This is a genomic window from Leptotrichia trevisanii DSM 22070 (assembly GCF_000482505.1).
Taxonomy (GTDB): domain Bacteria; phylum Fusobacteriota; class Fusobacteriia; order Fusobacteriales; family Leptotrichiaceae; genus Leptotrichia; species Leptotrichia trevisanii.
Map to the genome: position 1 here is coordinate 246,598 of NZ_KI519443.1, position 57,671 is coordinate 304,268.

General features: G+C 30.9%; 47 protein-coding genes and 2 riboswitches. Of the genes, 11 read left to right on the forward strand and 36 right to left on the reverse strand.

The window, feature by feature from the left end:
• Positions 1-355 precede the first annotated feature (355 nt).
• The 3 genes from K324_RS0110815 (at position 356) to K324_RS0110825 (ending at position 5,213) form a co-directional block, all read left to right on the forward strand.
• Entirely contained in the window at positions 356-760 is a 405-nt protein-coding gene (locus K324_RS0110815) for a hypothetical protein (RefSeq protein WP_026749141.1), read from the forward strand.
• A gap of 58 nt (positions 761-818) precedes the next feature.
• Entirely contained in the window at positions 819-3,479 is a 2,661-nt protein-coding gene (gene secA / locus K324_RS0110820; RefSeq protein ID WP_026749142.1) for a preprotein translocase subunit SecA, read from the forward strand.
• A 189-nt stretch (positions 3,480-3,668) separates the two neighbouring features.
• A complete protein-coding gene (locus tag K324_RS0110825) occupies positions 3,669-5,213 on the forward strand; it encodes a flotillin family protein (protein WP_026749143.1) in 1,545 nt (514 codons plus the stop codon).
• Between the two features lie 114 nt (positions 5,214-5,327).
• Here K324_RS0110825 and K324_RS0110830 read toward each other — a convergent pair whose 3' ends face one another.
• The 3 genes from K324_RS0110830 to K324_RS0110840 all read right to left on the reverse strand — a co-directional run bounded on the left by K324_RS0110830 (position 5,328) and on the right by K324_RS0110840 (position 9,334).
• On the reverse strand, positions 5,328-6,632 hold the full coding sequence (locus tag K324_RS0110830) for a thymidine phosphorylase (RefSeq protein ID WP_026749144.1): 1,305 nt from the start codon (positions 6,630-6,632) through the stop codon (positions 5,328-5,330).
• A 150-nt stretch (positions 6,633-6,782) separates the two neighbouring features.
• Complete coding sequence (locus tag K324_RS0110835; RefSeq protein ID WP_026749145.1) at positions 6,783-7,823, reverse strand: BMP family lipoprotein; 1,041 nt, start codon at positions 7,821-7,823, stop codon at positions 6,783-6,785.
• A 296-nt stretch (positions 7,824-8,119) separates the two neighbouring features.
• Complete coding sequence (locus K324_RS0110840) at positions 8,120-9,334, reverse strand: saccharopine dehydrogenase family protein (protein WP_026749146.1); 1,215 nt, start codon at positions 9,332-9,334, stop codon at positions 8,120-8,122.
• Positions 9,335-9,922: 588 nt separating this feature from the next.
• Between K324_RS0110840 and K324_RS0110845 the strand changes: the two genes are divergently transcribed.
• The 4 genes from K324_RS0110845 to malQ all read left to right on the forward strand — a co-directional run bounded on the left by K324_RS0110845 (position 9,923) and on the right by malQ (position 13,460).
• A complete protein-coding gene (locus K324_RS0110845; protein ID WP_156906994.1) occupies positions 9,923-10,159 on the forward strand; it encodes a hypothetical protein in 237 nt (78 codons plus the stop codon).
• A 28-nt stretch (positions 10,160-10,187) separates the two neighbouring features.
• The gene (locus K324_RS0110850; protein WP_026749148.1) at positions 10,188-10,967 is read left to right on the forward strand and encodes a hypothetical protein; all 780 of its coding nucleotides are present in this window, start codon (positions 10,188-10,190) and stop codon (positions 10,965-10,967) included.
• A gap of 11 nt (positions 10,968-10,978) precedes the next feature.
• Positions 10,979-11,740, forward strand: a complete 762-nt coding sequence (locus tag K324_RS0110855) for a YARHG domain-containing protein (RefSeq protein ID WP_026749149.1) — start codon at positions 10,979-10,981, stop codon at positions 11,738-11,740.
• A gap of 178 nt (positions 11,741-11,918) precedes the next feature.
• On the forward strand, positions 11,919-13,460 hold the full coding sequence (gene malQ / locus K324_RS0110860) for a 4-alpha-glucanotransferase (RefSeq protein WP_084533633.1): 1,542 nt from the start codon (positions 11,919-11,921) through the stop codon (positions 13,458-13,460).
• 101 nt (positions 13,461-13,561) lie between these two features.
• Here malQ and K324_RS14870 read toward each other — a convergent pair whose 3' ends face one another.
• The 12 genes from K324_RS14870 to K324_RS0110930 all read right to left on the reverse strand — a co-directional run bounded on the left by K324_RS14870 (position 13,562) and on the right by K324_RS0110930 (position 26,573).
• Entirely contained in the window at positions 13,562-14,086 is a 525-nt protein-coding gene (locus K324_RS14870; protein ID WP_345940152.1) for a T6SS immunity protein Tdi1 domain-containing protein, read from the reverse strand.
• A 154-nt stretch (positions 14,087-14,240) separates the two neighbouring features.
• On the reverse strand, positions 14,241-14,375 hold the full coding sequence (locus K324_RS16560) for a hypothetical protein (RefSeq protein WP_269473058.1): 135 nt from the start codon (positions 14,373-14,375) through the stop codon (positions 14,241-14,243).
• Positions 14,376-14,640: 265 nt separating this feature from the next.
• The gene (locus K324_RS16130) at positions 14,641-14,790 is read right to left on the reverse strand and encodes a hypothetical protein (RefSeq protein ID WP_169720583.1); all 150 of its coding nucleotides are present in this window, start codon (positions 14,788-14,790) and stop codon (positions 14,641-14,643) included.
• A 26-nt stretch (positions 14,791-14,816) separates the two neighbouring features.
• Entirely contained in the window at positions 14,817-15,440 is a 624-nt protein-coding gene (purN, locus tag K324_RS0110885; RefSeq protein WP_036095634.1) for a phosphoribosylglycinamide formyltransferase, read from the reverse strand.
• The gene (purM, locus tag K324_RS0110890) at positions 15,428-16,426 is read right to left on the reverse strand and encodes a phosphoribosylformylglycinamidine cyclo-ligase (RefSeq protein WP_026749152.1); all 999 of its coding nucleotides are present in this window, start codon (positions 16,424-16,426) and stop codon (positions 15,428-15,430) included. Before purM ends, purN begins: the two co-directional genes overlap by 13 nt.
• A gap of 21 nt (positions 16,427-16,447) precedes the next feature.
• Positions 16,448-16,735: a YciI family protein gene (locus K324_RS0110895; protein ID WP_026749153.1), complete on the reverse strand. Its 288-nt coding sequence runs from the start codon at positions 16,733-16,735 to the stop codon at positions 16,448-16,450.
• 9 nt (positions 16,736-16,744) lie between these two features.
• Positions 16,745-18,196, reverse strand: a complete 1,452-nt coding sequence (purF, locus tag K324_RS0110900; protein ID WP_036095637.1) for an amidophosphoribosyltransferase — start codon at positions 18,194-18,196, stop codon at positions 16,745-16,747.
• A 146-nt stretch (positions 18,197-18,342) separates the two neighbouring features.
• Positions 18,343-19,059 (reverse strand): phosphoribosylaminoimidazolesuccinocarboxamide synthase, encoded by a 717-nt coding sequence (purC, locus tag K324_RS0110905; RefSeq protein WP_026749155.1) that lies wholly within the window; start codon positions 19,057-19,059, stop codon positions 18,343-18,345.
• 155 nt (positions 19,060-19,214) lie between these two features.
• On the reverse strand, positions 19,215-19,694 hold the full coding sequence (purE, locus tag K324_RS0110910) for a 5-(carboxyamino)imidazole ribonucleotide mutase (protein ID WP_026749156.1): 480 nt from the start codon (positions 19,692-19,694) through the stop codon (positions 19,215-19,217).
• A 76-nt stretch (positions 19,695-19,770) separates the two neighbouring features.
• Positions 19,771-20,889, reverse strand: coding sequence for a DUF3829 domain-containing protein (locus K324_RS0110915; RefSeq protein WP_026749157.1), 1,119 nt, complete (start codon positions 20,887-20,889; stop codon positions 19,771-19,773).
• A gap of 193 nt (positions 20,890-21,082) precedes the next feature.
• Positions 21,083-24,889, reverse strand: coding sequence for a phosphoribosylformylglycinamidine synthase (locus tag K324_RS0110920; protein WP_026749158.1), 3,807 nt, complete (start codon positions 24,887-24,889; stop codon positions 21,083-21,085).
• Between the two features lie 1,015 nt (positions 24,890-25,904).
• Positions 25,905-26,573, reverse strand: a complete 669-nt coding sequence (locus tag K324_RS0110930) for a DNA-3-methyladenine glycosylase (RefSeq protein ID WP_026749159.1) — start codon at positions 26,571-26,573, stop codon at positions 25,905-25,907.
• 288 nt (positions 26,574-26,861) lie between these two features.
• Here K324_RS0110930 and hpf point away from each other — a divergent pair, with 288 nt between their 5' ends.
• Entirely contained in the window at positions 26,862-27,182 is a 321-nt protein-coding gene (gene hpf / locus K324_RS0110935; protein WP_026749160.1) for a ribosome hibernation-promoting factor, HPF/YfiA family, read from the forward strand.
• A 127-nt stretch (positions 27,183-27,309) separates the two neighbouring features.
• Here hpf and K324_RS0110940 read toward each other — a convergent pair whose 3' ends face one another.
• The 7 genes from K324_RS0110940 to carA form a co-directional block, all read right to left on the reverse strand.
• A complete protein-coding gene (locus K324_RS0110940) occupies positions 27,310-28,653 on the reverse strand; it encodes an alanine/glycine:cation symporter family protein (RefSeq protein ID WP_026749161.1) in 1,344 nt (447 codons plus the stop codon).
• Between the two features lie 267 nt (positions 28,654-28,920).
• Positions 28,921-29,002: riboswitch (glycine riboswitch) on the reverse strand.
• 3 nt (positions 29,003-29,005) lie between these two features.
• Positions 29,006-29,109: riboswitch (glycine riboswitch) on the reverse strand.
• 383 nt (positions 29,110-29,492) lie between these two features.
• Positions 29,493-30,242: a glycosyltransferase family 2 protein gene (locus K324_RS0110950; RefSeq protein WP_026749162.1), complete on the reverse strand. Its 750-nt coding sequence runs from the start codon at positions 30,240-30,242 to the stop codon at positions 29,493-29,495.
• A gap of 24 nt (positions 30,243-30,266) precedes the next feature.
• Entirely contained in the window at positions 30,267-31,247 is a 981-nt protein-coding gene (locus K324_RS0110955) for a Gfo/Idh/MocA family protein (RefSeq protein WP_026749163.1), read from the reverse strand.
• A gap of 145 nt (positions 31,248-31,392) precedes the next feature.
• On the reverse strand, positions 31,393-31,944 hold the full coding sequence (locus K324_RS0110960) for an RNA 2'-phosphotransferase (protein WP_026749164.1): 552 nt from the start codon (positions 31,942-31,944) through the stop codon (positions 31,393-31,395).
• Positions 31,945-31,956: 12 nt separating this feature from the next.
• The gene (locus tag K324_RS0110965) at positions 31,957-32,946 is read right to left on the reverse strand and encodes a YiiG family protein (protein WP_026749165.1); all 990 of its coding nucleotides are present in this window, start codon (positions 32,944-32,946) and stop codon (positions 31,957-31,959) included.
• A 245-nt stretch (positions 32,947-33,191) separates the two neighbouring features.
• Complete coding sequence (gene carB, locus K324_RS0110970; RefSeq protein ID WP_026749166.1) at positions 33,192-36,377, reverse strand: carbamoyl-phosphate synthase large subunit; 3,186 nt, start codon at positions 36,375-36,377, stop codon at positions 33,192-33,194.
• Positions 36,378-36,457: 80 nt separating this feature from the next.
• Positions 36,458-37,555 (reverse strand): glutamine-hydrolyzing carbamoyl-phosphate synthase small subunit, encoded by a 1,098-nt coding sequence (gene carA / locus K324_RS0110975; protein ID WP_026749167.1) that lies wholly within the window; start codon positions 37,553-37,555, stop codon positions 36,458-36,460.
• Positions 37,556-38,710: 1,155 nt separating this feature from the next.
• Between carA and K324_RS0110990 the strand changes: the two genes are divergently transcribed.
• From K324_RS0110990 to K324_RS0111000, 3 genes are all read left to right on the forward strand, one after another.
• A complete protein-coding gene (locus K324_RS0110990) occupies positions 38,711-38,977 on the forward strand; it encodes a hypothetical protein (RefSeq protein WP_026749168.1) in 267 nt (88 codons plus the stop codon).
• Between the two features lie 18 nt (positions 38,978-38,995).
• A complete protein-coding gene (locus K324_RS0110995; protein WP_026749169.1) occupies positions 38,996-39,781 on the forward strand; it encodes a hypothetical protein in 786 nt (261 codons plus the stop codon).
• 89 nt (positions 39,782-39,870) lie between these two features.
• Positions 39,871-40,632: an SH3 domain-containing protein gene (locus K324_RS0111000; RefSeq protein ID WP_026749170.1), complete on the forward strand. Its 762-nt coding sequence runs from the start codon at positions 39,871-39,873 to the stop codon at positions 40,630-40,632.
• Between the two features lie 296 nt (positions 40,633-40,928).
• Here the strand turns inward: K324_RS0111000 and K324_RS0111005 are convergent, their stop codons facing one another.
• From K324_RS0111005 to K324_RS15860, 14 genes are all read right to left on the reverse strand, one after another.
• Positions 40,929-42,359, reverse strand: coding sequence for a nicotinate phosphoribosyltransferase (locus tag K324_RS0111005; RefSeq protein ID WP_026749171.1), 1,431 nt, complete (start codon positions 42,357-42,359; stop codon positions 40,929-40,931).
• A 170-nt stretch (positions 42,360-42,529) separates the two neighbouring features.
• Entirely contained in the window at positions 42,530-43,438 is a 909-nt protein-coding gene (locus K324_RS14875) for a DNA-methyltransferase (RefSeq protein WP_036095639.1), read from the reverse strand.
• Complete coding sequence (locus K324_RS0111015; RefSeq protein WP_051354452.1) at positions 43,431-44,327, reverse strand: HindIII family type II restriction endonuclease; 897 nt, start codon at positions 44,325-44,327, stop codon at positions 43,431-43,433. The genes K324_RS14875 and K324_RS0111015 overlap by 8 nt, the downstream gene beginning before the upstream one ends.
• A 21-nt stretch (positions 44,328-44,348) precedes the next feature.
• On the reverse strand, positions 44,349-46,556 hold the full coding sequence (locus K324_RS0111020) for an ATP-dependent helicase (RefSeq protein WP_026749173.1): 2,208 nt from the start codon (positions 46,554-46,556) through the stop codon (positions 44,349-44,351).
• Positions 46,557-47,025: 469 nt separating this feature from the next.
• Positions 47,026-47,829, reverse strand: a complete 804-nt coding sequence (locus K324_RS14885; RefSeq protein ID WP_051354453.1) for a hypothetical protein — start codon at positions 47,827-47,829, stop codon at positions 47,026-47,028.
• 66 nt (positions 47,830-47,895) lie between these two features.
• On the reverse strand, positions 47,896-48,975 hold the full coding sequence (locus tag K324_RS0111045; RefSeq protein WP_026749175.1) for a thymidine kinase: 1,080 nt from the start codon (positions 48,973-48,975) through the stop codon (positions 47,896-47,898).
• 66 nt (positions 48,976-49,041) lie between these two features.
• The gene (locus tag K324_RS0111050; RefSeq protein WP_026749176.1) at positions 49,042-51,621 is read right to left on the reverse strand and encodes an alpha-amylase family glycosyl hydrolase; all 2,580 of its coding nucleotides are present in this window, start codon (positions 51,619-51,621) and stop codon (positions 49,042-49,044) included.
• Complete coding sequence (locus tag K324_RS0111055) at positions 51,618-52,247, reverse strand: ComF family protein (RefSeq protein WP_248615386.1); 630 nt, start codon at positions 52,245-52,247, stop codon at positions 51,618-51,620. The genes K324_RS0111050 and K324_RS0111055 overlap by 4 nt, the downstream gene beginning before the upstream one ends.
• Positions 52,248-52,329: 82 nt before the next feature.
• Positions 52,330-52,521: a zinc ribbon domain-containing protein gene (locus K324_RS0111060; RefSeq protein ID WP_026749178.1), complete on the reverse strand. Its 192-nt coding sequence runs from the start codon at positions 52,519-52,521 to the stop codon at positions 52,330-52,332.
• A gap of 9 nt (positions 52,522-52,530) precedes the next feature.
• Entirely contained in the window at positions 52,531-52,878 is a 348-nt protein-coding gene (locus tag K324_RS0111065) for a YraN family protein (RefSeq protein WP_026749179.1), read from the reverse strand.
• A 126-nt stretch (positions 52,879-53,004) separates the two neighbouring features.
• Positions 53,005-54,567: a hypothetical protein gene (locus K324_RS0111070; RefSeq protein WP_026749180.1), complete on the reverse strand. Its 1,563-nt coding sequence runs from the start codon at positions 54,565-54,567 to the stop codon at positions 53,005-53,007.
• Complete coding sequence (locus tag K324_RS0111075; RefSeq protein ID WP_169720584.1) at positions 54,564-55,925, reverse strand: PAAR-like protein; 1,362 nt, start codon at positions 55,923-55,925, stop codon at positions 54,564-54,566. The genes K324_RS0111070 and K324_RS0111075 overlap by 4 nt, the downstream gene beginning before the upstream one ends.
• 8 nt (positions 55,926-55,933) lie before the next feature.
• Entirely contained in the window at positions 55,934-56,935 is a 1,002-nt protein-coding gene (locus K324_RS0111080) for a tetratricopeptide repeat protein (protein ID WP_026749182.1), read from the reverse strand.
• Complete coding sequence (locus K324_RS15860) at positions 56,932-57,234, reverse strand: hypothetical protein (protein WP_156906995.1); 303 nt, start codon at positions 57,232-57,234, stop codon at positions 56,932-56,934. Before K324_RS15860 ends, K324_RS0111080 begins: the two co-directional genes overlap by 4 nt.
• Between the last annotated feature and the right edge of the window lie 437 nt (positions 57,235-57,671).

Genomic DNA, 57,671 nt, shown 5'->3' on the forward strand with positions numbered 1-57,671 from the left:
CAACAATTTTAATAGCACAATTTGTATTGTAAATATTTTGGCTCAAAAAATAGCAGAATCAATGGGAGTGATTTTAATAGAACATTTTGTATTTAAAGTGTTTGAAGATATATTTAGTTATATATTTTAATAACACAAATATTCCATATTTAAGAAGCGGAGAATGTCTGCTCTGAAGGAAATATCACAAAGTAAGATGATTCAAAAAAGTGATCAAAAAAGTTTTATTATGATATTTAATGAATTGCCTCTAATTTTTTTTACTCTGTCGGCATCTTTTTTTATAATAGACAAAAAACATAATAAATGGTATAATAAGTAAGTTTTAATAAAATAAAATATTGAAATTTTAGGAGTGAGAAAAATAGTTATAGATAAAAGGAAAAGCGTAATGCTTGTTATGACTTGTATTCTCTTTATGATGACTTATTCGAGCCTTTTGGGGACACCTAGTTTTAGCCGTAAATTAAGTGTTTTTGTGGATGAGAATAATTTGAGCCATGAGGATATTCGGGATTTGATTGTGAAAATTAATCAGATTGAAAGCGTAAATAACAGACGATTGACACAGGAACTGAAAAAAATTGGGAAACGTAAGGAAAAGGAAAAAGGAAAACAGAAAAATAGCCTTTTTTTATTATTTGAAAAAAATCAAAATACTGTCTTTTATAAAAATTCTGATAAAATTCCAAAAAATATTGGAAATATCAGTGCTTTTTTAATGAAAAAAGATGAAAATAATTTACGGACAAGAGAATAGGAATCAAATATTTTATAACCTATAACTTTAAAAATTTAATATACGAAAGGAAAAAAAAATGTTAAAAAAAATAGGAGAAAAAATATTTGGTACATCAGACGAGAGAGAAATCAAAAAAATGCAAAAATTGGTTGATAAAATCAATGAAGTTGAACCGCTTTTTGAAAAAATGACAGATGAACAGCTAAGTCATAAAACAGTTGAATTTAAAGAAAGATTGCAAAAGGAAACACTTGATGATATATTGGTTGAGGCATTTGCAACAGTCAGGGAAGCCTCAAAAAGACTGATGGGAATGCGGCACTATGATGTTCAGCTTATCGGTGGAATGATTCTTCACAAAGGCTGCATTGCGGAAATGAAGACAGGGGAAGGTAAAACTCTGATGGCGACACTTCCAATTTATTTAAATGCATTGCCAGGTAAAGGAGTACACGTTGTAACAGTTAATGACTATCTTGCAAAACGGGATAGGGATATTATGGCAGGACTTTTTGAATTTTTGGGACTTACTTCTGGAGTTGTTGTTGGAAATATTACACCTGATCAGAGAAAAACCGCTTATAACTGTGATATTACTTATGGAACAAATAATGAATTCGGATTTGACTATTTGAGAGATAATATGGTTGGGGAACTTGACGAGAAGGTGCAACGTGGACATAATTATGTTATTGTCGATGAGGTTGATTCGATTCTAATTGATGAAGCAAGAACACCACTTATCATTTCAGGAGCTGCTGAAGAAACTACAGAATGGTACAACACTTTTTCAGAAGTTGCAAAAAGACTGAAAAGAAGTTATAAGACTGAGGAAATTAAGGATAAGAAAAATACTGTAATTCCTGATGAAGACTGGGAAGATTATGAAGTTGATGAAAAATCTCATACTGTTACAATTACTGATAAGGGTATCAAGAACGTTGAAAGAATGTTAAAGATCGATAATTTGTACTCGCCTGAATATGTGGAACTTACACACTTTTTGACACAGGCATTAAAAGCTAAGGAATTGTTCAAACTGGATAGGGATTATATTATTAATGATGATAATGAAGTTATCATAGTCGATGAATTTACTGGGCGTCTTATGGAAGGAAGACGTTATTCAGACGGATTACATCAGGCAATTGAGGCAAAGGAAAAATTGGAAGTTGCTGGAGAAAATCAGACTCTTGCAACAATTACACTGCAAAATTATTTCAGAATGTATGAAAAATTGTCAGGAATGACGGGAACTGCAAAAACAGAAGAAGACGAATTTAAACAAATTTACAGCCTGAAAGTTATTGTAGTGCCTACAAACAAACCTGTTGCCAGAGTTGACTTGCCAGATGTCATTTATATGAATAAAAAGGCTAAATATAAAGCAATTGCAAGAAAAATCGAAGAACTTTATCATAAAGGGCAGCCTGTCCTTGTCGGTACAGCTTCAATCCAACATTCAGAAGAAGTATCTGCATTATTGAAAAAAGCTAAAATACCACATGAAATATTGAATGCAAAACATCATGAAAGAGAAGCAGAAATTATAGCACAAGCAGGGCGTTTCAAAACAGTAACAATTGCAACAAATATGGCAGGACGTGGAACAGATATTAAACTTGGGGGAGATGCAGAGTCGTTTGCTACAAAGGTTGCGGTAAAAGGTACGCCTGAGTATGAAGATGTTCACAGTGCATATGTGAAAGAATGTGAAGAAGATAAGAAAAAGGTGCTTGCAGCTGGTGGATTGTTTATTTTAGGAACAGAAAGACATGAAAGTAGACGTATTGATAACCAGTTAAGAGGACGTGCGGGACGTCAAGGGGATCCAGGAACATCAGAGTTTTATTTGTCGCTTGATGATGACTTGATGAGATTATTTGGTGGAGATAGACTGAAAAGCATGATGAAAATGCTAAAAATTGACGAAGATGAAGAAATCCGTCACAAACAAATCAGTAAATCTGTTGAAAATGCACAAAAACGTATTGAAAGCCGAAACTTTTCGTCAAGAAAAAGTCTAATTGAATATGATGATGTAAATAATACTCAAAGGGAAGTCGTTTATGAGCAAAGGGATGCCATCCTTAAAAACGAGAATTTAAAAGAATTAATTATAAATATGATTTCAGATACAGTGGATGACATTGTAAATTCTGCCTACGTTGGTGAAGGTAATGGAGAAAAAGACTTTAATCTATTGTCGGATAAACTTCACGAAACATTTGAATATGAAATTTCAGAAGAATTACAAAATGCGAGTGCAGATGAAATTTCAAACAAAGTTTACGATGACTTGGTAAGAATTTATGATGAAAAGGAAGAAGCTATTGGAGAAGAAATATTCAGAAGAATTGAAAGATATATTATGCTGGAAGTTTTGGATTCCAAATGGCGACAACACCTGAAAGATTTGACGGAACTGCGTGAAGGGATAAGATTACGTTCTTATGGGCAAAGAAATCCTATCCACGATTATAAGATTGTAGGTTATGATATTTACAATGAAATGATTGACGCAATAAAACGTGAAACAAGTTCATTTATCTTAAAATTAAGAGTACGTGGTGAAGAAGATACAAATAACCTAACACATGAGGAAGTTTCAAATGTAAGATATGAACACGAAGAAAATGAAATGATGGGTGATGATGTTTCAGCTAGAACACCAAATGAGCCACACCGTCCACTTTCAAGAAGAGAAAGAAGAGAACGTGAAAGAAGAAATGTTTAATTCTGAAAAATTAAAAAACTTACTGTTTTAAATAAAAAAATATTCATATTTTTATAAATTTAGGTAAAAATTGTTTTTTAGATTAATTTATTTTATGGGGGTATGATTTTTCATGCCCTTTCTTTCATTTTGAACACAATTTTTAAATAGGCTCAAAAAATAAAAAACTAAAATAAGGAGTTGATAAATATGGGATTTTTATCAAATAATTTTGTTCCAATATTGATTGTTTTGATTATTATTTTTATACTTTCACTTGTTGGATTTATTCGTGTGCCGATGGATAGAGCAGCATTTATTAGTGGATTTAAAAGAAGAGTTGTAACTGGGAAACTGGCTTTTTATTTGAGATATTTTGAAAGAGTAGATTATTTGGATTTATCACTGTTTTCAGTGGATGTCAACACTTCGGTATTTGTGCCGACAAATGATTTTATTAATATAAAGGCTGATGCGATTGTAAAATTACAAATTGCACAGGAGCCAGAAATTTTGAATATTGCCTCTAAAAACTTTTTGAATAAAAAAAGTGAATATATTGGAGAGTCTGTAAAGGAAGTGTTGGAAGGGAATTTACGTGAAATTATTGGACAGATGAACTTGAAGGATATGGTTCAGAACAGAAAAGAATTTAATGTGAAAGTTCAGGAAAATGTATCGCCAGACTTGCGTGAAATGGGGCTTGTGGTAGTTTCGTTCGCTGTGCAGTCATTTATGGATGAAAAAGGCGTGATTGACAACTTGGGAATTGAAAACATATCGAAAATCTCAAAAGACGCAAGTATCGCCAAAGCTCAGGCTGAAAAGGAAATCGCCATTGCAAAAGCTAATGCAGATAAGGAAGCTAAAGATATTGAATTAAAAGTGGCAGAAGAAATTGCTGAAAAAACCAATAAATTAGAAATTAAAAAAGCTGACTTAAAAATTGAATCAGATACGAAAAAAGCCTCTGCGGATATGACTTATCAGCTTGAAACTGAAAGAAAAAGAAAAGAACTGGAAGAAGTTCAGGGAGAAAGTAATTTCACTCGTGAAACACAGGCAATAAAAACTAATCAGGCAAAACTGGAAGCTGAAATCAAGGTAGACAATCAAATAAAATCAGATGCAGAACTTTACAGAAAAACAAAACAGGCTGAAAGTAAACTGATTGAAGAGCAAAGGGAAGCCGAAGCAATCCTTTATCAAAAGACAAAAGAAGCTGAAGCACTGAAAATAATGGCACAACAGGAAGGGGAAGCCCTAAAAATCAAAGCTCAGGCTGATTCTGAAAGTATAAAATTAAAAGCTCAGGCAGAAGCAGAAAGCATTAAACTAAAAGCATTGGCAGAAGCCCAAAGTAAACGTGAAATAGGACTTGCAGAAGCTGAAGCGATAAAAGCAAAAGCATTGGCAGAAGCTGAAGGAATAGACAAAAAAGCTGACGCAATGAAAAAATACGGAAATGCCGCAATTATGGAAATGTACTTCAAGGCACTGCCAGAAATCTCTAAAAATGTTGCAGCTCCACTTAATAACATTGATAAAATCACGATGTACGGTGATGGAAATACTTCCAAATTAGTCGGAGATATTACAAAGTCAATCGCTCAAATTAATGATGGAATCACAGATTCAACAGGAATTGACTTAAAATCTGTACTGGCTGGAATGCTCGGAGGAAAAATAATTTCTGATAAGGAAAGATTAGATTCTGAAACTAAGAATGATGTTGTTGCTAAAAAAAATAAATAAAAAGAAAAAATTTTAATGAACAAAATAATAGACTGTTTTTAAAATGAGTCAATAAATGATAAACTGCACCTTCAATCTTGTTTGTATTCAAAATTTTGGGTGCAGTTCATAATTTTATTCTATTATCTCTAAAATCGCCTTTGGCTTCTCAACTTCTTCTTTTGTCAATACAAATGCGTCCAAAATCATATTTCTAGATTCTTGTACATTTTTATCATTATTATAGTAAATTTCAGCTATTTTTTCATTTTTTCCTACTTTTTCTCCAACTTTTCTAAAAATATTTATTCCAACTGCGTGATCAACCTCATCTTCTTTTTTCGCACGTCCAGCACCTATAATCATTGCAGCTTTTCCAATTTCTTCTGTTTTTATTTTTTTTACATATCCATCATTTTCAGAAAAAACTTCCATTACAGATTTTGCTTTTGGCAACAAGTCATAATTATTGACAAGCTCTTTATTTCCGCCGCTCGCCTCAATAAATTCACCCAAAATTTTTAATGCACTTCCATTATTTATCACTTCATCAATTTTACTCTTAGCTTCATTAAAGTCCCTTACTTCCCCTTTTTCTTTCAAGGCAAGGCTTACAATTGTATAAACAACTTCCTTCAAGTCATCCACACAGTTTCCTTTCAAAAACTCAATTGCTTCAATAATTTCATTTGCATTCCCTATTGAATGTCCAAGCGGTTCATCCATATTGCTAAGCACAACCTTGACTTTTTTGCCAGCACCTTTCCCAATTTCAATCATTCTTTCTGCCAATTTCTTAGCTTGTCCCAAATCTTTCATAAAGGCCCCATCCCCAACTTTTACATCAAGAATTATAACATCTGAATGAATTGCCAGCTTCTTGCTCATAATACTGCTTGCAATTAATGGAATACTTGGCACAGTCGCTGTTACATCACGTAAAGAATACAGCTTTTTGTCAAGAGGAACGATGTTGTCACTGTAACCCATAAGTCCTATTCCCGTTTTATTTGCTATTTTTATAAGTTCCTCTTTTGTAGTCGAAAATTTGAATCCTTTAATTGACTCAAATTTATCAATCGTTCCTCCAGTATGTCCAAGCCCTTTTCCTGACAACTTCACATTTCCCATTCCAAGTGCAGACAAAATTGGAGAAAGTACAGCTGTAACCTTGTCCCCAACTCCACCGGTACTATGTTTATCCACCAAAAATCTATTTATTTCATCAAATTTTATAACATCACCAGAATCCCTCATCAGCATTGTAAATTTCAGCAATTCCTCCTGTGTCATATCATTAAAATAAACAGCCATAAGAAATGCCGACATTTGATAATCAGGCACATTTCCAGCCAGATATTCGTTTAATAAAAATTCCAGTTCCTTGTCAGAAAGTTTTTCATTATCACGTTTTTTTTGAATTATATCAACTATTCTCATAAAAGATCATCTCCTAAAAATTTTAAAAATAAAAAGACAAAAAGGTTGCAAAAGAACGGAATCAGTCAATTCCCATTCTCAAACAACCAATTATTTTTTGCACTGAGTTAAATAAAATTTTACATTTTGAACTTTGAAAAATACTTGCAGTTATAATGCCGATTTCACTTGAATTTTACCATCTTTGATATCTTGTTTAATTTGTTCAAGACGTTTGATGTTTTCTTCACCAATTTTATCTTTTGTAAATTCAAAGTCAGTAGTTCCTACTCCATTTTCCTTAATTCCAAAAGTTTGTAATTTTGCTTCAAATTTTCCATCCGCAGTAGATTTTACAATGTCAAATACCGCATTATCAACATATTTCATCATAGATGTTAAAATTATTCCTGGGTATAGATTATCTTGATTAGAATCTACTCCAATTCCGTAAACATTTTTTTCTTTAACTGCTTGGAAAACTCCCAGTCCACTTGCTCCAGCGGCATGATAAATAACGTCTGCACCTTGTTGAATCAGTGTTTCAGTTTTAGCTTTAGCTGATGCCTGATCGTTGAATGAATTACTTCCTCCAATATAAACAGATATAACTTTGATATCAGGTTTTACATATCTTGCACCTTGTGCATACCCTGCATAGAATCTGTTAATTAGTTCAGATTCATTTGCACCAACAAATCCGACAGTTCCTGTTTTGTCCATCATTCCGGCCAATGCTCCTACTAAGAATGATCCCTCGTGTTCCTTAAACAAAATAGAAGCAACATTTGGTAAACCATCTACAGTTTCATCAATTATTGCGAATTTTTGATCAGGAAAAGCCTGAGCTACTGCAACTAACGAATCTTTCATGCTATATCCAACTGCGATAATTAATTCAAATTCTCCAGATTCTGCAAATTGTGTCAAAGCGTTTTTTGCTTCTGTCGATGGATCTTTTGGCTCATACTCTTTGAAAGAAATCCCTAATTCCTTCTGAGCTCTTTCCAGTCCTCTGAAAGTTGCATCATTAAATGATTTGTCACCTTTTCCTCCAGTAGAATACACTACTGCAACAGCTTTTTTGGAATTTGTCGAATCCGCAGATGTTTTACCATCTTTCACTTGTTCACCAGTAGCTGGTTTATTTCCACAAGCTACAACTAACATCAGTGCAAAAATTACACTAAAAATTGTTAAAATCTTTTTCATTTTTTCCTCCTAAAAATTTTATATTTTTCTATAGTTAATTATACCCTATTTTTTAAAATTTTAAAATACTCTCTTTATAAATTTTTTAAAATTTTTTTATAAAAAATCAAACTACCAAAAAACATAAAATCTCATATAATTCAATAGTCTGATTTTCAAAAAATTATTTTATTAAAATTTAGTTTTTTATTACTAACTCTAATGTCAAATTAAATCAAAGTAAATCATTCAAATTTAATAGGATAATCACCGCTTTGTTAAGTACAATTTCAAAGTCATCTCACTATATTTTTCAACTAATCAACCAATGTTGGATTAAAGTCCTCAACCCAAGGAAGTCCAAATTTATTCAGTGCATCCATAAATGGATCTGGATTCATTTCCTCCACATTGAATACTCCCGGTTTTTTCCATTCTCCAGTAAGTACCATTGCAGCTCCAATCATTGCGGGTACTCCTGTTGTGTAGGAAATCGCCTGTGAGCTGACTTCCTTGTAACATTCCTGATGATCGCACACATTATACACATAATAAGTTTTTTCTACACCATCTTTTTTACCTCTGAAAATATTTCCGATATTTGTCTTGCCTTTTGTTCTAGGCCCAAGTGAAGCTGGATCAGGTAACACCGCTGTCAAAAATTGCAACGGCACAATTTGCTTTCCTTCAAATTCTATTGGCTCAATCGAAGTCATTCCAACATTTTCAAGCACTTTTAAATGAGTAAGGTAACTTTGCCCAAAAGTCATAAAGAATCTAATTCTTTTAATCCCTTTAATATTTAATGCAAGCGATTCCAGTTCTTCGTGGTGCAGCAAGTACATATCCTTTTCTCCAATTTGCGGAAAATTATACACTCTTTTAATTTCCATTGGCTCTGTTTCTACCCATTTTCCGTCTTCCCAGTAACTTCCATTAGCCGTAACTTCCCTAATATTAATTTCAGGATTAAAATTTGTTGCAAATGGATAACCGTGATCTCCAGCATTTGCGTCAAGAATATCAATGTAATTTATTTCATCAAAATAATGCTTTTGTGCATATGCTGAAAATACTCCAGTAACACCTGGATCAAATCCACTTCCTAAAATAGCCGTAATTCCAGCCTTTTCAAATTTTTCCTTATAAGCCCATTGCCATTTGTACTCAAATTTTGCTGTGTCCAAAGGTTCATAATTCGCTGTATCCAAATAATCAGTCTTAGTTTCTAAACAAGCATCCATAATTGTCAAGTCTTGATATGGTAAAGCCACATTTATCACAATATCAGGCTTGTATTCATTAATCAACGCCACCAGTTCAGGCACATTATTAGCATCAACCTGTGCAGTCTGAATCTCAATTCTTCCAGCATACTTGCTTTTTTCAATTCTTTCCCTGATTTCATCACATTTTACTTTTCTACGGCTGGCTATCATAATTGAACTAAATACTTCTGAATTTTGTGCACATTTATGGCAGACTACATTTGACACTCCTCCAGCTCCGATTACTAACGCTTTTTTTCCCATTAATTTTCCTCCTCAATATAAACTTATTCTCATAAATATTATTTCAAAACTTTCTTAACCAGTTATTTCCAACAATATTACTCCGTTTTTCTTTGCCCATATTATACTGTAAAATTTTTATTCTGTAAATTACTTTTTTTTACTTTTTTACAATTTCATAATATAAAAAAAATTATTTTATTTAAAATTTTTAGGTATTAATGTATCAATAATCATAAAAATTAATCTCAAATTAACCTTTATATAAGCAAAAAAAAAAATGGGTGGTATACTTATAAAAGTATTATATCACATTAAATTTATAATTATTTATTTTCTAATATTTTATATAAATAAAACATCAATATTTAATTCAAATACTCAATAATTATCTACTTAAAATTCTTTGTTGAAAAAGTAAAAATTAAGAATTTGCTCATTATTTATCAAGTTTTAATTATATGAATACACTTAGAAAAAATAATTTGTATATTTTTAATTTCAATAACATTTTTTGAAGAAGGGAGGTAAAACAAAACTTTTCGAAATATAGTTTAAGTTTTGAAATAGATTATTATGACTAAAAAAATTTTAATTGCAATAATAGCATTGATTGTCGGAATAGGAGCTGGATTACTATATAGTCGCTATCAACGGTATTTGTCTAAATCTCAAGTACATACAATAACTTACCCAACATCTGAAGAAGATTGTGACAAAACAATAAATAGTTATCGGCAACAAATTATGAGAGCCTATGATTCAGAAGATGAAGCTGAATACAAGAGACTTAACGATGAAGCTGAAAAAATAACAAACCATTGTTTAAATTTAATGAGTAACTAAACAATAAAAATTTTAGGAGGAAAAAATTATGCAAGAAAAAGAAATTTTTAGATTTGAAAAAAGTGGAATGAAATCAAAAGGTGCTTGGACATTTGTTGGATTTGGAACAATAGCATTATTTGGAGGAGGAATTTATTCTTTTATCGGTATATTAATGCTCGCTTATGGAATTTATTTATTAACCAAAAAAAGTAAAGTAATTGTTTATACAACAGGATTTGTTATTTCGGAAGGAAAAGATTTGAAAAATATTTCTTTTGATAGAGTTTTAGGAATTAAAGGCGAATTAGGGCAAAAAGTAAAAATTTTATATTTGAAAAAACCATTTTCAGCATACAATGAAAATGAATTAAATAATATTTCAAATAATTTGAATACTTTATCAGAATCAATTATTTTTGATGACGAATTATTGGAAAAAGATTTCATTAACGTATTTAACATTATAAAAGAACAATTTAAAAATTATGTATTTGAACATTACAACAATGATTTAGAAAAAATTATTACTTCTCCATATTTATTTGAACAAATCAGCAATGATAAATTAAATTTCACAAGAACTAAGTTTTGGGGTGGATTAGCTGATGAAATTATACAGTTACAATATGGAGATGCTATTAATGTAACTACAAGAAAAAAAGCCTATGTGACTAATGGTAGAGGTGATATAAGACAGGCAGGACAAAGTTTTGAACCACAGTGGCAATTTGCTTCAACATCAACAAAATGTGATACAATCAATCTTATTAATGCTACAATTATTCAAGAAACATTGTCTAAAAAATATAATATAAAATTTATTTAAGGGAGATTTTTATGAAAACAATATTTTTTATATTTACAGTTTTATTAATACTGACAGGTTGCGGTACTCAATCCGAAACACAAAACGAAAAAAAATCTCTAGGATTGTCTGAAAATGAATTATCAGAATATACTAACAGATTAAGAAATTTTCTAAAAACTAATAAAGATCAAGTTAATCAACAAGATTTACTAAATGAAGATGGAACACCAAAAATAACTTGCTCTCAAAAAGATGTTTTATTAGAAGCATTACTGACTTCACCCGATGCAGTAACGAATGGCAATTCTATACCACTTATAGCAGGGATGCTATATGCACAGCAATTAAAGATTATTAATGAAGCTGCTTGTTATAATTCTGACGGAACTATTACTGCACCTAAAAAAGAAACAGACACAACAGAACAAGCAACTTCAAATCCTTCTGAATACGAAAATCAAAATACCTCTGAAAATTCTACTTCAATTTCATCAACAAATAAAAATACAAATGATTTAGATTTAGAAGATTTAAATAATTTAAAGCATGAAGTTATGGATAATGGAAATGAATCTGCATTTAATAAATATAGTAAATATCAATTGAAAATTTTACGAAATATGATGTTTGCAGAAAGAGGGTTTGCGTTTAAAAAAGGTGGAGAAATGAGAACATATTTTGAAAACAAGTCTTGGTACTCACCAACAATTGAAGATCAATCAGAAATTCAATTAAACGACTATGATAAAGAATTCGTACTTAAACTAAAGAAATATGAGGGAATTGACTAAATTTAAGAAATACTCAGACAATAAATCACATCACTGTTTGAGTATTTTTTATTTAAAATTTTTTAACATTGCTATTCAAAAACTCTTTATTTCCAATACTCCCACTCTTTTTTCAAATTTTAATAATTATACATTTACGTATATGTTGACTTTTGGCATAAAATATAGTATATTTAGTATGAGAAATAAAAAATTTGATTTTATTAATAATTTTAAGGAGGATATAGAAATGTTTGAGAGAAGTTCTGGAATTTTGTTACATCCTACTTCACTTCCTGGGAAATACGGAATTGGAAGTTTAGGGAAAGAAGCATACAAATTTGTGGATTTCCTAAAAAAAGCAAATCAGAAATTATGGCAAATTTTCCCGCTTGGGCCAACTGGATACGGGGATTCACCTTACCAATGCTTTTCAACATTCGCTGGAAACCCATATTTAATTGATTTTGACTTGTTAATCGAGCAAAATTTATTAACTGAGGAAGATTTGAAAGATGTTGATTTTGGTGGAAATGAAGAATCTGTTGATTATGGTGCTATTTATAATCAAAAATACCCTTTATTAAGAAAAGCATACGAAAACTTTAAAACTAATGGAAATGATGATTTAAAAGGGAAATTAGATGCTTTTAAAGCTGAAAATAGCGATTGGCTAAATGACTACAGCCTTTTTATCTCTTTGAAAAATCACTTCAATGGACTTCCTTGGACTGAATGGCCACATGACATTAAAGTTAGGGAAGAAGCTGCCGTTAATAAATATAGAGAAGAATTAGCCGATGAAATTGAATACAACAACTTTATTCAATGCCTGTTCTTTGATCAGTGGAACAACGTAAAAAAATATGCTAATGACAATGGAATCAAAGTAATTGGAGATATACCGATTTTCGTTGCGGTAGACAGTTCTGACGCATGGGCAAATCCAGAAATTTTCCTATTCGATCCTGAACTAAAACCAGTTAAAGTAGCTGGTGTTCCGCCTGATTATTTCAGTGCCACAGGACAGCTTTGGGGAAATCCTCTATATGACTGGAACAAATTAAAAGAACTAAATTACAAATGGTGGGTAGACAGAGTTAGAGCCAACCTTTCCACTTGTGATATTATAAGAATCGATCATTTCAGAGGATTTGATGAATACTGGGCAGTTCCATTTGGAGATGACACCGCAGTAAACGGACAATGGGTAAAAGGGCCAGGAATTGATTTATTTAACAAAATAAAAGAAGAATTGGGAAGTTTACCAATTATTGCTGAAGATTTAGGATTTATGACACAGGGAGTTATTGATTTAAGAGAATCAACTGGATTCCCAGGAATGAAAATTTTAGGTTTTGCATTTGATTCTAACGAAGAAAATGAATACTTGCCTCATACTTACACAAAAAACTGTGTTGTCTACACAGGAACTCACGACAATGACACATTAATGGGATGGTTCACAAAAGCAAAAGAGGAAGACAGACAATTTGCAAGAGATTATCTTCATTCACAATCTGATGATGAAATTTACTGGGATGCCCTAAGAGGTGCATGGGGTTCTGTTGCAAATATGGCAATCGCTCCAATTCAAGATTTCCTAGGATTAGGAAGCGAAGCCAGAATCAATACTCCAGGAATCGCTAGTGGAAACTGGCAATGGAGATTAAAAGACGGTGTATTGACAGATGAATTAGCTGAAAGAATTGCTAAATTAACAAAAGTTTACTCAAGATAATTTATAAAATTTTTGAATTTGAAAAATTAGGCTAAATAAAAATAGAGGGAAAATTGAAAATGCTATTCAAAAAACTCTCTATTTTTTATTTGATAATTACTTTATGTTCCCCATTGAAACAATATCTCATGATGAACAGCAGCATCTCCTTTGTCAACATATTTTAATTCTTCTGCACCACCAGCAATTAATGCAGGAGCAAAGAAATATATTTCTTCCTTTTTCAAAATTCCTTTGGATTTTTTAGCTTCTTCAAAAAGTTCTTTTCTTAATATTTCCTTTTTCACATTTTCTGAAACAATATAATTTTTCAAAAAATCTTCTAAAGTGTAAGTACAGACAGAAATATCACGATAATGTATATCCAAAAGTGAAATATCATATTCTCCGTTACCTAAATTCCTATAGTAAAATATATCTCCAAATCCTGTCATAAAAATTGGTATTCTTGAATAATCCTCTTTTCCAAGCCAAGTATAAAATCCAGACATATATTTTTCAGGATCAATCATTTTTATAATACCATCTCCATAATTTCCAAAGCCATAAGAAGTCCAAAAATTAATGATTTCTTCAGGTACTTTTACACTTCTTGCAGCGTCTATAATATGCTCAGAAGGTTTTATAAGATTTTCTTCGGTGGATAATTTTTCAAAAAATCCGAAAAAATATCTTCTTCATTTTGTGTTTTTTCTTTTTTATTTTTAAATCTGTCAAAAAATCCCATTTTCACTCTCCAATATTTTCCATTAAACATATTTTTTTATTTTTATAAAAATTTTATTTTCTCCATTTGTCCTCAATTTTATCTTTCATTTTATTTCCAACTTTTTTACCAAATTTTCCGCCAACAAAAATTCCCAATCCGATTCCTACAACCACTACAATTATAATCAATACTGTTTCTATATCCATATTTTCTCCTATCTTTAAAATTAATTCAAGTGTGTACAAAAACTATTATATATATTTTTAATAATTTTTTGAGAATTATAAATATTGATTTTATTGTAATTTATCATATTTTTACAGTCAAAAAACTTTAAAAACAACATAAATTTTAAATTTTTAAACACACTTATAGATATTTATTTTTTATTTTTCTCTTTTAACTTCTTCTGAATAAAATTTATTAGAAAAAATCCTGTTAATCTTATAATTTTTTGCACAATTTCTAAAATCAATCATCTAATTTTTCTTCTTCTAATTTGTCATTACTTTCAATTTTTCCTAATTTTCTAAGAAAAACAACTATCAATCCTATTCCAGCTGCTCCTCCAATAATCATCAAAAAATATGTTAATATTGCTAAAAAATCCTCTAAATCCATATTTCACACCTTTTTTCAAAACTTCATTATTGCTCCAATAACTTCTTAATCCCTTCAATTAACAAAATATGCTCCTTCTCCAGCACCCTCTTTTGCAAAACTTCAGGCGTGTCCTCTTCATAAACAGGAACTTTCACATTTGTTATGATTTCTCCCGTATCTATTCCATTGTCTACAAAATGGATTGTGCATCCGCTTTCCTTTTCCTTGTTTGCAATTACAGCTTCGTGAACTTTCATTCCGTACATTCCTTTTCCGCCATATTTTGGTAGAAGTGAGGGATGGATATTTATGATTTTTCGAATCCATTTGTTTATGAAACTTTCTGATAAGATTGACAGATAACCTGCAAGTACGATGTAATCTATTCTTTCTGTATCGTTTTCCAAAATAGCGTTTATTTCATTTGATAAATTTTTTCCAAATAACTTTTTATCGAGCATTATACTTTTTATCCCATGTTTTTCAGCTCTTTCCAGCCCAAAGCATTCCCTGTCGGCTATTACATAGGAAATTTCACAGTTTAAGTTGCCATTTTCGATATTGTCGATTATTGACTGTAAATTAGAGCCTGAGCCTGATACAAAGACTGCTATTCTTGTTTTTTTATTTTCTGTATCATTTTTTGAATTTTCAATTATTTTAGACATATTTTTTCATCACCTTTTCCAATATGTCCGATTTCATAAGCATTTTCTCCATTTTTTCCTAAAATTTCGATAACTTTTTCCTTATCTTTTGCATCCACAATTAATACAAATCCTACACCCATATTGAATGTTCCCCACATTTCCTTTTCGCTTACTCTTGAAAATGCGTGGTGCTTAAATAACTCGTGAATTTGAATTTTTGATTTTTCTATATTTGCACAAAGTCCGCCAGGTATTGTTCTTGGAACATTTTCAATTAGCCCTCCACCAGTGATATGAGCCATTCCGTTAATTTTTACTTCCTTCATTACAGCCTGAACTGGTTTTACATAAATCTTTGTAGGAGTCAATAAATGCTCTCCAATTGGTTTCCCATTGTAAACTTCAGTAAAGTCAGTAAATAATTTTCTGATTAGTGAAAAACCGTTGCTGTGTGCCCCACTCGATGGAATCGCAATTAAAACGTTATTTTCCTTGACATCTGAGCCATTGACAATTTGATCCTCTTCTACTGCTCCTACTGCAAATCCTGCAATATCGTATTCTCCCGGCGTGTAGAATCCTGGCATTTCAGCCGTTTCTCCACCAATTAAGGCAGCTTCTGACTGCAAGCACCCTTCCACAACTCCGCTTACTATTTCAGCTGACACATTTGAGTCTAATTTCCCGCAAGCCAAGTAATCTAGGAAAAATAACGGCTTTGCTCCGTGACACAAAATATCGTTTATACACATTGCTACACAGTCTATTCCAACTGTGTTGTAAATCCCTGTTTCAAATGCAACTTTTAATTTTGTCCCAACTCCATCAGTTCCAGAAACTAACACAGGCTTTTTATAATCTCCAAGTTTGTACAATGCTCCAAAACTTCCCAAATCGTTCATAACATTGGCATTATACGTACTTTTTGCACCATTTTTTATTTTTTCTACACTTTTATATCCTTCTTCTTTATCTACTCCCGAATCTTTATAAGAAATTGACATTTTCTCCTCCTATCATATCTTTTATTCTACAAATTTTTTAAAATTTTTGTTATATTTTGTAGGAAAAAATTCCGTAATTTCATATTCTGCAATTTTATTTACATTAAATGGATCTTCTGAAATTATTTTTTCTACTTCTGATAAACTTTCTGCATTTAACAAAATTACACCACCTGTTCTAGGATTTTTTCTTCCTGAACAAATGAATTTTCCCATTTCATAATATTTTTCCAAAAATTTTATGTGTTCTTCTAAATGTTTTTCAACTTCACTTACTTCTTTTATATAATTCAAACTTACAATATACATTTTTTCACCTTACTTCTTTAATTCCTCTAAAGCCTCTTCTTGAATTGGCGTCAATGAAGCATAAAATTCTTCCTCATAATCTCCCAATCCTGCTGGATAATCTCCATTAAAACATTCCATGCAAAGCCCCGTATACGGTGCATCAAAATCAAGCCCTATTGAATCAATCAGTCCGTCTATGCTAAGAAACGCAAGTGAATCTGCCCCTATATACTCTCTTATTTCTTCAACCGTTTTATTTGCCGAAATCAATTCTGATGAATTTGAAACATCTATTCCATAAAAAATAGGGAATTTAAATTCTGGCGAGGCGATACGGACATGCACCTCCTTTGCTCCTGCTTCTTTTAACAGTTGAACAATACGGCTTGAAGTTGTACCACGAACTATTGAATCGTCTATCATAACTACAACTTTGTCTTTTACAATGCTTTTTACAGCTGATAATTTCATTCTGACACCTTGCTCTCGCAATTCCTGTGTTGGCTGAATAAAAGTACGTGCCACATATTGATTTTTAATTAAGCCCATTTCATAAGGCTTTCCAATTTCTTCTGCATATCCACTTGCCGCTGATAATGATGAGTTGGGAACTCCAATTATAATATCTGCATGCTCAACTGGAGCTTCCTGTGCCAATCTTCTTCCACATCTTTTACGTGACTTATGAACATTTACCCCAGAAATATCTGAATCAGGACGTGCAAAATACACATATTCCATTGCCGCAATGGCAGTTGAAGTGTTTTCAGTATATTTTTCTATTCTGTATCCGCTTTCATCAATAATAACTACTTCTCCAGATCTTATATTCCTAATAAAATCTGCTCCTACAATTTCCAATGCACATGTTTCGCTTGCCAAAATATACGCACCATTTTTTGTTTTTCCTAGAATTAAAGGACGGAATTCAAATGGATCTACTGCCCCGTACAATTCTGTCTGAGTTTGAATTACGAAAGAAAATCCGCCTTTTACTTGACGCAATGCATCTTTCAACTGGCTCAGAAAATCCTTTTCCTTGCTTCTTCTTATCAAGTGAACCAATACTTCCGTATCAGATGAAGAATGAAAAATCGCACCGTGTTCTTCTAGCTCTCTTTTTAACGTCCTTGCATTAATCAAGTTTCCATTGTGTGCCAAAGCAATACTTCCATCAAAAAATTGAAATAAAAATGGCTGAATATTACGTCCACTGCTGCTTCCAGAAGTTGCATACCGCACATGCCCTATTGCACTGCTTCCTTCTAGACGGTTAAATATTCTATCGTCATTAAATACTTCTGACACTAATCCAGGCCCACGATGTCCATTTACACGTTTTCCATCACTTACCACAATTCCTGCCGCTTCCTGCCCTCTATGCTGAAGACTGTGAAGCCCGTAATAAGTAAGTCTTGCCGCATCAGGATGTCCATAAACTCCAAATACTCCACATTCCTCATTCAAACTCTTAATCATTTGTAATTTTCCTCCATTTTTATTATAAACTATTCTAAGATTTATAATTTTATTGATATTTTTACTATAAAAAATTATCTTCTGCTTATCTGACAACAAGGATTCAAGACAACCTCGCTAATATATATTTAAAATCTCTAAAAAATTTATTTCAAAACTTCTTCCAGACGACGAAGCACTTCACGATATGCTCCCATTACATCTCCTAAATCCTGTCTAAATCTATCCTTATCCAATTTTTTCAATGTATCTTTATCCCAAAGTCTCATTGAATCTGGACTAATTTCATCTGCAAGTAAGATATTTCCTTCTTTATCTCTTCCAAACTCAATTTTGTAATCCACCAAAATTAAATTCATTTTATCAAACAGTTTTGATAACAAATCATTTATTAAAAAAGTTTGCTGTTTAATTTCAGCCAATTCTTTTTCAGACACCAATTCCAACGCCAAAGCATGATCATCATTCAATAATGGATCTCCTAAATCATCATTTTTATATGACAACTCAAACGTAGGCTTTTTAAAAATTTTCCCTTCTTCCGCTCCATATCTTTTCACAAAACTTCCAGTCGCCCTATTTCTAATAATCACTTCCAAAGGCACAATTTCCACCTTTTTACAAAGTTGTTCCCTTTCATTCAATGTTTCAATCCAGTGAGTTTTCACACCATTTTTTATCAAATATCCATAAATTAACGTAGAAATTCTATTATTCAAAATCCCTTTATCTTCCAATTGATCCTTTTTAACCCCATTAAAAGCTGTCGCATCATCCTTAAAATACATAATTATTTCATCCGCTTTATCTGTTGAAAAAATTGATTTTGCTTTTCCTTCGTAAATTTGTTCTCTTTTTTCCATTTTTTATTTCCTCCATTTTTTTATTTTTAAATAATAAATTTATTCTATAACTTAAATTTTACACTATCTTAATAAGGGGACAAAATCCCTTGCTAGATTTTTTAATAAGAAATCATATAGATAATAAGAGTTAAATCTCAAACAAATATTAAAAATTACAATTCCACTTTTTTCTCATTATCCGCAATAAACTTAGCCTTCATCTCTTTTCTAAAATTAACAAGTTTTTCCTTAATTTCAGGATATTTTACTGCCAAAATCTGCACAGCCAGCATCCCAGCATTATACGAATTATCAATTCCAACTGTTGCCACAGGAATAGACTTTGGCATCTGAACAATTGAATAAAGAGCATCAAGCCCTCCAATTGCCCCATTCAAAGGCACTCCTACAACTGGAAGAATAGTCTTTGAAGCAATAACTCCCGGTAAATGTGCCGCAAGCCCAGCTCCAGCGATAATCACTTCAACCCCTCTCTTTTCCACATCTGCAAGGACTTCCTCCAATTTTTCAGGAACTCTGTGAGCCGACAGGACATAGGCCTCGTACCCAATTCCAAATTCCTTCAGGCAATTTGCTGCACCTCTCATTTTTTCAGTATCCGACTGACTTCCAAAAAATACTGCTACTTTCATTTTCTAAATCTCCCTTCATTCCTTCTTTATTTATTTTTACTTATCTATATAAAAATCAGCTTTCTTTTTATTTGAATCAGTATCTGCTTCTTGCAAGTTGTTTTCTTATAACTTGTTCTATTTCCTGGTTTCTTTTCATAAGAAGTATTCCAATTGCATTTATATCTGTATATTTCTTATTTTCCATATCAGACATTATTTGATTAATTAATTCTAAATTTGATTTATTTTCTTTTTTAGCCAAAAGATAGATTTCCCTGTCTATTATTGTTTTGGAGTTTATAAATTCATACTCCTTATTTTCCATCGTATCTGATATTTTTTTTATTTCTGATTGAATTTTTTTCAAATCTTGTAAATATTTTTCCCTATCTTTTTCTTCAACTGGAACTTCAAATGTTTCTTCTGCATTATAAATTTCATTCCAATCGTACAATTTATAATAAAATATATCAATTAATAAACTTTCTTTAAACAAATCACTTATTGGTGTATTATTTCCATATTGCTGATCTGCATAAAAAACAGCCGTTTTTTTTAATAAATATTTTAATTTAAAAATAAATATTTTGTTTAATTCCCTATATTTTTCCTTACGTTGTTTAATACTTTCCAAATATTCAGAATTTAAAGTTTTTCCCTTTGCAAAATTGTCCTTTTTATAATCTCCTGATTGATAATAATTTTCCAAGTTATCTGCTTTTAACTTCCAAATTTTTAATGATTCAATCCAATTTCCTGTTAATTTACCAAACAATTTATCTTTTTTATTTTCTTTTTCCATTGCCTGAATTATACTGTCAAAATCTGAAAAATTTTTTTCTGCTGCCATTTTCAAAAAGTCATTTATTTGTTTTTCATCAGGTTTTACAAAATTATTATTATCATCTAAAAATATCTTTTTGTAATCATAAAAAAAATCTTTTTCATAAAAATACAAAATTATTTTAGTAACATTGTTACCATAACGAGGCATATTTTCAGCAATTTCTCTGAATTCTTCCTTCCAATTCTCAGGTATATGTTCAAAATCCAGCATTTCATCAAGTGAGATTTCACGTAGAACATCCTGATTACTCACATTTTCAACCTTTTTATTTTGAGTATTCGTCAACTTTTCTTCTTTCTTTTGGCAATTTGATAAAACTAATGACAGCAAAATGGCTAAAAACAGAAATTTATTTATTTTTTTCACACCAAACTTCCTTTACAAAAAACTAAAATTATTTAAGTTATACTCGAACCCATTTAAAATTAAACTATTAAAAATTAGACATTAGGGTTTGAGTAAATAGTCATAGCCTTTGAGTTCTGTTTTAAAACAGTTTTACTATGCAAAGATAGAATCAATATTAATTCAAGATTCTATCTCCATAACATAATTTTTTCTATTTAAAAAATCTTATTCCATTTCTAAAGATATTCTGCTCCTTATTTCCGTAAATATTTTTGTAAACATTCTTGCCTTTTCTTTCAGAATGTCCCATTTTCCCAAAAATTCTACCATTATGAGCAAGCATTCCTTCAATTGCATAATATGAACCGTTTGGATTAAATTGAGAATCCATTGTTGAATTTCCATCTAAACCAACGTACTTTGTTGCAATTTGGTTATTTTTGAATAATTTTTTGTATTCTTCCTCTGTGATAATTATTCTTCCTTCACCGTGAGAAATTGCGACAGAGTGAATATCTCCCTCATTCATATCAGAAAGCCAAGGCGAATTATTTGTAATAATTTTTGTCTGTACAATTTTTGACATATGCTTATCAATCGCATTAAAAGTCAATGTTGGAGAAGTTTCATTTAATTCACAGATTTCTCCATAAGGAAGCAATCCTGATTTTATAAGTGCTTGAAAACCATTACAAATTCCTAAGATTAGTCCATCTCTCTTTAGTAAATTTTCCACAGCTTCTTTAACTTTTTTATTTTTTAGAACAGCAACCATGAATTTAGCAGAACCATCTGGCTCATCTCCTGCACTAAATCCACCTGGCAGCATTAAAATCTGAGAATTATTAATTTCCTTAACAAAATTGTCTATTGAATCTAAAATATTTCTATGAGACAAGTTGTTAAACACTCCTATTTTAGAAATTCCTCCTTCACGGTTAAATGCTCTTTCTAAATCATATTCTGAATTTGTTCCTGGAAATACTGGTATAAACACTCTAGGTTTTGCATAAGTGTTTGAAATATTACTAATTATATTTTCATGCTCAATCTTAGCAAGTTTTTCATATTTTAAGCCTTCACAATGTGCAATTTCATGCTCTTTTGCCACTTCTTTTTTTGTTGGGAAGATTTTTTCAAGTTTGCTTTCCCAATTTCCAATTAATTCATCTAATTCAAAAGTTATTCTATTTACAGCAATTTTGGCTTCATCAGTAACTTTTCCAAGCAACATCGCATTTTTATGCTCAATATTTTCAGCAGTTTCCACAATAAATGCTCCGTAATTCACTTTAAACCAATCATTTTCATCAATTTGTGCCAAGACATCCACACCAAGCTTATTTCCAAATGTCATTTTTGCAAGGCTTTCAGCTATTCCACCATTTTTCACGGCCATAGCAGATACAATTTTTTTATTTCTTATATTTTCAGTTATAAAGTCAAAGTTTTCCTTTAATTCATCAAGTTTTGGTAAATCATTTTCATCATTTGGCGTTGTAATCAAGTACACATTGTTTCCAGCCTTTTTAAATTCACTAGAAATTACATTTTCGGCATCTGTAACGCTTACTGCAAATGATACCAATGTTGGCGGTACAGAAATTTCATTAAATGTTCCGCTCATTGAGTCTTTTCCACCAATTGACGGCAATCCAAAGGCTTTTTGAATGTGCAATGCTCCTAATAATGCTGATAATGGTTTACCCCATTTTTTAGAATCCTGCCCCAGTCTTTCAAAATATTCCTGGAATGTAAATCTGATGTTTTTGTAGTTTCCACCACCAGCGACAACTTTTGCCATTGACTCAATCACAGCGTAAGCACCACCGTGGAATGTGCTTTGTTTTGCAACATAAGGATTGTAACCATACCCAACCATTGAAGCGACATCTGTTTCCGCATTAATTACTGACACTTTCTGTACTGAAACTTCTGCAGGAGTCAACTGATATTTTCCACCAAATGGCATTAATACAGTAGTTGCTCCAATTGTTGAATCAAAAGTTTCAACCAATCCTCTTTGTGAAGCGACATTCAAGTCTTTCAGGTTATTTATAAATTTACTTTTAAAATCATTTCCTTCAATTTCTCTGTTCAAGTTCAATTTTGGTGTATTTTCAATTGTAATACTGATGTTTGAGGCGGCTCCGTTTGTATTTAGGAAATCTCTTGAAATATCAACAATTGCTTTTCCATTGTATTTCATAATAAGTCTGTTAGAATCATTAATTTCGGCTACTTGATACGCTTCCAGATTTTCCTCGTTTGCAAATTCTATAAATTTATCCAAGTTTTGTTTTTCAATAACAACAGCCATTCTCTCCTGCGACTCTGAAATAGCAAGTTCCGTACCATTTAGCCCAATATATTTCACTCTTACCTTATTCAAGTCAATTTCAAGCCCGTCAGCCAATTCCCCGATTGCAACTGAAACTCCTCCAGCTCCAAAGTCATTACATTTCTTAATTAATTTTGTAACATTTCTGTTTCTGAAAAGTCTTTGAATTTTTCTTTCTACAATTGCATTTCCCTTTTGAACTTCTGCACTTGATTTTTCCGAAGATTCTGTCGTATGCTCCTTAGACGATCCAGTCGCCCCTCCGATTCCGTCCCTTCCAGTTCTTCCACCAAGTAAAATTACAATATCCCCATTTTCAGGCTTTTCACGAATAATATTTTCAGCAGGTGCTGCTCCCACGACAAGTCCCAGTTCCATCCTTTTAGCCTTATATCCTTCATCGTAAATTTCATTCACATGAGTTGTTGCAAGCCCAATCTGATTTCCGTAAGAAGAGAATCCATGTGCAGCTACTTGTGTAATAACCTTTTGCGGCAATTTTCCAGTCATTGTGTCCTCAATTTTTTCAGTTGGATCAGCAGAACCGCTAATTCTCACAGCCTGATAAACATAAGTTCTTCCAGATAACGGATCACGGATTGCCCCTCCAATACAAGTAGAAGCTCCTCCAAACGGCTCAATTTCTGTCGGATGATTATGAGTTTCATTCTTAAACTGCAAAATCCATTTTTCAGTAACTGTATTCTTTTTCCCATTTTCATCAATTCTTTCAATTGGTACATCAATATAAATCGAACAGGCATTTATCTCATCCGAAACTTCCAAATCTGGCAAATTCCCATTTTTTCTCTGCTCTTTTCCAAAAATTGTAGCAAGATCCATAAGAGTCATAGGCTTTTTAAAAATTCTGTCAGCATGAACGTACTCCCTGCTTTCCAAATATTCATTAATAGCCTTTTCAATAATATTCTTATAAGTCTCATTTTCAATTTTTATATCGTCAATAATTGTTTCAAAAGTTGTGTGTCGGCAGTGATCGCTCCAGTAAGTATCAAGAACACGAATTTCAGTTTCTGTTGGATTTCTTTTTTCCTCATTTTTAAAATATTCCTGAATAAACAGCAAATCATTCACAGTCATCGCCAGTTCCAATTCATTTTTAAGACTTTCAATTTCCTCTTTTGTTTTTTCAGTAAATCCTTCATAAACAATAACATCATCCGTATTTTCAGTTTCAACATTTTCACTTAAAACATTTAAATCTTTTTCCCTCGCCTCAACTTCATTTATATAATATTTTTTTATTCTTGCAAGTTCATCAGGAGAAATTTTTCCGTATAAAATTATCAATTTTCCACTTTTTACATTAATATTATTGTCTTCATCAATCAATAAATTTATACATTGAATTGCAGAATCCGCTCTCTGATCATATTGCCCCGGCAAAAATTCCACTGAGAAATACACATTTTCCGAATCTTTTTTTTCAAACACTTCATCAAACGATCTAAAAACATTGTCAACATTTATTTCCGAAAACACCGTTTTTTCCAATTTTTCCAAATCGTTTTCACCCAAGTTAAACACATCATAAATATTTAAAACTCTTACATCAACAAACCCATCTATCCCGATATTCTCCTTCAAGTCACTAAACAAATTCTGTGCTTCCACTCTAAAATCTTCTTTTTTTTCCACAAAGATTCTATAATTCATTTTTTCTCTCCTTCTTTCTGCTATATTTTTTTATTTATATTAACTAATTTAATACTATTTCCCATTTAAATAGCAAATATTTAATAAATTTTAAATTAAATATGTTTAGCAAGAGATTTAAACTTCTTGTCCTTAACATAGTTTTTATTTTCTAACAGGATTTAGTATTAGATTATTTTGTTTAATAACAGTCTTTTCTATTTTTATTATGTTTTTTCTTTATTTTTCGCAGGATTGCTCATTGCCGCAAATCCTTATCTTGCAGTAAAAGTTTATCCTGATAATTAAAATTGTGGCAAGATTGCTACGCAATAACCTATGGCTAGACTACGACTTTTATTTGCCCAACTCCGAAACTCCTCCTTATCAGTCGTCAAACAGTCGTAGTTGAACAAATAAAAGCTCCGTCAGTTTATCAATTCTTTAGAAATACTAGGTTTTTATCCTTTACAAAAAAATTTTTAATATTTAAACGAGATTTAGTTTTAATCATCACAGTTATTATAATAAATCAAAATGTCGTAATTTTTTGGAAATAAAAATTATTATCTAAGCGAAGCGAATTTCAATTTTGTTTTCAAAAAATGCTTAAACAAGCTGGGATTAGTGCGTAGCACTTTCGTCTATATCTAAAAATATTATAATTTGAAGAAATTAAAATAACTAGTATTGTGAAATAAAAGGGGATGATGACTGTTCCCTTTTACACTAAAAAAGAAAAAAACAAAAAAAATCTAAGTAAACAAAATTCACCTAGATTCTTGACATAAATTTATATATTTAATTTTTGTACATTTTACCCATAACAAAGTAGACAATTTTACAATTTGTCTTGTGAAAAATATCCTGATTGCTCTCGTGACAAAAAATTTTTTTTTCATCTTTCCTCCACAATAAATTTAACTTTACATACTATCAATAAAATAATCTGCTAAAAAATTTTGTATTTGTAAAATTTCTCCACCTAGTAAAAGTATAGCAAAATTTTACTATTTTTTCAATACCCAAAAAATTATTATTTCCAGCAATCATCCTTAAATTCTGACTTTCTCATTCCTGAAACGTACTTATTTCCAGCTACAAAATACCGCAATTCCTTCTCTGTCCAAATCCCTTTATTTGGAATTCCTATTCTTGCCGAAATTTCAATATTTTTTGGAATTTTACTATTTTCAAAATCAATATAAAGTACATTTTCTTCCATATTTTCACTATTATAAGTCAATTCTTTTGAAACTTTCTGCAATTTTTTTGTAATTTCACAAATTTTGCCCTTATTAAATCCATCACTAATTCCCATAGCTTTTGTCAATTTTCCAGGCCCATTACTAACTAGAATGCCATCTTTCCCTCTATTTTCAATCATTCTTTCATTATTTATTATTGGCTCAATTCCCCTAATTAATACTGCCTGCGGATTTCCTTCCTCACAACTGACAATATTCAGCATTTTATGCGTGTGCATTGTATAAATATAAACTGTTCCCGCTTTTCCAAACAAAGCCTCAACCTTCGGAGTCAATTTCCCTTCAAATCCATGGCAAGCTCTGTCCTCTACCCCTAAATAAGCCTCTGTTTCCACAATATAACCCCCTAATATTTCATTATTCTTTTTCACAAGTATTAATTTTCCCAGTAAATCTTTCGCAAGTGAAATTGTATCCTGTTTAAAAAATTTTTCCATCTCTTCACCTTACTTTTTCTATTTTGTAAATTAACAAATTTTATAATATTATTATATACAATTCATCAAATAATTTCAAATTAATAAACGCTAATTTGGTATTTAAATACTCTAATTATAACTTTCAAGTCTAGTTTTAAACTGATTTTATCATATATACTTAATAAATAACAAATTTTTTTTTAATCATTAATTATAAAAAAATTTTAATTATTTTATTTTGGCTATTGACATTTAGTTTTTTCAAGGTACAATATTATTGACATAGATGAAAGGATGTGATGATTTATGAAAATCATTATTAGCGGAAAACAACTTAAAATTACAGATGCAATTAAAAACTATACTGAAGAAAAAATAAGCAGAATTTCTAAGTATTCAGATGCTATCACAGAAATCGATGTTGTTCTAACAGTCGAAGATACAAAATCTGAAGGCCCTGTTCATAAAGCTGATGGATTAGTTTATGCAAGCGGTACAAAAATAAAAATAGAAGCTGAAAATAAAGACTTATACGCAGCAATTGATGAATTATCTGACAGATTGGAAAGACAAGTTAGAAAATATAAAGAAAAGCAAAAAGATCATAATAAAAAAGGTTCACATTAATTGTAATTCTTTAAAAATAAATTTATAATTTATATTTTAAAAGTAAAAGAAGTTTAATATATAAAAAAAGACTATTTTAGAACTCATAAAGTTTTAGAATTAGTCTTTTTTATATTTTATTTAATTGTTAATCCTTCAACAATGGATCCTTTTTCGTAACCTCAACTACCAGTTTATGCAGCCCAATTAACGCTATTAAATTCGGAATTACCATAAGTCCATTAAACATATCAGCCAGCTCCCACACTAACTCCACCTTTTGAAGCGAACCTGCAATTATACAAGCCATTACCAAGATTCTGTAAATATTTAACGCTTTCTTCCCAAACAAATATTTCACATTGGCTTCTCCAAAGAAATACCATCCAATTATTGTGGAAAAGGCAAAAAAGAATAATGCAACTGCAACAAATATTACGCCGAAATGTCCCAACACTGCGTGAAATGCGTGCTGTGTCAACGAAATCCCTGTTCCATCCGCTTTTCCATCTGCAATCAAAATTACTAATGCTGACAATGTCAAAATTACAAATGTATCAATAAAAACTGTAACAATCGCCACATGTCCCTGATCTTCTGGATTTTTAACTTTTGCAATTGCATGGGCGTGTGGTGTTGATCCCATTCCAGCCTCATTTGAGAACAGCCCTCTTGCCACCCCAAATCTTATCGCTTTTTTTATTCCCATTCCTAAAAATCCACCTAAAACCGCCTTTGTTGAAAAAGCATTAACAAAAATTGCTTTAAATGCCAAACCTGCATTTCCAACATTTAATATGATAATAACTAAACATATTGCAACATAAAGAACCGCCATAATCGGCACTACTTTTTCAGTAACAGAGGCTATTCTCTTTACGCCACCAAAAAATATAAATCCTGATAAAACTGCCAGAAATACACCTGTTACAACTGTCGGTACTTTAAACGCATTGTGAAAGGCATCTCCCACTGAGTTGGCCTGAACTGCATTTCCCATAAATCCTAAAGCCAGAACACACGAAACTGCAAAAAATCCTGCTAAAAATTTGGCTGCCTTTCCTCCATTAAATAATGTTTCAATATAGTAAGCCGGCCCCCCTGTCATTTCCCCATCTTTTTTCTGTTTAAAAATCTGGCTTAATACAGCTTCTGAATAAATAGTAGCCATTCCAAAAAAAGCACTTACCCACATCCAGAATATCGCTCCCGGCCCCCCGTATACAATCGCCGTTGCCGCTCCCGCAAGGTTTCCAGTTCCAACTTGTGCCGCAATAGCCGTTGCCAAAGCCTGAAATGACGACATCCCATTTTTATCCGCCTTTTCTCCGCTCAAGTCAAATCCGCTCGTCAACTGCTTCAAACCGCTTTTAAATTCCCTGATCTGAATAAATTTCAGCCGAAATGTATAAAATACACCCGTTCCAACCAGTAAAACAATTAAAATAACTCCCCAAAAAAATTCATTAAAACTTTTAATAATTTCTAACATCTAAATCCTTCTCCTTCGTTTTTTATTTTCTGAATTTTATAGTCAATCTACCTGAAAATTGAAGTAAAATAGCCTAACCTTCTACTTTCATTTTAAACTAGAATTGCTATAGAATGGATATATAAGTTTAAAGCATTTGAATACAGATTTGATTATAAATTAAATAAAAAGGGCCGTCTTTTACTTAAGATAAAGTTAAGACAACCTCTTAAAATTTCTTTTGCATTAAAAAAGAAATATAAAATCCATAATTTTATATGCATTATTCTCTGTTCTTTTACCTGAGAGTTTAGGGAATAAAAATTCCTTTGCTCCTTCGGTGCTGTCATTTAAGACAGTCTCTCCAGAGGCTCGTCCACTATGAGTCCTTTTACCTGAAAGAGTTACTTCTTCGGTGTTTTATTCTACATTTACAAATACCTATAAATGTGATAAAATCTCTCCTCATACTTTCATCCAAATTATTCATTTTCCTATATGTTAGCATATTTTTTTCTGTGTGTCAAAAAAATATTTCTGTTGTTTTTTTATTTAACATGATTATTAATCTAAAATAATTAATTTTCATATTGCACTTCAAAATAATCTGGCATTTTTTTTGTTTCATCCTGAGCCATTAAACAAGTATTGTAAACCCATCCTCTTTCAGTTTCATAATAGCCCACGATAATAATACATTTTGTATTTATCCTCAAGTATAAACGGCACAATATTATTTTTAAGGCATTCCTTAAATATTATCATCCTTCCAACTCTTTAGATTATTATTTTTTTCTTCCAAAAGAATCTCTAATATATGATTTTCCATTGATATTTCCTTTATTTCAGATATTTTGCTTCTATTTACTTTTTAATACAGCTCTAACCGCATAATGTAAAAAATAATAAATTGACTTCAAAAGCGATAATTTCTCAACTTTCCGATAAATTTCCCAACGTACTTTTGCTGTTTTAACCTTATTGCTCGAACGGGAATTATCCAACACACGATAATATGCCAAATTTTCCTTGAGTCCATAAATTATTTTCACATCCTTCACAATTTCCAGCCAAAGCACATAATCCTCATTTTTCTTCAGCTCCTTAAAATAACGTTTCCCAACTTTTTCCACATCATACATAACCGTAAGACAGCCTAGATAATTATTTTTCAGCATATCAGTATAAGAAATTTCCGATTTAATTACAACTTCATTGATTTTTTCACCATTTTCCCTGACTCGTGTATATTCTGTACAGCTAATGCTTGCATTTTTTTCTTTCATAAACTGTATCTGCTTTTCCAATTTCTCGCTGTGCCAATAATCATCAGCATCCAAAAATGCAATATATTTTCCCCTAGCCAAATCAATCAAATGGTTTCTTCCTTTTACAACACCCATATTTTTTTCAGTATTCACAACTTTTATTCTGTCATCCTTTTTCGCAAATTCATTCACAACTGCAAGACTATTATCCGTTGAAACATCGTTCATAATAAGCATTTCCCAGTTTTCATAAGTTTGCGAAAGTACCGTTTCTATTGCTTTTCCAATAAATTTTCCCGCATTGTACATCGGCACAATTATTGAAACTTTTTCTTTTTCCATTCCCTCTCCTCATTTTAAAATTTTCTAGTCCTGCGGAAATCTAATCCCCGCCTCAATTCTAGCCTTTGTCTGTACTTCACTTACCAGCAGACTTTTTTCCAGCTGTCTACAACAAAACTCCAAATCGTTTTCTTTTACTGCACGAATAAATGCCTTAAATTCAGGTACAACCCTGTCTTTTGAAAATCCGTCATCAAAATTTTCTGTCGTTCCATCATACAGTTTTAACGTAACTTTTCCGACAAGTCCTGGAGCCTCTTCGCTTACGATTTTTCCTTCACTTCCTTGAATTACTCCTATTCTCTCGCCTTCACTATCTTTTGCACATACACACATAGCATTAAATTTTTCATACTTCATCATGAGAACTCCGCTTGTATCAATATTTTTCTCAATATTTGCATAATACTTTACATTTTCAGGCTTTCCAAAAAGTCCCAGTACGTAATGTAAATTATACAGCCCCAAGTCCATCAATGCCCCACCAGCTTTTTGCGGATCAAATACAGGCAAGATTTCTCCCTTCTTAAAAGCGTCATATCTGCTGGAATATTGGCTATACTGGCTTTGAACAAGTTTTACATCTCCAATTTTACCAATCCACTCTTTTATCTTTTTATAATTTTCAAAATAAAGTGTCGTTATTGCTTCAAATAAAAACAGCTTTTTCTCTTTTGCCAAATCTGACAATTTTTTAGCTTCCTCATAATTAGTCGTCATTGGCTTTTCAACAATAACATTCAACCCTTTTTCAAGTGTCTTTTTACAAAATTCAAAATGCAAAAAATTCGGAACAGCAATATAAACAGTATCAATCCCAAATTCACAAAGTTCATCAAAATCATCAGTAAATTTTGGAATCCCATATTTTTCACAAATTTCCTCAACTTTACCAATACTGGCTTTTGTCCCCTGCATCCCCACAATTTCTAACCCTTCCAGCTTCACAAGGCTAGGCAAAAACTCTTGAACAATCATCCCTGAACCAACAATTCCCAATTTCATAAAAAATCCCTTCTTTCCTTTTTTTATTTTTTGACAACTTATTTTAAAAGTTTATCTTTAAACTTTCAGATTAAAATTTTCATTTGAACTTTATAAAATACAAGTCTAAAGAATGGTTTATTTAGATAATTAAAAATTAAATACTTTAAAATCTCAAATACTTCACTTCAATATCATCAGTCAGCCAAACGCCATTTTTTGAAATAAAAAATTCTTTCCCATCTTCATACATCTTCTTAGCCAAAACCTTTATTATAAACGGTTTCCCGTGTCTCTGCCCAACATCATACGCCGTTTCTTCCGTTTCTGATAAATGCACAAACTGCCTGCTTCTTTTCTTTAATCCTTCTTTTTTTATCTGCTCCAGAAATCTATCTGCCGTCCCATGATACAAAACTTCAGGTGGCTTAATTGCCTTCAATTCCAAATCCACATCTATGCTATGTCCCTGACAAGCCCTAATTTTTGTAAAATCCCCATTAAACTCATATCTTTTTTTACTATTATCCCTTACAATCTCCTCCAGAATTTCAAAATTTATCCGCTCCCCTGTTTCATCTCCAGACTGATTTATCCCTTCAATAAGCTCTCTCACATCAGCCCATCCATTCCTATCAAGTTCAATCCCAACCATCTCAGGCTTATGTCTTAAAATCAGACTTATAAACTTTCCTAATTTTGTTAATTTTTTTGTCATTTTTTCCCTCTTTTAATTCATCAAATTATTATAATCATTTACCAGTTTATTATACTTCTTAATCACATCATTCGGAGTCCCAGTCATATCTTCCGTATAAACCTTCTTCTCAATTTCACTCTTACTCATCGACTTGCTTTTTTCAACTTCCCTAATAAATATTGTAACCGATTTTTCAAATTCTGCAAGCTGTTTATTAAATATTTCCAATTTTTCTTTTGTATAATTTTCCTTTTTCAGTTGTTTTTCATTTGTAATTGTCTTTTGAAAGTTAGCTGAAGCAGTTAAAATGTTTTGCTGTGCTTTTTTTAATTTTCCCAAATCACCTCTTATAAAGGTTGTCATACTAATTTTCTGATTATCCATTTTATCCACAAAATTCTCGCAGCTATTTATGAGAATCGTCAAATTGTATTTTATCAGACTTCCTTCATTTTTATATGTTTCCAATATCTTCTGCATTCTTTCCTTCGATTTATTTGCTACTTCTGTTTTAAAAGCATCTGAACCTTCTTTATATCTTTTGTAAATTTTCAAAAAATTTGTATGTAATTGCTGTCCTTTTGCAAATCCATCCGCCAAATGTTCTTTTTTCCCATAGTAATTCGTCATGGAGTCCGTTACTATTTTTAATTCTTTTAAAATTGGCAACAATTTTTTGGAAGAATTATCCAGTTTTTCCATCTTGAATTTAGACTTTATATTTTTTTCAAGTTTTTGAATAACAGCATTATCAATTTTAATAACTGGTACACTTTCCAATGCTCCCATTTCCTGAATATTTATTTCCTTACCTTCTCCAGCCACGCCAACATACTTTGAAATTTCATCGTCAATATTTGTCAAATTATTATGAATTTCAATATAGCTGTTGTATTTTTCCATTTCTTCATTTTTCACTTTTTTTATACTAAATTTTCTTCCAATTTCCTTAAATGTATCGTTACAGGAAAATAGAAAAATCGAAAAAATTGTTATTAATATTATTTTTTTATAATTCATTCTTGCTCCATCATTTTTTATTTCTTTATTTTATAGTAAAACCGATTTAAAACCGAACTCAAAAGTTATAACTATTTTACTCAAACCCTAAATTTATATAATTTTCAGTAGTTTAATTTTAAATAAGTTTGAGTATACTTAAAAATTTTACCAATTCCCCTAATTCTATTTCTCAAAATAAAACTAATGAAATTGGTAATTTTTAAAATTTATTTTCTATTTTGCATTAGAAAATCAATAATTTATTATATTGAACTTACATTAAATGAAATGGATTCTAGAACTTTCAGTAAGGCGTCCGTTGTATCAAGTGAAGTTAGGCAGGCAATTTCCTGCTCACTTGCAGCACGTCTGATTTTAAATCCATCATTTGTTGCAGTTTTCTTTTTAGCCGCCGTATTGATTACCATATCAACAAGCCCTTTGTAAATCAGTCCTAGCACATCGTGTTCGTATTTTCCTTCTTCTTCAATTTTCCCAACAGTTTCAACACGAAGCCCTTTTTCCTCAAAGTATCTGGCTGTACCTTCTGTAGCCATTATATGATAGCCCAGATCAGAAAATCTCTTAGCCAGCCCGTATGCTTCCTCTTTTGCAGCTCCACTTATTGTAAACAGCACACTTCCCTGATCCTTGACTTTAATTCCAGATGAAATTAGTCCTTTGTAAAGTGATTTTTCAAGGTTTTCATCGCTTCCCATCACTTCTCCTGTGGATTTCATTTCAGGCCCTAATGTTGTGTCAACATCTTTTAATTTCTGGAAACTGAATACAGGGACTTTTGTATATACGTTTTTACTTTCTTCAATCAATCCAGTTTGATATCCTTTACCCTTTAACGTTTCTCCAAGAATTCCCTTCATAGCAAGATTTGCCATTGGAACGCCTGTAATTTTACTTAAAAATGGAACTGTCCTTGAACTTCTAGGATTTACCTCCAGCACATAAACTTCCCCACCGCTAATTACATACTGAATATTCAGAAGCCCTATAATATTTAGTCCTTTTGCAAGTCTGACTGTGTAATCAATTAATGTACGTTTTTGTGAATCGGTAATATTTTGTGGAGGGTAAACGGCGATGGAATCTCCAGAATGGACTCCTGCTCTTTCAATATGTTCCATAATTCCTGGAATTACAACTGTTTCCCCATCACAAATCGCATCCACTTCAATTTCTTTTCCAACTAAATATCTGTCAGTCAATACTGGATGATCAGGCGACACTTTCACCGCATTTTCCATATATTGACGCAGTTCCTCTTCACGATAGACAATTTCCATTGCTCTTCCACCTAACACGTAAGATGGACGTACCAGAACTGGATAACCAATTTCTGCTGCATTTTTTACAGCAGTTTCCGTATCAAACGCAGTTTTTCCAAGTGGCTGAGGAATATTCAATTTATGAAGTAATGCCTCAAATTTATCACGGTTTTCCGCATTATCAATTTCTTCAAGTGCCGTTCCCAATATTTTGACACCGTGTCTTGACAATTTTTCAGCCAAGTTAATTGCTGTCTGTCCACCAAACTGAACAACAACCCCTTCTGGCTGTTCAAGCTCGATTATCGCCATAACATCTTCTTCCGTAAGCGGCTCAAAGTAAAGTTTATCCGAAATTGAAAAATCTGTAGAAACCGTTTCTGGATTGTTATTTACAATAATAGCCTCATAGCCAGACTCTTTTATTGCCTTTACCGCATGAACAGTCGCATAGTCAAACTCAACACCTTGTCCAATTCTAATAGGCCCCGAACCAAGTACAACGATTTTTTTCTTATTTCCTATGACACTTTCATTTTCCTGCTCATAAGTCGAGTAAAAGTAAGGAGTTTCTGACTTAAATTCAGCCGCACAGGTATCAACCATCTTAAACACAGGCTTAATATTGTATTTTTCACGAAGTTCATAAACTTCATCTTCTGTCGTATTCCAACGATGTGCAATAACTTTATCCGAAAATCCATATCTTTTAGCAAATAGCAATACATCTGGATTATTTACATTTGCCTTCAATTCCACTTCAATATCAATAATATTTTTCATTTTATCAAGGAAAAACATGTCAATTTTTGTCATCTCATGTATTTCCTGCGGAGTAACTCCACGTCTTAATGCTTCCCCAATGAAGAACAGCCTTTCATCTCCAGCCTTCTGAATTCTTCTCAAAATATATTCCGAGGTAAATTCATCCCCATTTGGAAGTCCCAAGTGATGAACTCCATATTCAAGCGAACGAATAGCCTTTAACAAACTTTCCTCATAGGTTCTACCAATAGCCATTACTTCCCCAGTCGCCTTCATTTGCGTTCCCAAATGCCTATCCGCCTTTTCAAATTTGTCAAATGGGAATCTCGGTATTTTATTGACAACATAGTCAAGTGACGGCTCGAAGCACGCATACGAATTTTTTGTAACAGGATTTATAATTTCATCAAGTGTCAACCCAACCGCAATTTTTGCAGCGATTTTTGCAATTGGATAACCTGTCGCCTTTGAAGCAAGTGCCGATGAACGTGATACTCTCGGATTTACCTCGATGATATAATAATTGAATGAATATGGATCTAGTGCCAGCTGAACATTACATCCACCTTCTATTTTCAACGCTCTTATTATTTTCAGCGAAACATCCCTTAACATGTGATATTCCCTATCTGTCAATGTTTGCGATGGTGCTACTACAATCGAATCTCCTGTGTGAATCCCAACTGGATCAATATTTTCCATATTACATACAACAATCGCTGTATCATTGCTGTCACGCATTACTTCATACTCAATTTCCTTATATCCTGAAATTGATTTTTCCAATAAACATTGAGTTACTGGCGAATATCTAAGTCCATTTGTAACAATGTCTTCCAGTTCTTCATCATTATGGCAGATTCCTCCACCAGTTCCTCCCATTGTAAAGGCAGGACGCACAATCACAGGATACCCAATTTTTTCAACAAATCTACGTGCCTCTTCCAAATTATGAATAATATCTGACTCAGGCACAGGCTCTCCCAGTTCATTCATCAAATCTCTGAACAATTCCCTGTCTTCCGCCTGCTTAATAGATTCAAGTTTAGTTCCAAGCAGTTCCACTCCACATTCTTCCAGCACTCCCGCTTCGTGCAGTTCCACCGCCAGATTCAGCCCAACTTGCCCTCCAAGAGTAGGAAGCAAGGCATCAGGACGCTCTTTTCTTATAATTTTTGACACAAATTCAACAGTCAATGGCTCAATATATACTTTATCCGCAATTTCCTTATCAGTCATAATAGTTGCAGGATTGGAATTTACAAGGATAACCTTGTACCCTTCTTCACGCAATGATAGACACGCCTGTGTCCCCGCATAGTCAAACTCAGCAGCCTGTCCTATAATAATCGGCCCCGATCCAATCACTAAAATCGTTTCTATATCTTTTCGTTTAGGCATTTCCCTACATCTCCTTGTTATCAATTTATTTTGCCAACACTTTTATTTCAATATTTTATAATTTAAGTTTTATATACTTCTTATTTGACGTATTCAAAATTCCGATTTTTTTTCATATTTTCAATAAACATATCAAATAAATAATTTGGATCATGTGGCCCTGGAGAAGCCTCTGGATGATACTGTACTGAAAATACTGGATATTTTTTATGTCTTACACCTTCACAAGTCCTGTCATTTACTGCAATATGTGTCAATTCCAGCTCTGTATCCTTCAATGAGTCAATATCCACCGCATATCCGTGATTTTGTGCTGTAATATCAACTTTTCCAGTCTGTAAATTTATTACTGGCTGATTTGCCCCACGATGTCCGAATAGCAATTTATATGTTTTTGCTCCGCAGGCAAGTGAAATTAGCTGATGTCCCATACAAATTCCAAAAATTGGTACTTTATCTATTAATTCCCTAATTGTTTCAATTGTTTCTGGAACATCTGTCGGATCTCCCGGCCCATTGCTTAACATTATTCCATCCGGCTTTTGTCTTAAAATTTCTTTAGCAGTTGCATTATGCGGCATTACGACAATATCACAGTCCCTTGAGTTAAGTTCTCTCATAATTCCTGATTTCATTCCTAAATCAAGCAGGACAACTCTCATCCCTCTTCCAGATGAAAGAAACGCCTTTTTTGTCGATACCTGTTCGATTTGATTGGTTGGCAACGAATTGATTTTTAAATTTTTTGCAATTTCTTGCGGATCTTTGTCTGAACTAACGATAATTCCCTTAATCGTTCCATGTTCTCTTATTTTCTTTGTGAGACTACGTGTATCAATTCCAGAAATTCCTGGAATATTCAAGTCCTTCAAAACTTCATCCAATGTAAATTCATTTCTAAAATTAGAAGGTTTTCTACATATTTCACGAGTTATGATTCCCTTAATGCTCGGATTGATAGTTTCGTAATCATCCCTATTTATCCCATAATTTCCAATTAACGGATAAGTAAATGTAATAATCTGCCCATTATATGATGGATCTGAAATAGTTTCCTGATATCCAGTCATCGCAGTATTAAAAACAACTTCCCCAGCCATTTCCACATCTGCTCCAAATCCATACCCCTTATACACACTACCATCTTCCAAAACAAGCTGTTTATCCAATGCGTACATAAATACTACCTCCCTAAAATTTTACAATGATTCAATATTATTGTTTTAAAATTTGTTCAATTGTCATTAACGTGTCTGATTTGTGATATAGTAAACTATTTTAATTCAAATCCTGGATATGTTTTTTATTAATAAAAGTCTGAATGTATTTACTAACATCTCTAATCTCATAATTATACTATATTTTTAAAGTTTTATCAATAATGGCAAATGATTATTTTTTTAATTTTTGGAAAAATGGTTAATTTTAAATTTTTTATAAAGATTCTTTTTTAAATATAGGGTATACTTTATAATATAGATTAGATTAAATTAAAAATTTATAATCTCTCATTTTTCTTTAATGTTTATATGTTAATATAATATTGAAAAAGAAAGAAAATAAAAAATAACACCTATACCTTTAATTTACTAAAATATTTCAGATTTATACTCAAAACTATTCAAACGCAAACTGACAAAACTTAAACAAATCGCACTCAAAATAACATAACTTTTATATCTAATTTTAATACTATTTTTACTATATTTATTCTTAGCATTAAATCTATTTATACAATATTTTTATTATAAATTTTTAGTTTATTCTTTATAATTTATTATATTACTGACATCTTAAAAGATTATATTTATAGGAGCTGATTTATTATGAAAAAATTATTATTTCTATGTTCTTAGTATTCAGTATGCTAGGATTTTCAAGATTCGTTGAAAGATGTGAAATTACTTCTAAAGGGGTTGGAAGAAACGGTAAAAAAAAAAGCGGGGATTCAAAACCTGCTTTTTATTTAAAAATTATAATTGTTTTTTCTTAAATTTTAGAATTATCAATTTTTAAAAAATACTAAAAAATAAATAATAAAATAAAAAACGAGGTGACTGCAATGAAAGAATAAAAAAACTTTTTAACAAATAAATTTTAGAAAATAGCTATTTTTCTTTTAATTTCAAGTTTTTCCTTTTCAGGACAATATAAAACTGCACTTATAAATCGTATGAACAATATACGAAATAAAGTATTTGAGAATGTAAATGAAGGAAATGACTATCAAGAAAAAGAAGCCTTAAGAAAAATGGAGATAATGGTGAAGGAATAGATCATTATGATGTATATTTTTAAGAAATGGAGCAAATTATGAAAGAAGTGATTAATTTATGGGAAAGGAAATATTGAGTATATTTTGTCCAGCTTGCGGAGCACCTGCAAAGTTTGACATTGTTCATCAAATTTATCGGTGTGGCTATTGTGGTGAAAAAGTAAAAATTGAGGATGCACGTAAAGAAAAGATTGAATTCCAGAAAAATCAAAGTCAGAGGATAAAAAAATCTGCCAAAAATTTTAAAATGTCAACAACGTCTTGCAGTGGATGTGGAGCAACACTTGTATTTGAGAAAAATGAAGCTCTGTCCAATTGTGCATAGGGAAATGTTAATGTCGCTGTGAACGGACAAACTGGCAAGATAAGTGTTTATGCTGAAAAAGATTCAAAATATATTTCTATTCCATGGTGGATAAAAGGTATTTCGGTACTTATCACAGTCTGTATTGCAATTTATTTTGCATTTTTGTCTGCACAAAATATAACTCAGAAAGAAGCCCTCACTCTAACAGCAGCTGTTACATTAGTTTTTCTGATTATATTTGTTACCATGCTTGATGATGGTTCAAGTAACGGTTTCAGCATTACAAAGTACAGGAATATATTTTCAACTGGTAATCAGACTTACAGACGGGAACGGGGAAAATTGATTCTTAGAGAAGATATTATTGAGCGTAAAATAGAAAAACCAGTATTCAGAGAAAAACTGGATGGAAAAGAACAGATTGTAACCTATACTTTTCATTCAGCTAAAAGAACAACGAGTATGCTAATGATGGCAATTGCTACACTTTTCTTTCCAGTAATAATAGCTTTATTTATAAACGGCTTTAATTTTTCACGACTCGATATTAGTGCCTCTGCGATATGGTTTTGTATTACTGTGCCTACTGTACCTATTATTTTTATAAGATTTGGACTTCAATGGCTATATGACTATCCATGGATTTATATAATATCTGAAAACGGGAAAAAGAAACGTTACCAGGAAAAAATAAAGATTAAACCAGAAGAGATTCTAAAATTTATGCTATCAGCACTGTTTTCACCTCCAATCTGTTTCTTAACATGGTTTGCTCTCATAATGCTTATTATGACGATATACTTTACAGCTTTTGGAGGTTAATTGAATCAAAGAGAAACACAAGGTAACCTTTAAAATATTGATTTATTTCAATAGACTATTAAAAAATATAAGCTAAGAGGTGATTTTTTATGAAAAAGATATTGTTGATGTTAATGCTTGTAATTACATGCATTTCGTTTGGAAAAAATAATAATGAAGATACTAATATTACTACAGAAGCTAAGGGAATGTTACGCTTTGTATGGGGATCACATGGAAAATATGATAAAAATACTGTTCTTCCTATAACAGAAGAAGGCGGAACAGGAAATTTTGCAATATATCTGGAATTTACTCCTGAAGACAAAGAAAAATTTATGAATAATGTTCTGATTGTATGGCCTGGAAATACAGATGGAAGAATAAGCGGAAAAGAAATGTATAACAGAATATTAAATATAGGAAAGGAAATATCTCCAGATATTGAAAATAAAATGAAAAAAAATGAATGGGGATATGTCATTCAGCCCATAAAATTAACTTTAAAACCTGTTAAAATATATGCTGGATGCTGTGCAGTAGATTACTTTTATGCAGAAATAGTAAAACATGAAAAAATTTCATCTACAACAGTCAAAGTACCAAAAAATATGGATTTAGGAGAAAGTCTTAACAGAGTAATAGGATCAGAGGATAATAAAGTATACAATATATATTCAAAAGAAGGTTATACAAATATAAGAAAAGGGCCTTCTAAACAATACGATATAATAAAGAAAGTTCAGAATGGTTATTATGTAGCAATAACACAGGACTTTGGTGACTGGAAATACATCATGTATTATTCAGATACAAATGATGAATCTGGACATGGCTTTATACATAAAAGTCAATTAAAATTAGTACAATAAATTTTATGCCTGTAAAAGTGAATTAAAGGAAAACATAAAAAATGTCTTTAAAGACTGCAATTTATTTCAGTAGATTATCCAAATAGAAATGATAAAAGAGATAATTAATTATAAAGTAAACTCAAACTCCTTTAATATTGAATCAATAATAAATAATAATGGGGTTTGAGTAAACTTTTAAATTTAGTTTTATTGTAAAAAATTATTTCAAAATAAATAATTAAATTATTTTTTATTTTATTCAGGAACTTTTTTTACTCCGTCAATTTCATTAACAGTACAGAACCTTTCCCATTTTATTTTGATATTTCTCTGATTAAATTGGGATTATATAATAAATCTTCATTTCTTCTCACTTCTTCAAAAGTATATGTTTTTAAAATTTTTCCATTTTCAAAAACACATTCCATTACAGAATCTTTATGGTATTGATTTTCAGGCAAATCTGAAATATTTATTGTTTCAAATTCCCCATTTTCATTTTTTATCAAGTCAAGCCGTCCTTTTTTACTGACTTTCCCTTTATCAGTAACAGGATTTTTATAAACATCCCTAACTTCATTTCCGATTTTTATACAACTGCATTTCATGGCAAATTTATGAGTATCCCTATTAATGCTAGATTTATCATTTCCTTGTAAAAGTGAGCCTCCACAGCCTAAAGTAACATTTTCAGCAGAATATTTGTTATCCTTTAAAGATTTATAAATATCCCAGATTGTATCTTCATTAATTCCATCACCCTGCAAAACTCGGACTTTGTTAATAACTTTATACCCTTTGGAGTTTATCGTATAACCAAAACTTTTTTCCAGACTTTCAAGTGCAAATAAAATATTTGTAATTGCATCTCCACTATCTGGACGTATTGTAACCATTCCATTTCTTGCCAATATTTTTTCACGTAAATCTTTTCCGATAATATTTTCTACCGCATTAAAAAAATTATAGCTGTCAAGAACGATTGAAACAATTCCTTTTGGAAATTTATCAAGCATGTTTTCATATGCCTCTTTTTCATATTCTTGAGTCCATGAAGTCATTGTGCTATGTTCAGAAGCAGGCACACTGTAAGCGGCTATTTTTTCATCATAATATTTACGGGCAAAGACAAGTGCATTTAAGGTATCTGTTCCATAAAAATTTGTAAGATGAGCCATTCCACCAATTCCGGCACTTTCCTCGCTGGAAACACCACGATAACCAAAATCGTGCAATTTAAACTTCAATTCCGACTCTACATTATCACTTGTTTCTTCCAAAAAGTGTCTTATAATCTGTTTTGCCTTATACGAAAATGTGGCAACAGTAATTGGATACCATACTTTTAACAGCAATGTTTCCACCCAGCCTACAATCCAAGGTACATTTTTATCAGTTGATTCCACTGTAACCAGTACATTGTGATTTTTTACAACACTACCTTCTGGTACAGCCCTAATTCTAAGTGGCAATTTCCCATCCAACTTCTCTACAATGTATCTCCACCCCTCTTCAAAAAATGGCAATCCATGCAGTTCACAAATTTCCTTGGCTTCATCTATCATTTCATTTGTAATTTTTTTTGTTAAATATTCCATTAAATAATATTGCAGTCCAAAAAATTTTACATATCCGTATAAGCCACCACGACTTTCGATATAATCGTGCATATACGACATATTTGCTGGATATTGAAATGGATGAGTAATTTTATAAGAATCTGTCGATAATATTAAATTTTTCATTTTTATTTTGTATGATAATTGCAAGTTACGTAAAAATCATACTCTCCTTCCCTATACTTTTTTTATTTGTATATTCAATTATAACTTTTTTTTCTTTGAAAATATTAAAAAAATACAATAAAACCTTTTTGACTAAAACAAAAAGATTTTACCATACAAAAATTATATTTTTATTTTCCTAAAATTTTATTAATCCTTTCATTTGCAATTTTTACATATTCAGGATTTATTTCTATTCCTAAAAATTGACGATTTAATTTTTTTGCTGCAGCACACACAGTTCCAGAGCCTACAAATGGATCCAAAACTACTTGTCCTTCCAATGTTACCAATTTTATTAAAATTTCAATCAATTTTAAAGGTTTTTGTGCTTTATGTAATCCAGTATCATTTTTATTATATTCAACTTTTAAAATATTTGAAATATCTATACTATCTGCAAACAATTTATTCTCTTTAAATGCTCTTTCATTCCATGCTCCCACTTCATACTTTAAAATATTATCTGTTATAGTACCTCCTAAAGTATAAGGCTTCTGAAACCATAAAATAGGTTCAAATAAAGGCTTTAAATTAGCTAATCTCCATCCATCCCATTTTTTGGCATTTTCAAAATCCTTTCTTCTCTCAAAAACAGCTGAAACCCGTTGAGCTCTTTGAGGCGCTCTCATTTTTTCCCAAGACAACATATCTTTAAAAGTAAAGCCAGCTTCTTCCATTGCTACAATACATCTATGAGCATATCTTCTCCCAGCAAATATAAAACAACTTGCACCTGGTTTTAGAACTCGATACCAATTACTTGTCCATTTTCTGCACCATTCTTGGTATTCTAATGGAATTTTTTTATCTGCTTCACTCCAGCCATTTAAAGGTTTTCCCCGTCTTTTAAAATGATTGCCTAATTTTAACTGGTTTGATGTCGCACCACCATATGCTGAATTTGTATTATTGTGTAATACATCCCAATCATCAATTCCTATTCCATAAGGAATATCTGAAATTATTGCATGTATACTAGCTGAATCAATATTATTTAATTCTATTATCGAATCTCCTTGTACAATTTTATTAAACATATTTTTTTAAATCTCCAATATATTTTTCAATCTGCTTTATTTTATTATTTAGTTTTTTAGTTATAATTAATTCTTCTATTGCTTTTTCATATGTAAGATTTCTTATTCTATTTTCTTCTTCCTTCCAAAATTTCTTTTCTATATTTCCTCTATCAGTTAGACTTTTAATTTGTTGTTCAATAATAGCTTTAAATTCACAATAAATTTTTTGATTATTAACTAGTTCTAAAATTTTATTATCTAGTTCTCCTATAAATGAATTTTTTGCCTTTTTCATCGTACCATTTATTTCAAAATTATTAGAAAAATCCCAGATTGATGCAAATGAAACTTCATTACTTTCTACTATATTATTTTCTATTAAAAATATGAAATATTCCCAGCTAAATAAACATACATTATCTTCTAAAGACTGTTTATATATTTGACTTTCTTTAACTGGATACTGAAAATAAGGAGAACACAACACTGCATAATCATTATCTTTTCTCCAACTGGAAAGAGCCTTTACTTTAAAATCTTTTTGATTTTTTGCAGTTCTACTCATCCTAAAAGCCTTTGCATCTGCAACTAATGTATAATTGTGAAATATTGACTCCACTATAATATCAGCTGAATCAGATCTTTCTGTAAGAATATTAGATTTTAAACCTATCTCTATAAAAGCTCTTGATAAAATGCAATCCGAAGCTTTTGAAAATAATTTTTCTTCTGTCGAATCGTGTTTTATTGATTCTGGAATCGTTCCTACTTCTCTTAATAGGATAAGTAACTCTTCTTTAGTTATATTTTTTATAAACTCATTAATTTTTATAGAATTTTCAATAAAATTATTATTCTGTTTTGAAATAATTTCAATTTTTTCTAACATTTTATAAAATATATTCACTGTTATCATTCTCCCAGTTTTTCATTTTTCCAAAATTTTATCTGCCAGCACTAATGCTATTTTCTTTTCGCCAACCATAAATTCCACAATCATGCTTTTCATATCCACTTTTTTTATCTTTCCACGTCCAAATTTCTTGTGATTAACCACATCTCCAACTTTATATTTAGAATTCACATTTGAAGTTGTTTGAGAGCCTGATTTTTTACCAAATGTTCCCAGTTTATCTTTAGAAAATGGATTAAAATTTTCTATTTTCGGTGTAAAACTTCTTGGAGCTGAAGATTGCCCTTTTAAACTTCCGTATTTTCCGCCCACATATTCCAGATTGTCTTGCTTCATTTCGTAGATAAATCTTGATGGACGACGTAAATTGTCATCTTTTCCCCAAATTTTTCTTGATGAAGAATAGGAAATAAACAGTTCTTTTTTAGCACGAGTTATCGCCACATAGCAAAGTCTACGCTCTTCTTCCAGCTCTTCTTCAGGAGCGTCAAAAGAAATTGATGGAAATAGCCCGTCTTCCATTCCCGCAAGAAATACATAATCAAATTCCAGTCCTTTCGAACTATGAATTGTCATAAGTTTTACATAATTTTCATCATCTTCCATTTCATCAGTCGCCGAACTTAATGAAATCATATCAAGATATTCATTTAACGACATATTCGGATTCTGCTTTTCAATTTCGGTAATACTGTTTAGCAATTCCTCAATATTTCTAACTCTGTCTTCCTTATTGTCTTCAATTGAGTCAATATAACGTGTTCTTATAAGAATTTCATCAAATATTTCCTTAATTGACATTTCCTCAAGGCTCGAATAAATGCTTTGCATCAAATTATAAAATTCCTTTAATGCCAATTTTGTGGCTGCTCTTACTGGAATTTCATCAATGTAGTGAAGCGCTTCAAGCATCGAAATATTTTTTTCATTTGCAACTTCCTGTATTTTTTCCAGTGTCTTTTCTCCAACAGAACGTTTTGGAACATTAATTATACGATAAAAATTATGATTATCATTTTTATTATTTAAAAGGCTCAAATATGCCAAAATATCCTTTATTTCCTTACGTTGAAAGAACTGCATCCCGCCGTAAATTTTGTAAGGAATGTTTGCAGACAGCAGTTTTTCCTCTAAAACTCTTGATTGTGCATTTGTCCTGTACAAAATCGTCATATCCTTGTAATCGGAACCATCTCTTTTCTTTTTCTTCATCTCTGTTACAATGAAATCTGCTTCATCATAAACAGTCATTGCATTATAAATCTTGATTTTTTCTCCATCAGAGCCATCTGTCCAAAGTGTTTTTCCTTTTGAACTTTTATTATTTTTAATAAGCTCGTTGGCTGTATCCAGTATTTTCTTTGTAGAACGGTAATTTCTTTCCAGTTTTACCGTAAATGCTTCCTTGTAATCTCTCTCAAAGTTCAAGATATTATTGATATTTGCCCCACGAAATGCATAAATACTCTGATCCTCATCTCCTACGACACAGATGTTTCGATACTTTGCTGCAATTAGATTAATCATTTCATACTGAATATCGTTAGTATCCTGATACTCATCCACCACAATATACTGATACCTTTCCTGTATTCTTTCCAGCACAAAAGCATCATCCAGCAATTTTCTCGCATTCAAAAGCAAATCCGAAAAATCCATCGCATTATTTGCCTTCAAAACTTCATCATACTTCTGATAAATCTCGCCAAAAAGTCTGTTCGCAGGAATCCTCATATCAATTTCACGTTCAAGCTCCTTAATTCCTATCCCCTGTTCCTTCAATTTACTAATTCTATTTGCAAGTTTTCCTGGCTGAACATTATCATTATCCTTAATTCCCATATCCTTTTTTATCTTTGTAATAATCGACTTCTGATCATCCACATCATAAATATTAAAATTTCGCCCATATCCAATTCTTTCAGAATAAGTTTTAAGCAATCTTACCGAAAACGAGTGAAATGTAGAAACTACAAGATTATTCGCCTCATGTCCAATAAGTGCCGCAGCCCTCTCCTTCATCTCCCTTGCCGCCTTATTCGTAAAAGTAAGTGCCAGAATATTAAGTGGCGAAATTCCTATTTCTTTTACCATGTGTGCAATTCTATAAGTAACTGTCCGTGTTTTACCGCTTCCTGCTCCAGCCAGTATCAATACAGGCCCTTCTATCTTTTCTGCAGCTTTTCTCTGCTCTTCGTTTAATTCATCTAAAATACTGCTCATATTTCTCCTTTATAAAACTTTCTTTTTGTTTATGACATCATTAATTTTTTTAGTTGACTGTTTTGACAATTCTATTATTTTTTAAAGTATATTCTTCAAAAAGTCTTTGACTTCCAAATGGTGCTATAATACGGTTATTTTTTACTTCCATATAATTTCCTCCACTCTGAAAGACTTTCTAGAGAAGGAATATCCATTAGGAGATTTCCTATTATTTTTTTATTCTTTTGATTTTTTAAATCAAGTATTGTCCCATTTGGATGAGCTAATCCAATTAAAATTTCATATTTTGAATTACTTTTATCTAAACTTGTCACTATTTTTTTTATTAATGATATTTTTATCTTTGATTATAAAATATTCTTTTGAGTTTGATTTAAATATTTGATCATTTCCTCACACTATAAATGATAAAATAACAATACCTAATAAAAGAAATTTTTTCATTTCAACTCATTTCTTTCAAATTTTAATCTATCGCCTGAAATTCCATCGCTCCAGGATCTTTCCCAACTTTTTCAGCCCAATCCATTGAATCTGTTTTTAATTTTCCTGTTTTTTTATTTACTTGATAACTAAATAATCGTGGTGCTACACCTGTATCTCCACCACACTTTTCATTATCACTACGAATATCAAAATAATAGTAATTTTCATCTTGTTTACCATCTAAAGTCATTATACAATTAACATTAGCCAAATTATGTTTAATGATAGATTTTCGTACTAATTGGTATGCTTCTTCTGAACTGCTTATTGTTTTAGTCTTAGCAATTTTTTGTTTTCTTATGTTCGCATCAGAAACTAAATCACTTTCTAAAATAATTTTCCATTCACCGTTAATTTTTTCAAATACTAAATATGACGGATAATCTTTTATTCCTTTTTTTGTTGTAACTTCTTTCACAAATTCTGCTTTCACTTGTTTATTTGAGATTTTTTCTACTTTAATATCACCTTTTAATACTTGTCCATAAACTGGATTTTTTTCAAAAAATTTCTTTTGGTCTTTAATATAATAATCTCTCGATACTGTTGTCTGATAGTATTCAATTCTATCTGCTAATATTTTTTCCAATGTATCAAAATCCGCATTACTTGAAGCTTCATTCCAAATATTTACCATTTCTTTAATTTCATCTTCCATTGTTTTAACTCTTAATTCAGCATTTTGAACAGAATTTTTTTTATTGCCATTTTTAATTTCCTGATTTTTCTTTCCGCAAGCAATTACACAAAAGCTAAGCAAAACAACAATCAATAATTTTTTCATTCTTAAATTCCTTCTTTCAAATTTTACTATTAATTTACATTCATAATTTTAAGTATTATTCAAATCTTACAACTCCCGATATTTTACTTCCGTTATTTTCGATATTTTCTCAATAACACCATTTTCTTCCTTTTCTTCTCCAGCATGACTATTCCCATTCTTATAAACAATTTCCTTCAAGTTCAAGTCTGATTTTTTTAATAAATCAACTGTCAATAAAATCTGATTAAGTACACCTTTTTTATTTTTTGAAACAATAATTACTTCTGAATTTTTTCTAAATTCACACATAAAGTCCAGAATGCTGTAACTTCCTTCCAGCTTTAACAAAAGCCCGCCAGTAATTCTGACAAAAATATAGTCATTTTCAATTAATGCTGTATTTATTTGTTCACGCAATTTTATTAAATCACTTTTTTCATTTTCGTCCACTTGCCCTTTTATAACAATACTTTCTATTTTTTTCTTATCAACTAACTGTTCTTCATACATTTTTTGGGCAAATTTTTTGCCAACGTTAATTTCAGTTCCAACTATAAAATATATTTTCCCTTTTTTATCAGTTCTATGCCTTACAATGTGATGTCTGCGGCATCTTGCCTCATAATTTTCATTTGCACCAACCATAACCAGCGGATCGTCATAATAAGCAGGCTCCCCATTGATAAGACGCTGACTCGCATAAGCAGGCTTTCCACAAACCATACAAATCGCATGAAGTTTATCCACCTGATCGGCAATGCTCATAAGTTCTGGCACTGGCTCATAAGGCTCTGCCCTAAAGCTCATATCAAGCCCTGCAACAATCACTCTTTTCCCATATTCCACATACTTCTTACAAAACTCAACAACCTTTTCCCCAAAAAACTGTACTTCATCAATGCCAATCACTTCCGCATCAACATTTTTTTCCATAATTTCTTCCATTTGAGAAACATCACTCACAGGATAAGCTCTAAAACTGTCATTTCCATGCGAAAATACTCCCTCTTCCCCATATCTGTTATCAATGGCATGCTTAAATGCCACTATCTTCTGCTTTGCATACTCAGCCCTTCTAAGCCTTCTTATAAGTTCCTCACTTTTTCCTGAAAACATGCTTCCAGTAACAACTTCCAATGTTCCTATTTTAGAATTTTGTATCATTTTATCTTCCTTTTTCTATCATTTTATAATTTACGTTTTAAAAGGGGGACTTGCCCCCATTCATTTTTAATTTTTATTTTGTCTAAATGAATCAAACATATTTTTTGCATTACTATATAAAACCTTGACTTCATAAGGCTTTACATTAATCTGAATTTTTTTATCAGAAATTGCATAATTTTCCTTTAAATTCAGCTGATTTCTATAAAATCCAAATAATTTTGGTACTTGCAATGACAATGGATATTCATCTGCTCCATTATTTACCACAATTATCATTGATTCATTTCCGTCTGAAATTTCATAGGAAATAAAGTCTGTATTTGGCCTTGCTGGTGTAAAATCACGCCCTTGATACAGTTTTGCCCGTCTGTTCTGATCTGCTAAATAGGCTGATATTTCTGAATCTATACGCCCTTTTGTTTTAGAATCGCTGTAAACCTCTAAAATTCTTAATTTCCCATTTTTAAATAGATTTTTATGTTCCTTTCTGATTTTTAGTAATGCTTTGTAATGATTTTCAATGTCAGTATTGCTGTTTACAGGATATGAAATCCATTTCTGAACTTCATTTACTTCTACAACGTTAGGAAAACTTCTAAGTCTATCCTTATATTTGCTTATGTTATCTGTTTCAGAATCATACGGTTCATAATCTTCCCACAACATCGGCTTTCTATTTCTTGGAGAATCTGCTCCCCACATTCCCTTTTCATCCCCATAATAGATAACTGGTGTCGCAGGCAACATCATTTGCATCGCAACAACTCTTTTCAGTTTACTTACAGCTGTTCCATCGTATAAGTCAGGACGAATATTCAAGTATCCCTGATCCGACTGGTTATTTCTATCGTAAACCCTGTTTGGATTTATCATTCCACTAAAAATTCTGTCCGTATCAAGAGAACCGATAAACACTTGTGTCATATTAAAACGGTTGCTTGAATATCTATTATAAATTTCATTCAGTTTTGTAGCAAATTCCACACCGTCAATTCGATAGCTTGGATTAGTGTTCACGGTATATTTTATAATGTTATTGACAATATTATAATCTGCTCCACTATCATAAATTCCATCTTCAACATCCTTTGTAATACTGTTTGAAACTTCTCCTGTAATAAGCAAATCAGGTTTATATTTTTTCAAATTTTCTGTAATTTGTGCAAGATATTCCTTATTCTCATTGTCATAATAAACATATCTTATCCCATCAATTCCGTCATCATACACATCTTTTTTAAAAGTTTCATCAGGCCCTAAAATCCATTTTTTCATTGCATTTTCAATATAATTCCTAACTTGCGGATTTTTTAAGTCAAGCACAGTATCCTTTAGATACCAGTCAGAAAATTCCTTGTTATTTCTGGCAAAAAATCTGTTTGATGTTGTGTCAGGAGCTACTTCCAGTACCACTTTCAGCCCTTTCTGGTGAGCCTGTTTTACAAGGCTTGCCAATTGTAAATCAGAATCTGTCCAAATCCAGCTCTTTACATTCAGTAAATCTTCATCAAGTAAATTTTTATCTGTTTCAGGATTGAAAATAAGTAAGTTTAATTCCTTATCCCCATTGTTATTGTGGACTTTTGCCTTTATGTCAAGCCCTTTCGATGTTCCAGTCTGCTCTATGTAGCCAAAATACGGATCCACGTGATTAAAGTAAATCGTGTCGTATTTATGATTTGAAAGTGAATAAAATGGCGATGATAAAATTATGTATTCCACACCAAGATTTTTTATGTAGTCAAGTTTATCAATTATTCCCTGTAAATCTCCGCCATAATAACGTGTATAGTTCTGCACATCATTTAACGTATTTTCTTCCCATTCATTTTTTTCCTCGTAGTTGCTGTTCCATTCATTCAATGAAAATTGCGGCTTTTCATTTCCACCCCAATATGCCAGCACTAAGTCTTTCTTAGATGTTCCTGAACGAATTTCTCCAGTAGGCTCTGAAAAGTCATCCGTCCCAAACTCATTAAAAATCGCATCATTATCCACATCGCCATTTCTAAATGAATCAATGTAAATCTGGTATCCAACAGAGCCTCTAGCCCATTCTGGAATTGTTGTAAGTTTTGTAGAACGTGAATATTCAAATTTCTCTACATTTGCAGGATTTTTCGTAATATTTCTTCCCATATAATATTTAGTCTTGTCATCAGTCAATACAAAATAATAACTTGACACATTGCTTGGAATTTCAGCCATAAAAATCTCGTTACCACCATAATTTCCAATTCCACGCATCATTTTTTTCCCACCATTGTAGACAACTTCAGCAGAATAAACATCATTATTTTTCGTTCTTAACATAATCTTTACATTAGTTCCATTAAGTACCCTAAATTCAGAATCTTCCCTATGAACCAATGAATTTAAGTCAATAATTCCATCATTTCTTTGGCTATATTTCAATGATTCTGTTGAATTTTCTAGATTTTCTCCTGTTTCATTATTCCCAGAATTTTCATCACTTTCCTGTTTATTCTTATTTTTTCTTTTTGCTGCGCTAATCAAATAATCCTCACGATTATTTACATCATTATTTTTAATATTCGCTTGAAAATTTTCATTCTGTACAGAAAATGAAACAACCGAACTTACCAAAAACAGCAAAACTTTCATTTTTAATTTAAAACTCATATTTCTCCTCTATTTACCTTAATTTCCCTAGCCGCAGCCAGACAAAAAACAGTAATTTTTATATTGTTGCTTTTTTTATTTATTCCAAAATCTTTATTCCCATTCTTATCCTCAAACTGCTCCAAAATACTATTTTTTATTTCCCGAAGCGTAGCCCCTGTTGTTACAATATCATCAAGTATCAAAATCTTTTTATTTCTTAAATCAACATTCCGGGAAATCCTAAAAGCTCCCTCAATATTCCTGTTCCTTTCCTCTTCGTCCAAAATTTCAGCCATCTTTTTCGTATTTTTCACCCGCTCAATTTGAACATAATTCACTTTCAGGCAATTCAGAATTTCATCAACCTGATTATACCCTCTCTCATTTTTCCGTTTCCTGCTGACAGGCACACTCACGACAACATCTATCTTTTCCCGTTTCAGAACATAATAAAATTCATCTTTTATCAATTCAGCAATCAATTTTGCTATAATTCTTTTCCGATTATATTTATAGGAATAAATTAGTTGCTTAAACTCCTTGTTGTAGTCCCAGACATAGTAAATATTATTTAATTTCCGCAATTTCTTCAGACTTTTCAGAATATTTTTTGTATCTTTTGACACAATATCACACTCAACCAATTCCTCCCCAGAAATTATATCCCGATTTCTAAATAAAATTCCTTTAAAATTAAATATTATTTCCTTTAAAATTCCAGTTACTCTAAACAGGATCTTCAACCTTCTGAATTATCTTGGTTGAGTACATTTCCGTATATCCACAATTTTTACATATTTTCAAATAAAATATATCAATTGCAATCTTTGTTCCAGTCACCTCTTTAGTCGGAATCGCCACCTTCTTTATTTCAAACATTTCTTCCCCACATTTACAGCATTTTTCATCATTTCTCATACAACCACCTCAAAACGCATTTTTTAACCACTCAATATTACCAAAGCCCCTATTCACCCCAACAATATCATACCTCACATTTTTATCCCAATCCTTTTTCAAAAGATAAACCTGCGAACTGGCAAGAATCCTATTCTGCTTCTCTTCCGTCACCATCTCAATCGCCGAACCAAAAAAATTATTCTTCCGATACTTAACCTCCACAAACACCAGCGTCTGACTCCTCTTTTCAAAAAAAATCAAGTCAATCTCCCCAAACCTAGTATAAAAATTACTCTCAATAAACGTAAGCCCCTGCAAAATCAAATATTCTTTCGCCACATTCTCATACTTAAACCCAATCTCCCTTTTATTCATCCTATTTCTCGTCCCATCCCCTTTTTTAATATTGTATCACAAATATCTATATTTATTCTTTTATTTTATATTATATGATACCAATTTTTTACTTATTTTTCAAGACTGGAAAATTTCTCCATTTTACTAAAATTCTTCTTCTTCCGATTTCTTCATCCTTTCAAGAAACTTCTTCTTTCTTAACTGCTGTGGCGTAAGTTTCTTTTCTTCTTCTTTTTCTTCCATCTTTTCCACAACTTTCTCTTCAACAACAATTCCCAGCATTTCTCCAAAAGCCTTTATAACCTCATATCCTCTGATTGTCTTACCTTCCTCAAATTTCACACAATAATTCTCGTGTTCAACAGCTGATTTTATCACATTAAATGCTCTCAATTTTTCAGCTTCATCAAAAAGTTTTATTCTTTCTAAGAACTTTTCTTTTGGAAATATTATTTTGTTATCTTTTCTTAAAAGTGGGAGCAGCCAGTCACGGATGCTGTCATAGGTTTCTTTTGATTTTATTGATTTGTTTTTCTCAATTACATTTTCTTGACTTTTAGAATCTAATCTTTCTTTTACTTCGTTAATTTTTCCATTTTTTTCTTTTAATGAAATTTCTATACTTTCATATTCAAAAATTTCTTCAAAAACCTTCAAAACCTCTTTTTCTGAAATATATATCCTATCTCTTTCACCTTCAATAAGTTCTAAAAATCCTATCTTATTCGTTTCTATATACCATTTCAATGTCTCAAAAATTTTAGGTTTTTCTGAAAACGCTATCTCGTCCACAAAATTTTCAAATTCCTGTCTATCAATTTCTTTTTTGCGTCCCAACTTATCTAAATATTCAAACAATTCTCCAACAGCCTCATCATACGTTCTTCCCTCATCTTTCTCATTTTCATCAAATCCTTCCAATTCCAGCACTCTTTTAGTCGAAGTAGTTACGTTATAAAATTTAATTTCCTTATCCACTTCTATCTTTTCAACAGTTTCTGTTTCAGTATTATAAATATAATATCCCTTTATAATAAAATCAAACTCAAAGGGTTCTGTTTCAGGAAGTTCCAATATTTGTCTAAATCCTCTTTTAATCTGTTCAGGTGAACTTTTGTTTTCATCTAATTTTTCTTCAAAATTAATTTTTATTTTCTTCCTATGAATTTTTTTGGTAGAATAACTGGTAAGGCTAGGGACATTATATCCCGAATAAATTTCAGCAGTTTTAGATTCAATAGTCTTATTTCCAATATCTTTTATTTCATCTATTTTAAATAAATAGGGAAATATACTGGTTTCTTCCATTTCCTGTTCAAGATTTTCATATTTTAAACTTTCTTTTGTTGTAAAGAGTATTTTATTAACAATTTCAATTTTAGTTGGATATTTTCTAAAATAATCAAAAGTTTTTTTGTTTAGTTCTTCTAAAAAGAAATTTTTATTTGTTATATAAAAAATTCCGTTATCTATTTTTATTTTTAATGGGTTAAAATTTTTCTTTACCATTGAATAAAAAAATTTTGTAAAACTAACAGGACATTTATTTTCTTCTACATCAGATTTTATACTAAAATATTTTGTATAGTTATTATCATTTTCAATTTCTATATTCAAAATAGATTTTTCATAGAAATCAGTCATATTAATTTCTTTAAAATCTGTCTTAATATCTATTATATAATTATATTTTGATTTTTTTTTCATTTTTTATCTCCTTCAAATAAAAATTCATTAGTTATAAAAGCTTCTTCCTCATATTCTTTACTAACAATAGAAACTACTTCTTTTATCTCTATAGGGGATAAATTTTTATATGATCCAACATTTATATCTATACTTTCCATTGTTTTCTGAACAGTTGTTGTAGTATAACTATAATAATCTTCCAGAGATATTGTAGAATTATATGAATTCATGTTTCTTAATGATGTATTGTAATCTGATGCTATATCTTTAATCGATGTTTTTCTCGATGATGAACCAAAAACTCCATTTACTTGACTTAATCTTGAAGTTACAATTTCATTTGATACAGAAATTGAAGCATTTTGAAATACAGTTTCCTGAATATCATTTTTATAAAAATTAAATCTACTAATTTCGTTTCCTACAATATTTTTCATTCCTATCACCAAATCAGCAGAAGAAGAAATACTACCAAATAAATCATAACGATTCATAACTCCTTCTGAAATATAACCATGAGTAAGCTCTACAACAGGATCTTTTCCTGTTAATAAAATATTAAAATCTCTTGCATTATTAAGTAAATCATATGTTCCCTTTAATCCTCTTGCTATCCTAGTCATCATTGCTGTTCCAGCTGGAGCAAAAACTCCTGAAATTATTAAATTAATAGAAATTACACCTTCCCCTATTGTTATAGCCATACCAACAAATCTTCTATCTGAGGGTGTTATTCCTATATTTCTTAAAATTTTTTCTATCCAGGCTTTTGTTATTTCTGAATTTTGTCCATTGTCTATAACATCTAACAGAATTTCTTCTCCATTACAATTACATATTAGATTAGAACTTTTAAGTATTGTAGAGGAACCATTAACAACTAAACCTGTTGAAGTTTTTATCCATTTCTTTTTATTTTCTTTTATTTTACAAGGACCAGAAAGCTTTTTACAATATAATATAGGATCTGGCTCAAAATTTTCAGATAATACATGTATATCAGTTCCTACAGGATCTAATCCCATCAAAAAAACATGAGGATTAGGCACTAAAAATTTTATCATATCTCTTTTAGGAGATGATAAAGAAGAAGGTTTTACAATGTGATTTTCATCAAATCGGGGTGCAGGATAATTAAAATATCCTTGTGGACATGTTAATACTGCACCATCACAAACTAAAGTTTTTATATGATCTTTTGGAACTTTTTGGCGTCCCATTGTTTTTAATCGTTCTTTTACACTTTTTTCTCTATTTTTTCTTAAAATTTTTTCATCTTCTGCTATTTTTTTTACTTCTTGCACGTAATGTTGATTAAGTTTATCCCAATTTTGTGTTAAAGATTGATTTTGATTCTCAAAAATATTTTTATTCATAAAAAATTCTACCATTTCCCTTCTATTTCTTTTAGCTCTTGTTTAGCTTCTACAATTCCTAAATCTAATGCTATTTGAAACCATCTTCGTGATTCAGTATAATTATGCTGAATATTACATATCAACCCAATATTAAAAGCGGCATCTGCCTTGAATAAGTTTTTATTATAGGCAATTAAATAATATTTTTTAGCTTCTTCATAATATCTTAATTTAAATTTCTTGCTTGCTATCTTCCACGCTGATTTTGGTTCTCCCATGTCTGCACCTTTTTTATATAAAGCAGATATTTTTTCTACTTTTGACCATTTATTTTTATACATTTCTTCATAAAGTGAAGCAAGTCCAAAATATCCATCTGGATTACCTGACTCTATCATTTTGTTATATACTTCTTCCGCCTTTTTATAATCTTTTACAGTTGCATAGTGCATTCCCAGATAATACATTGCATTTCCATCTGTTAATCCCAATCCTTTAAGATATTTTTCCGATTCAGAATAATTTCCATGTTTAGCATATACAATTGCCAAATTTGTCAAAGCATCTTCAGAATCTTTATGTTTTTTTATATATTCGAGATACCATTTTTCTGATTCTGCATAATTTCCTATTTCATCATAGTAATGTGCCAAATTATATATAGATGAATCTATTCCCAATTCTATTGCTTTTTTTTCCCATTTTTCATAATTAGGGTAATCTTTTAAGTTATAATAATAATCAGCAAGGTATCTGGCAGCTTCTGGTTTATATTTCACAAGTTTTTCAAAATATAATCTCCCAATTTCAGGATTAGAATTATAATTTAATTTGGCAGTTGTCATCATATTTTCTAATTCTTCATTTGTCGTATCATCATTTATTTTAGAAGTCTCCTGTTCAATTTTAGATTTTTCATTTTCACTTAATTTATATTGCTTTACATTTTTATTTGAAGACGATGTTCCGTTACCACAATTCATTATTAATGAAATTATTAAAATTATTAAAATTATTTGTTTTTTCACATCATTTCCTTTCTATATTTTATTATAATCTCTTCTTGTATTTTAACTTCATTGTTTATTTTAAAATTTATTCTTTCTTTTATTAAAAAAATTTTTTTGTTTTTAAAAGTTATAGTTGATTCATAATTAAAACAATAAATTTCTATATTATTTATATTAAATATACCCTCTAATTTTTTTAAAAAATAAACATTATTTATTATAGATGTATCTATTATCCCTTTTATTTCTACTTCATTCTCATTTTTACATTCAGTAATTATTATAGGTATTTTTAAATCACCAATAAAATTATTCAAAGAAAATCCTATTTTATCATTAGAAAATTTATATTTTTTAAAATAAGGATTTGAAAAAAAACATTTTATAAACCTATTATTATTTATAGTTTCAAACAATAACTTTTTATTATTTACTATTTTTTTATATTGTTCAACTTTATTCAGTATATTGTATTTTCTAGAATATAATCTTTCTATTGTAAAAATTCTACTATTAATTTCTTCAATATTAGAAGCCATTAAATAATTATTATTTTTAAATAAGAATAAATTTAAGCAGTTGAATATATAAAAAATTTTTATTTCATCATTATTTAGTTTCTTTTTATTTATAAAAAAATTAATATTTTTTTCTTCTAAACGAAAAAATAAATAATCTAAATTATTATTTTCTAAGTTTTTTAAATTTATTTCAGATAAATATTGAAATTCTAAATTTTTTTCTTCATTATTTT

Excerpts from the sequence above, each read along its gene's own strand:
- K324_RS0111005 (WP_026749171.1), bottom strand. The coding sequence starts at position 42,359 with ATGAAAAATTTAATATTATCGACAGATTCTTATAAAATTACTCATCCA.
- hpf (WP_026749160.1), top strand. The coding sequence starts at position 26,862 with ATGAAAATCATTATTAGCGGAAAACAACTTAAAATTACAGATGCAATT.
- purM (WP_026749152.1), bottom strand. The coding sequence starts at position 16,426 with ATGTCAATTTCTTATAAAGATTCGGGAGTAGATAAAGAAGAAGGATAT.
- secA (WP_026749142.1), top strand. The coding sequence starts at position 819 with ATGTTAAAAAAAATAGGAGAAAAAATATTTGGTACATCAGACGAGAGA.
- K324_RS0110850 (WP_026749148.1), top strand. The coding sequence starts at position 10,188 with ATGCAAGAAAAAGAAATTTTTAGATTTGAAAAAAGTGGAATGAAATCA.
- K324_RS14885 (WP_051354453.1), bottom strand. The coding sequence starts at position 47,829 with ATGAAAAAATTATTGATTGTTGTTTTGCTTAGCTTTTGTGTAATTGCT.
- K324_RS0110830 (WP_026749144.1), bottom strand. The coding sequence starts at position 6,632 with ATGAGAATAGTTGATATAATTCAAAAAAAACGTGATAATGAAAAACTT.
- purF (WP_036095637.1), bottom strand. The coding sequence starts at position 18,196 with ATGATTAAGAGTTTGAATGAGGAATGTGGAGTATTTGGAGTTTATGGA.
- carB (WP_026749166.1), bottom strand. The coding sequence starts at position 36,377 with ATGCCTAAACGAAAAGATATAGAAACGATTTTAGTGATTGGATCGGGG.
- K324_RS16560 (WP_269473058.1), bottom strand. The coding sequence starts at position 14,375 with ATGGATATAGAAACAGTATTGATTATAATTGTAGTGGTTGTAGGAATC.
- K324_RS0110960 (WP_026749164.1), bottom strand. The coding sequence starts at position 31,944 with ATGACAAAAAAATTAACAAAATTAGGAAAGTTTATAAGTCTGATTTTA.
- purE (WP_026749156.1), bottom strand. The coding sequence starts at position 19,694 with ATGAAAGTAGCAGTATTTTTTGGAAGTCAGTCGGATACTGAAAAAATG.
- K324_RS0111075 (WP_169720584.1), bottom strand. The coding sequence starts at position 55,925 with ATGAATAAAAATATTTTTGAGAATCAAAATCAATCTTTAACACAAAAT.
- K324_RS0111045 (WP_026749175.1), bottom strand. The coding sequence starts at position 48,975 with ATGATACAAAATTCTAAAATAGGAACATTGGAAGTTGTTACTGGAAGC.
- K324_RS0111000 (WP_026749170.1), top strand. The coding sequence starts at position 39,871 with ATGAAAAAGATATTGTTGATGTTAATGCTTGTAATTACATGCATTTCG.
- K324_RS0111070 (WP_026749180.1), bottom strand. The coding sequence starts at position 54,567 with ATGAAAAAAAAATCAAAATATAATTATATAATAGATATTAAGACAGAT.
- K324_RS0111020 (WP_026749173.1), bottom strand. The coding sequence starts at position 46,556 with ATGAGCAGTATTTTAGATGAATTAAACGAAGAGCAGAGAAAAGCTGCA.
- K324_RS0110825 (WP_026749143.1), top strand. The coding sequence starts at position 3,669 with ATGGGATTTTTATCAAATAATTTTGTTCCAATATTGATTGTTTTGATT.
- K324_RS0111060 (WP_026749178.1), bottom strand. The coding sequence starts at position 52,521 with ATGAGAAATGATGAAAAATGCTGTAAATGTGGGGAAGAAATGTTTGAA.
- K324_RS0110835 (WP_026749145.1), bottom strand. The coding sequence starts at position 7,823 with ATGAAAAAGATTTTAACAATTTTTAGTGTAATTTTTGCACTGATGTTA.
- K324_RS14875 (WP_036095639.1), bottom strand. The coding sequence starts at position 43,438 with ATGTTTAATAAAATTGTACAAGGAGATTCGATAATAGAATTAAATAAT.
- K324_RS0111050 (WP_026749176.1), bottom strand. The coding sequence starts at position 51,621 with ATGAGTTTTAAATTAAAAATGAAAGTTTTGCTGTTTTTGGTAAGTTCG.
- K324_RS0110840 (WP_026749146.1), bottom strand. The coding sequence starts at position 9,334 with ATGGGAAAAAAAGCGTTAGTAATCGGAGCTGGAGGAGTGTCAAATGTA.
- K324_RS0110920 (WP_026749158.1), bottom strand. The coding sequence starts at position 24,889 with ATGAATTATAGAATCTTTGTGGAAAAAAAAGAAGATTTTAGAGTGGAA.
- K324_RS0110930 (WP_026749159.1), bottom strand. The coding sequence starts at position 26,573 with ATGGAAAAATTTTTTAAACAGGATACAATTTCACTTGCGAAAGATTTA.
- K324_RS0110965 (WP_026749165.1), bottom strand. The coding sequence starts at position 32,946 with ATGAATTATAAAAAAATAATATTAATAACAATTTTTTCGATTTTTCTA.
- K324_RS0110895 (WP_026749153.1), bottom strand. The coding sequence starts at position 16,735 with ATGTATATTGTAAGTTTGAATTATATAAAAGAAGTAAGTGAAGTTGAA.
- K324_RS0110855 (WP_026749149.1), top strand. The coding sequence starts at position 10,979 with ATGAAAACAATATTTTTTATATTTACAGTTTTATTAATACTGACAGGT.
- carA (WP_026749167.1), bottom strand. The coding sequence starts at position 37,555 with ATGTACGCATTGGATAAACAGCTTGTTTTGGAAGATGGTAGTGTGTAT.
- K324_RS0110950 (WP_026749162.1), bottom strand. The coding sequence starts at position 30,242 with ATGGAAAAAGAAAAAGTTTCAATAATTGTGCCGATGTACAATGCGGGA.
- purC (WP_026749155.1), bottom strand. The coding sequence starts at position 19,059 with ATGGAAAAAAGAGAACAAATTTACGAAGGAAAAGCAAAATCAATTTTT.
- K324_RS16130 (WP_169720583.1), bottom strand. The coding sequence starts at position 14,790 with ATGGATTTAGAGGATTTTTTAGCAATATTAACATATTTTTTGATGATT.
- K324_RS0110955 (WP_026749163.1), bottom strand. The coding sequence starts at position 31,247 with ATGAAATTGGGAATTGTTGGTTCAGGGATGATTGTTCAAGAGTTTTTG.
- K324_RS0111065 (WP_026749179.1), bottom strand. The coding sequence starts at position 52,878 with ATGAATAAAAGGGAGATTGGGTTTAAGTATGAGAATGTGGCGAAAGAA.
- purN (WP_036095634.1), bottom strand. The coding sequence starts at position 15,440 with ATGTCTAAAATAATTGAAAATTCAAAAAATGATACAGAAAATAAAAAA.
- malQ (WP_084533633.1), top strand. The coding sequence starts at position 11,919 with ATGAGAAATAAAAAATTTGATTTTATTAATAATTTTAAGGAGGATATA.
- K324_RS0110990 (WP_026749168.1), top strand. The coding sequence starts at position 38,711 with ATGGGAAAGGAAATATTGAGTATATTTTGTCCAGCTTGCGGAGCACCT.
- K324_RS0110940 (WP_026749161.1), bottom strand. The coding sequence starts at position 28,653 with ATGTTAGAAATTATTAAAAGTTTTAATGAATTTTTTTGGGGAGTTATT.